Annotated in this window: 66 protein-coding genes; 19 read left to right on the top strand and 47 right to left on the bottom strand. The window is 68.7% G+C overall.

The genetic code is table 11. The features are described from left to right. Positions 1–149 precede the first annotated feature (149 nt). Complete coding sequence (locus tag BGO20_RS11520) at positions 150–359, top strand: DUF2842 domain-containing protein (RefSeq protein ID WP_291663883.1); 210 nt, start codon at positions 150–152, stop codon at positions 357–359. Between the two features lie 6 nt (positions 360–365). Here BGO20_RS11520 and BGO20_RS11515 read toward each other — a convergent pair whose 3' ends face one another. Next, a complete protein-coding gene (locus tag BGO20_RS11515; RefSeq protein ID WP_291663884.1) occupies positions 366–1,421 on the bottom strand; it encodes a polysaccharide deacetylase family protein in 1,056 nt (351 codons plus the stop codon). Between the two features lie 124 nt (positions 1,422–1,545). Between BGO20_RS11515 and BGO20_RS11510 the strand changes: the two genes are divergently transcribed. Further along, positions 1,546–2,745, top strand: coding sequence for a GNAT family N-acetyltransferase (locus BGO20_RS11510; RefSeq protein ID WP_291663885.1), 1,200 nt, complete (start codon positions 1,546–1,548; stop codon positions 2,743–2,745). 27 nt (positions 2,746–2,772) lie between these two features. On the opposite strand, the gene BGO20_RS11505 is transcribed toward BGO20_RS11510, so the two are convergent. The 22 genes from BGO20_RS11505 to BGO20_RS11400 form a co-directional block, all read right to left on the bottom strand. Continuing rightward, the gene (locus BGO20_RS11505) at positions 2,773–4,878 is read right to left on the bottom strand and encodes a GumC family protein (RefSeq protein ID WP_291663886.1); all 2,106 of its coding nucleotides are present in this window, start codon (positions 4,876–4,878) and stop codon (positions 2,773–2,775) included. A gap of 211 nt (positions 4,879–5,089) precedes the next feature. Continuing rightward, entirely contained in the window at positions 5,090–5,407 is a 318-nt protein-coding gene (locus BGO20_RS11500) for a hypothetical protein (RefSeq protein WP_291663887.1), read from the bottom strand. A 92-nt stretch (positions 5,408–5,499) separates the two neighbouring features. After that, positions 5,500–5,757, bottom strand: a complete 258-nt coding sequence (locus BGO20_RS11495; RefSeq protein WP_291663888.1) for a hypothetical protein — start codon at positions 5,755–5,757, stop codon at positions 5,500–5,502. Continuing rightward, positions 5,754–6,752 (bottom strand): glycoside hydrolase family 19 protein, encoded by a 999-nt coding sequence (locus tag BGO20_RS11490; RefSeq protein WP_291663889.1) that lies wholly within the window; start codon positions 6,750–6,752, stop codon positions 5,754–5,756. The genes BGO20_RS11495 and BGO20_RS11490 overlap by 4 nt, the downstream gene beginning before the upstream one ends. Positions 6,753–6,762: 10 nt before the next feature. After that, positions 6,763–7,140 (bottom strand): hypothetical protein, encoded by a 378-nt coding sequence (locus BGO20_RS11485; RefSeq protein WP_291663890.1) that lies wholly within the window; start codon positions 7,138–7,140, stop codon positions 6,763–6,765. After that, a complete protein-coding gene (locus BGO20_RS11480) occupies positions 7,137–8,423 on the bottom strand; it encodes a hypothetical protein (RefSeq protein WP_291663891.1) in 1,287 nt (428 codons plus the stop codon). The genes BGO20_RS11485 and BGO20_RS11480 overlap by 4 nt, the downstream gene beginning before the upstream one ends. Before the next feature lie 134 nt (positions 8,424–8,557). Then, positions 8,558–11,161 (bottom strand): hypothetical protein, encoded by a 2,604-nt coding sequence (locus BGO20_RS11475; protein WP_291663892.1) that lies wholly within the window; start codon positions 11,159–11,161, stop codon positions 8,558–8,560. Continuing rightward, complete coding sequence (locus BGO20_RS11470; RefSeq protein ID WP_291663893.1) at positions 11,158–13,362, bottom strand: hypothetical protein; 2,205 nt, start codon at positions 13,360–13,362, stop codon at positions 11,158–11,160. The genes BGO20_RS11475 and BGO20_RS11470 overlap by 4 nt, the downstream gene beginning before the upstream one ends. Continuing rightward, complete coding sequence (locus BGO20_RS11465; protein ID WP_291663894.1) at positions 13,359–16,427, bottom strand: transglycosylase SLT domain-containing protein; 3,069 nt, start codon at positions 16,425–16,427, stop codon at positions 13,359–13,361. The genes BGO20_RS11470 and BGO20_RS11465 overlap by 4 nt, the downstream gene beginning before the upstream one ends. 3 nt (positions 16,428–16,430) lie before the next feature. Next, on the bottom strand, positions 16,431–17,201 hold the full coding sequence (locus tag BGO20_RS11460; protein ID WP_291663895.1) for a hypothetical protein: 771 nt from the start codon (positions 17,199–17,201) through the stop codon (positions 16,431–16,433). Then, entirely contained in the window at positions 17,201–19,414 is a 2,214-nt protein-coding gene (locus tag BGO20_RS11455) for a phage tail protein (RefSeq protein WP_291663896.1), read from the bottom strand. Before BGO20_RS11455 ends, BGO20_RS11460 begins: the two co-directional genes overlap by 1 nt. Next, positions 19,408–20,034, bottom strand: a complete 627-nt coding sequence (locus BGO20_RS11450; protein WP_291663897.1) for a phage connector family protein — start codon at positions 20,032–20,034, stop codon at positions 19,408–19,410. The genes BGO20_RS11455 and BGO20_RS11450 overlap by 7 nt, the downstream gene beginning before the upstream one ends. Positions 20,035–20,039: 5 nt before the next feature. Beyond that, a complete protein-coding gene (locus BGO20_RS11445) occupies positions 20,040–20,519 on the bottom strand; it encodes a hypothetical protein (protein ID WP_291663898.1) in 480 nt (159 codons plus the stop codon). Positions 20,520–20,606: 87 nt separating this feature from the next. Next, positions 20,607–21,500 carry a phage capsid protein gene (locus BGO20_RS11440; RefSeq protein ID WP_291663899.1) on the bottom strand — a complete coding sequence of 298 codons (894 nt, stop codon included), beginning with the start codon at positions 21,498–21,500 and terminating at the stop codon, positions 20,607–20,609. 259 nt (positions 21,501–21,759) lie between these two features. Next, the gene (locus BGO20_RS11435; RefSeq protein ID WP_291663900.1) at positions 21,760–22,023 is read right to left on the bottom strand and encodes a hypothetical protein; all 264 of its coding nucleotides are present in this window, start codon (positions 22,021–22,023) and stop codon (positions 21,760–21,762) included. 266 nt (positions 22,024–22,289) lie between these two features. Continuing rightward, positions 22,290–23,249, bottom strand: a complete 960-nt coding sequence (locus BGO20_RS11430; protein WP_291663901.1) for a hypothetical protein — start codon at positions 23,247–23,249, stop codon at positions 22,290–22,292. Between the two features lie 3 nt (positions 23,250–23,252). Next, positions 23,253–23,564 (bottom strand): hypothetical protein, encoded by a 312-nt coding sequence (locus BGO20_RS11425; RefSeq protein ID WP_291663902.1) that lies wholly within the window; start codon positions 23,562–23,564, stop codon positions 23,253–23,255. After that, positions 23,561–25,183, bottom strand: a complete 1,623-nt coding sequence (locus BGO20_RS11420; protein ID WP_291663903.1) for a portal protein — start codon at positions 25,181–25,183, stop codon at positions 23,561–23,563. Before BGO20_RS11420 ends, BGO20_RS11425 begins: the two co-directional genes overlap by 4 nt. Before the next feature lie 6 nt (positions 25,184–25,189). After that, on the bottom strand, positions 25,190–25,600 hold the full coding sequence (locus BGO20_RS11415; protein ID WP_291663904.1) for a hypothetical protein: 411 nt from the start codon (positions 25,598–25,600) through the stop codon (positions 25,190–25,192). A 1-nt stretch (position 25,601) separates the two neighbouring features. Then, the gene (locus BGO20_RS11410) at positions 25,602–26,093 is read right to left on the bottom strand and encodes a GNAT family N-acetyltransferase (protein ID WP_291663905.1); all 492 of its coding nucleotides are present in this window, start codon (positions 26,091–26,093) and stop codon (positions 25,602–25,604) included. Next, the gene (locus BGO20_RS11405; RefSeq protein WP_291663906.1) at positions 26,093–27,643 is read right to left on the bottom strand and encodes a cell division protein FtsQ/DivIB; all 1,551 of its coding nucleotides are present in this window, start codon (positions 27,641–27,643) and stop codon (positions 26,093–26,095) included. Before BGO20_RS11405 ends, BGO20_RS11410 begins: the two co-directional genes overlap by 1 nt. Then, the gene (locus tag BGO20_RS11400) at positions 27,640–28,218 is read right to left on the bottom strand and encodes a hypothetical protein (protein WP_291663907.1); all 579 of its coding nucleotides are present in this window, start codon (positions 28,216–28,218) and stop codon (positions 27,640–27,642) included. Before BGO20_RS11400 ends, BGO20_RS11405 begins: the two co-directional genes overlap by 4 nt. 1,161 nt (positions 28,219–29,379) lie before the next feature. Here BGO20_RS11400 and BGO20_RS11395 point away from each other — a divergent pair. From BGO20_RS11395 to BGO20_RS11375, 5 genes are read left to right on the top strand one after another with little or no spacing between them, the layout of a single operon-like run. After that, the gene (locus BGO20_RS11395; protein WP_291663908.1) at positions 29,380–29,967 is read left to right on the top strand and encodes an LPD29 domain-containing protein; all 588 of its coding nucleotides are present in this window, start codon (positions 29,380–29,382) and stop codon (positions 29,965–29,967) included. Further along, positions 29,964–30,149 (top strand): hypothetical protein, encoded by a 186-nt coding sequence (locus BGO20_RS11390; RefSeq protein WP_291663909.1) that lies wholly within the window; start codon positions 29,964–29,966, stop codon positions 30,147–30,149. Before BGO20_RS11395 ends, BGO20_RS11390 begins: the two co-directional genes overlap by 4 nt. Beyond that, entirely contained in the window at positions 30,149–30,508 is a 360-nt protein-coding gene (locus BGO20_RS11385) for a theronine dehydrogenase (protein ID WP_291663910.1), read from the top strand. The genes BGO20_RS11390 and BGO20_RS11385 overlap by 1 nt, the downstream gene beginning before the upstream one ends. A 56-nt stretch (positions 30,509–30,564) precedes the next feature. Continuing rightward, entirely contained in the window at positions 30,565–30,768 is a 204-nt protein-coding gene (locus BGO20_RS11380; protein ID WP_291663911.1) for a hypothetical protein, read from the top strand. Further along, positions 30,768–30,986 carry a hypothetical protein gene (locus BGO20_RS11375; protein WP_291663912.1) on the top strand — a complete coding sequence of 73 codons (219 nt, stop codon included), beginning with the start codon at positions 30,768–30,770 and terminating at the stop codon, positions 30,984–30,986. The genes BGO20_RS11380 and BGO20_RS11375 overlap by 1 nt, the downstream gene beginning before the upstream one ends. On the opposite strand, the gene BGO20_RS11370 is transcribed toward BGO20_RS11375, so the two are convergent. After that, complete coding sequence (locus BGO20_RS11370; RefSeq protein ID WP_291663913.1) at positions 30,983–31,309, bottom strand: hypothetical protein; 327 nt, start codon at positions 31,307–31,309, stop codon at positions 30,983–30,985. The two genes, BGO20_RS11375 and BGO20_RS11370, sit on opposite strands and share 4 nt — an antisense overlap. Before the next feature lie 116 nt (positions 31,310–31,425). Here BGO20_RS11370 and BGO20_RS11365 point away from each other — a divergent pair, with 116 nt between their 5' ends. Beyond that, complete coding sequence (locus BGO20_RS11365; protein WP_291663914.1) at positions 31,426–31,662, top strand: hypothetical protein; 237 nt, start codon at positions 31,426–31,428, stop codon at positions 31,660–31,662. A 152-nt stretch (positions 31,663–31,814) separates the two neighbouring features. Here the strand turns inward: BGO20_RS11365 and BGO20_RS11360 are convergent, their stop codons facing one another. From BGO20_RS11360 to BGO20_RS11270, 19 genes are all read right to left on the bottom strand, one after another. Further along, positions 31,815–32,165 carry a hypothetical protein gene (locus tag BGO20_RS11360; protein ID WP_291663915.1) on the bottom strand — a complete coding sequence of 117 codons (351 nt, stop codon included), beginning with the start codon at positions 32,163–32,165 and terminating at the stop codon, positions 31,815–31,817. Continuing rightward, complete coding sequence (locus tag BGO20_RS11355) at positions 32,162–32,857, bottom strand: helix-turn-helix domain-containing protein (protein ID WP_291663916.1); 696 nt, start codon at positions 32,855–32,857, stop codon at positions 32,162–32,164. Before BGO20_RS11355 ends, BGO20_RS11360 begins: the two co-directional genes overlap by 4 nt. Further along, positions 32,854–33,051 carry a hypothetical protein gene (locus BGO20_RS11350; protein WP_291663917.1) on the bottom strand — a complete coding sequence of 66 codons (198 nt, stop codon included), beginning with the start codon at positions 33,049–33,051 and terminating at the stop codon, positions 32,854–32,856. Before BGO20_RS11350 ends, BGO20_RS11355 begins: the two co-directional genes overlap by 4 nt. Further along, positions 33,048–33,392, bottom strand: a complete 345-nt coding sequence (locus tag BGO20_RS11345; protein ID WP_291663918.1) for a hypothetical protein — start codon at positions 33,390–33,392, stop codon at positions 33,048–33,050. Before BGO20_RS11345 ends, BGO20_RS11350 begins: the two co-directional genes overlap by 4 nt. Next, positions 33,389–33,748, bottom strand: a complete 360-nt coding sequence (locus tag BGO20_RS11340; RefSeq protein ID WP_291663919.1) for a hypothetical protein — start codon at positions 33,746–33,748, stop codon at positions 33,389–33,391. The genes BGO20_RS11345 and BGO20_RS11340 overlap by 4 nt, the downstream gene beginning before the upstream one ends. 9 nt (positions 33,749–33,757) lie before the next feature. Next, positions 33,758–34,045, bottom strand: coding sequence for a hypothetical protein (locus tag BGO20_RS11335; protein ID WP_291663920.1), 288 nt, complete (start codon positions 34,043–34,045; stop codon positions 33,758–33,760). Between the two features lie 4 nt (positions 34,046–34,049). Further along, entirely contained in the window at positions 34,050–34,322 is a 273-nt protein-coding gene (locus tag BGO20_RS11330) for a hypothetical protein (protein ID WP_291663921.1), read from the bottom strand. 1 nt (position 34,323) lies between these two features. After that, positions 34,324–36,456 carry a hypothetical protein gene (locus BGO20_RS11325; protein ID WP_291663922.1) on the bottom strand — a complete coding sequence of 711 codons (2,133 nt, stop codon included), beginning with the start codon at positions 36,454–36,456 and terminating at the stop codon, positions 34,324–34,326. Continuing rightward, entirely contained in the window at positions 36,453–36,746 is a 294-nt protein-coding gene (locus BGO20_RS11320; RefSeq protein ID WP_291663923.1) for a hypothetical protein, read from the bottom strand. The genes BGO20_RS11325 and BGO20_RS11320 overlap by 4 nt, the downstream gene beginning before the upstream one ends. After that, positions 36,743–37,609 carry a phage Gp37/Gp68 family protein gene (locus BGO20_RS11315; RefSeq protein ID WP_291663924.1) on the bottom strand — a complete coding sequence of 289 codons (867 nt, stop codon included), beginning with the start codon at positions 37,607–37,609 and terminating at the stop codon, positions 36,743–36,745. The genes BGO20_RS11320 and BGO20_RS11315 overlap by 4 nt, the downstream gene beginning before the upstream one ends. A 1-nt stretch (position 37,610) precedes the next feature. Continuing rightward, on the bottom strand, positions 37,611–37,814 hold the full coding sequence (locus BGO20_RS11310) for a hypothetical protein (RefSeq protein WP_291663925.1): 204 nt from the start codon (positions 37,812–37,814) through the stop codon (positions 37,611–37,613). A gap of 84 nt (positions 37,815–37,898) precedes the next feature. Continuing rightward, positions 37,899–38,039, bottom strand: coding sequence for a hypothetical protein (locus BGO20_RS11305; protein WP_291663926.1), 141 nt, complete (start codon positions 38,037–38,039; stop codon positions 37,899–37,901). After that, on the bottom strand, positions 38,036–38,272 hold the full coding sequence (locus BGO20_RS11300) for a hypothetical protein (RefSeq protein ID WP_291663927.1): 237 nt from the start codon (positions 38,270–38,272) through the stop codon (positions 38,036–38,038). The genes BGO20_RS11305 and BGO20_RS11300 overlap by 4 nt, the downstream gene beginning before the upstream one ends. Further along, complete coding sequence (locus BGO20_RS11295) at positions 38,269–39,348, bottom strand: DUF7146 domain-containing protein (protein ID WP_291663928.1); 1,080 nt, start codon at positions 39,346–39,348, stop codon at positions 38,269–38,271. Before BGO20_RS11295 ends, BGO20_RS11300 begins: the two co-directional genes overlap by 4 nt. Continuing rightward, positions 39,345–39,668, bottom strand: a complete 324-nt coding sequence (locus BGO20_RS11290; protein ID WP_291663929.1) for a hypothetical protein — start codon at positions 39,666–39,668, stop codon at positions 39,345–39,347. Before BGO20_RS11290 ends, BGO20_RS11295 begins: the two co-directional genes overlap by 4 nt. Beyond that, complete coding sequence (locus tag BGO20_RS11285; RefSeq protein WP_291663930.1) at positions 39,665–39,994, bottom strand: hypothetical protein; 330 nt, start codon at positions 39,992–39,994, stop codon at positions 39,665–39,667. Before BGO20_RS11285 ends, BGO20_RS11290 begins: the two co-directional genes overlap by 4 nt. Next, positions 39,991–40,281, bottom strand: coding sequence for a hypothetical protein (locus BGO20_RS11280; protein ID WP_291663931.1), 291 nt, complete (start codon positions 40,279–40,281; stop codon positions 39,991–39,993). The genes BGO20_RS11285 and BGO20_RS11280 overlap by 4 nt, the downstream gene beginning before the upstream one ends. Next, a complete protein-coding gene (locus tag BGO20_RS11275; RefSeq protein ID WP_291663932.1) occupies positions 40,278–40,586 on the bottom strand; it encodes a hypothetical protein in 309 nt (102 codons plus the stop codon). The genes BGO20_RS11280 and BGO20_RS11275 overlap by 4 nt, the downstream gene beginning before the upstream one ends. Positions 40,587–40,679: 93 nt before the next feature. Further along, the gene (locus BGO20_RS11270; protein WP_291663933.1) at positions 40,680–40,952 is read right to left on the bottom strand and encodes a hypothetical protein; all 273 of its coding nucleotides are present in this window, start codon (positions 40,950–40,952) and stop codon (positions 40,680–40,682) included. 134 nt (positions 40,953–41,086) lie between these two features. Between BGO20_RS11270 and BGO20_RS11265 the strand changes: the two genes are divergently transcribed. The 8 genes from BGO20_RS11265 (at position 41,087) to BGO20_RS11230 (ending at position 45,066) form a co-directional block, all read left to right on the top strand. Continuing rightward, positions 41,087–41,779 carry a S24/S26 family peptidase gene (locus tag BGO20_RS11265; RefSeq protein ID WP_291663934.1) on the top strand — a complete coding sequence of 231 codons (693 nt, stop codon included), beginning with the start codon at positions 41,087–41,089 and terminating at the stop codon, positions 41,777–41,779. A gap of 155 nt (positions 41,780–41,934) precedes the next feature. Further along, positions 41,935–42,369 carry a hypothetical protein gene (locus BGO20_RS11260; RefSeq protein WP_291663935.1) on the top strand — a complete coding sequence of 145 codons (435 nt, stop codon included), beginning with the start codon at positions 41,935–41,937 and terminating at the stop codon, positions 42,367–42,369. Then, positions 42,366–42,695, top strand: coding sequence for a hypothetical protein (locus tag BGO20_RS11255; RefSeq protein WP_291663936.1), 330 nt, complete (start codon positions 42,366–42,368; stop codon positions 42,693–42,695). The genes BGO20_RS11260 and BGO20_RS11255 overlap by 4 nt, the downstream gene beginning before the upstream one ends. After that, complete coding sequence (locus tag BGO20_RS11250; RefSeq protein ID WP_291663937.1) at positions 42,692–42,868, top strand: hypothetical protein; 177 nt, start codon at positions 42,692–42,694, stop codon at positions 42,866–42,868. The genes BGO20_RS11255 and BGO20_RS11250 overlap by 4 nt, the downstream gene beginning before the upstream one ends. Continuing rightward, positions 42,865–43,146, top strand: coding sequence for a hypothetical protein (locus tag BGO20_RS11245; RefSeq protein WP_291663938.1), 282 nt, complete (start codon positions 42,865–42,867; stop codon positions 43,144–43,146). The genes BGO20_RS11250 and BGO20_RS11245 overlap by 4 nt, the downstream gene beginning before the upstream one ends. Positions 43,147–43,205: 59 nt before the next feature. Beyond that, a complete protein-coding gene (locus BGO20_RS11240; protein ID WP_291663939.1) occupies positions 43,206–44,468 on the top strand; it encodes a hypothetical protein in 1,263 nt (420 codons plus the stop codon). After that, complete coding sequence (locus tag BGO20_RS11235) at positions 44,468–44,695, top strand: hypothetical protein (protein WP_291663940.1); 228 nt, start codon at positions 44,468–44,470, stop codon at positions 44,693–44,695. Before BGO20_RS11240 ends, BGO20_RS11235 begins: the two co-directional genes overlap by 1 nt. Then, positions 44,695–45,066 (top strand): hypothetical protein, encoded by a 372-nt coding sequence (locus BGO20_RS11230; RefSeq protein ID WP_291663941.1) that lies wholly within the window; start codon positions 44,695–44,697, stop codon positions 45,064–45,066. The genes BGO20_RS11235 and BGO20_RS11230 overlap by 1 nt, the downstream gene beginning before the upstream one ends. Positions 45,067–45,351: 285 nt before the next feature. Here BGO20_RS11230 and BGO20_RS11225 read toward each other — a convergent pair whose 3' ends face one another. Beyond that, entirely contained in the window at positions 45,352–45,840 is a 489-nt protein-coding gene (locus BGO20_RS11225; protein ID WP_291663942.1) for a DUF3617 domain-containing protein, read from the bottom strand. Between the two features lie 145 nt (positions 45,841–45,985). Between BGO20_RS11225 and BGO20_RS11220 the strand changes: the two genes are divergently transcribed. Beyond that, positions 45,986–46,546, top strand: a complete 561-nt coding sequence (locus BGO20_RS11220) for a polysaccharide biosynthesis/export family protein (RefSeq protein ID WP_291663943.1) — start codon at positions 45,986–45,988, stop codon at positions 46,544–46,546. Positions 46,547–46,551: 5 nt separating this feature from the next. Continuing rightward, a complete protein-coding gene (locus BGO20_RS11215; RefSeq protein ID WP_291663944.1) occupies positions 46,552–47,751 on the top strand; it encodes a glycosyltransferase in 1,200 nt (399 codons plus the stop codon). Here BGO20_RS11215 and BGO20_RS11210 read toward each other — a convergent pair. Both BGO20_RS11210 and BGO20_RS11205 read right to left on the bottom strand, forming a co-directional pair. Continuing rightward, positions 47,738–48,073, bottom strand: a complete 336-nt coding sequence (locus tag BGO20_RS11210) for an SMR family transporter (RefSeq protein WP_291663945.1) — start codon at positions 48,071–48,073, stop codon at positions 47,738–47,740. The two genes, BGO20_RS11215 and BGO20_RS11210, sit on opposite strands and share 14 nt — an antisense overlap. Next, complete coding sequence (locus BGO20_RS11205) at positions 48,070–48,441, bottom strand: DMT family transporter (RefSeq protein ID WP_291663946.1); 372 nt, start codon at positions 48,439–48,441, stop codon at positions 48,070–48,072. Before BGO20_RS11205 ends, BGO20_RS11210 begins: the two co-directional genes overlap by 4 nt. 516 nt (positions 48,442–48,957) lie before the next feature. Between BGO20_RS11205 and BGO20_RS11200 the strand changes: the two genes are divergently transcribed. Continuing rightward, entirely contained in the window at positions 48,958–50,511 is a 1,554-nt protein-coding gene (locus BGO20_RS11200; RefSeq protein ID WP_291663947.1) for an undecaprenyl-phosphate glucose phosphotransferase, read from the top strand. A gap of 160 nt (positions 50,512–50,671) precedes the next feature. Here BGO20_RS11200 and BGO20_RS11195 read toward each other — a convergent pair whose 3' ends face one another. Further along, positions 50,672–51,505, bottom strand: a complete 834-nt coding sequence (locus BGO20_RS11195) for a class I SAM-dependent methyltransferase (protein WP_291663948.1) — start codon at positions 51,503–51,505, stop codon at positions 50,672–50,674. Positions 51,506–51,903 lie beyond the last annotated feature (398 nt).

The raw sequence follows: 51,903 nt of genomic DNA, 5'->3' as shown, positions 1-51,903 counted from the left end.
GGTGACATAGCGCGAGCGAAGCAAATTCTGGTCGCAAAAGTGGTCGCCACTTTTGCGGGACATGCTTTAGACCCGTCGCGGCAGCGCGACAATGATCGCATTGCCGCAGCGGCGCCAATCGGGCGCCGCCGACGGCAACAGGGAGTCCGATGAGACAACGCACCCGCAAGCTGGTCGGAACCGTGGCGATCCTGGCCTTCGTCTGCATCTACGCCCTCGTCGCGATGGCGCTCGCCCAAGGGCGGATCACCGAGGCGCCGAAGCTGGTCCAGGGGATCGCCTACGTCGCGCTCGGCCTCGCCTGGATCCTGCCGCTGCTGCCGCTGATCAGGTGGATGGAGCGCCGCGACGAAAGCTGAGCCGGCCTAGGTCGCATCCACGCGCCGTCCGCGATTGCGCAGCCAGAAAGGCAGCCCCGACAGCAGCGCCCGCAACGCTGCCTCGTTCTGGTGCAGTCCGTTGAGCGAAACGCGCGGCAGGGCATGGAGATGGCCGGCATGCTCCGGGAAGAGATGCCCCGGGCGCGTCGTGACTGCGCTGAGGAAGCCCGCCTCGCGCGCCGCGACGAACTCCCGCGGCCCGGCCGAAGCCGGATCGCCGACCGGATAGGCGAAATGCTCGACCGGCCGTCCAAGCTCCGCCTCCAGCCGCACCTTGCTCTCGGCGATCTCGCGCCGTGCCGTTTCGGCATCGTGCTTTGCCAGCATAGGGTGGGTCAGAGAATGGGCGCCGATGGCGACACCAGGTGCTCCGGAGAGCGCCCGCAGCGTCTCCCAGGGCAGGCATTCGCGCTCGACCAGCGCCACGGGGTCGATGCCGGCTTGCCGCGCCAGATCGGAAATCGCCGACAGCAGAATCGCTTCTGGCCCTTTGCGCAGACGCCAGTAGAGCTTAGCGAAGGCGCGACTCTTCTCGGCATCGGTCCTGGCGTCAGCAGTGAAGCGGCCGTCCGGCAGGGTCAGGTCGAGCCGCGGCAGGACACGGATCGCCTCCTCCAGTTCCAGCCACCACAGTCGCGCGGTACGGTCGGCGAAACCCGGCGTGACGAACAGCGTCCAGGGCGCGCCATGCTTGGCCAGGACCGGCCAGGCATGCTCAAGATTGTCGCGATAGCCATCGTCGAAGGTCAGAGCGACGAAGAAGCGGCCGCGCCGGGGGCGCTGCAATCGGACGATCGCCTCGTCGAGCGAGACGAGGTCGTGGCCTTCGGCGCGGATCAGGCCGAGCGCCCGGTCGAGGAAGGCCGGGGTGACGTCCAGCAGCGCATTGGGCGCAAAGCCGCGCGGGGCCGTCGCCGGGCGGACATGGTGCAAGGTCAGGATAACGCCTCTGCCCTGGGCAAAACCCCGGCTCCAGCGGTCCGCCCCCGTCGTCGCCATCAGCTTGAATGCGGCCGCGATGGCCCTGTGACGCCCGTTCATCGCTTGTCCATGCAACCGCCCGCTAACGCTATCGCGCGATCGCGCCGCGAGCGAGGCGATCATGACCGATCCGTTCACAATGGCGGGTTAAAGAAACCCGTCCCTGATCGCGAGACGAAGGCGCATGGCGGTCGCAGTCCAAACCCTGCTGCACGATAAGCCCCTCCGCTGGGCCTCGCTTGCGATCGAGACGGACATCGCCGCGATCGAGGCCGAATGGCGCGCCTTCGAGGCGCGGGCGCTGGTCACGCCCTATCAGGCCTATGGCTGGGTCCGCGCCTTCGTCGAGACGGTCGGCGCCGCGCATGGCATGGAGTTCCGCTACGCGCTGCTGCGTGACGGCGAAGGCGCACTCTGCGCGTTGCTGCCCCTCGTCATTACCCGGCGCAGTGGCATCCGCTTCGCCGAATTCATCGGCGGCAAGCACGCCAACTACCATATGGGCCTCTATGCGCCCGAATTTGCCGCCGGTCTCGATGCCGGATCTGCCGTAGCAATGCTCACCGAGATCGGCCGGACCGTCGGCGGCCTCGATGCGCTGATCTTCGTCAACCAGCCGGCGCAATGGCAGGGCACCGCCAACCCCGCCGCCTTGCTCGCAGCCGGTCCGAGCCCAAGCCGGGCCTACAAGCTCGCGCTGATCTCCGGCGACGGCGAGGCGACGCTGAAACGCTCGATGAGCAGCCATGCCCGCAAAAAGCTCAAGAACAAGCGCAGCCGCTTCGCCGATTTCGGCTCCTCGGCGCTAGTCAGGGCGCGCACGCGCGACGAGATCGCTCGCGCGGTCGATGCCTTCCTGAATCAGAAAGCCGAGCGGTTTCGCCGCATGGGGGTGCCAGACCCCTTCGCCGAGCCCGCCATGCGCGCCTTTCTGGCCGCTGCTGCATCCGATGGGAGCCGCGAGGCGCCTGCCGTCGAGCTCTACACGCTGGACCTGGGAGGGGTTTGCGTCGCGACTTATGTCGGTGCCGTCCAGGGGCGGCACTTCTCGGGCATGGCGACCTCCTTCGATATGGCGAGCGAGACCGTCAGGACGAGCCCGGGAGAGCTGCTTCTCGCCGATCTGATCCGGCTGAAATGCGACGAGGGCTTCGCGGTTTTCGACCTGGGCGTCGGCGAAGCGCGCTACAAGACGAGCTTCTGCGACGATCACGACGATCTCGTCGACAGCTTCCTGCCGCTGACGCTCAAGGGGCGCCTGTTCGTCAGGGTCGCGCAGGCGAAGCGCGCGCTGAAGCGACGGATCAAGAGCTCGCCTGCCGCGCTGAGACTGGCACAGCGCGCCTCGGGCTGGTTGCGGCGAGGCGCGCTCTCGGAGGAGTAGCGCTTTTCCGGCCGCTAAAGCCGCGGCTCAGACCTCCAGCGGCGCGTCCTGCGCCATGCGCGCCATCGGCGCGGCGCGCTCGGCGTCGAGAACAAGCGAGACGGGCGCCTTGACCAGCTCGCTGAGGCGGTACGCCGCTTCGAGCGCATGGCCGTTGCCCGGCTGCCCGCTCATGACGAGCCCGCCCTGGGCACGGCGCGCAACCGGCTCCAGCATGGCGCTCTCGTCGTTCGAGGCGGCCGCCACGAGAACCCAGTCATAGGTCTCGCAGAGCGCCTCCAAAGCGACATCGACGAGATCCGGGGCGGCGAACACCGCCTCGCGGCCGGCCCGGCCTGGACCGATGCCGTGCAGGCGCGAGCCGGGCTCCCGCATGATGATGTCCGAGAAGAGCGCCTCGCCCGCCAGCAGTTCGGAGAACCCGGGCTCGCCGTGGTCGTCGTCCCGAGCGAGATCGACGAGGATGCAGCGGCAGCGCTGGGCAAGCAGCTCGGCCAACTCGCGCGGCCTGGCCGCTCCTTCGCCACCGCCGTCCAGCACGAGCACCACCGGCGCCAGTCCGCGCGGCGCCTCCTCGGTCCGCTCGGCGAGCGCCGCCAACGTCTCCTCCGGCCGCTCGAGGTCGAGGCGGATCTGGCCGAGCCGGCCGGCGTGAGTCAGCAGGCCGGCGACGGAATCGCGGCGGGGCCTTTCGGGGGCCGGCTCGTCCGCCTTCGTCTCCTCCTCCTCCCCGACCGAGACCCAGCGCGGACCACGGGGCGCCTGCGGCAGCGGGCGGGCCTGGCCGTTCAGCAGCTCCCGCGTAACGATCGTCGCCAGGGCGATCAGGAAGGTCGCCAGCGTCGAAACGAGGACGATCGGCAGTTTCTTCGGGAAGGACGGGTCGATCGGCTCGACGGCGCGCGAGATGATGCGCGCATCGGCGGGCGCGCCGTTCAAGGTGTCCCGCGCCACGGTCTCGCGATAGCGCTGCATGTATTGCTCGAGCTGCTCGCGCAGGGTGCGGGCTTCGAGCTCGAGCGCGCGCAGCTGCACCTCGCTGTCATTGGCTGTGACGACGTTCTTCTTCTGGCCGTCCAGCGCGGCCTCGAAGCTCTCGACGCGCTGGCCGGCGATCTTGGCTTCGTTCTCCAGGGTGCGGACGGTGCGCTCGGCCGCGGCCCGGAGTTGACCTTCGAGATCGGCGAGCTGGGCATTGAGCTCCTTGATCCGGGGATGACCGGGCAGGAGGCTGCGCGACTCCGCCGCGATCTGCGCGCGCAGGTTGACGCGCTGCTCGATCAGCCTGCGGATCAGATCGTTGTTGGCCACGTCCGGGATCTCGAAGGTGCGCCCCTGTTTGATCGCGTCCCTGATCAACCCGGCCTTGGCCTGCGCGTCGGCCTGCTGGCTGCGCGCCGCCGAGAGCTGCGTCGACAGATCGGCGAGCTGCTGCGAGGTGATGTTGGTGTTGTTCGGGCCGGCAAATAGCCCGTGCTTCGCGCGGAATTCCTCGACCTTGGCTTCGGCATCGGTCACGCGTTTGCGCAGCGGTTCGATCGTGGTCGAGAGCCAGGCGGAGGCGCTGCGGGCGTTGTCCTGCTTCGCGGCCTCCTGGAACTCGAGATAGGTCTCCGCGATGGTATTGGCGGCCTTGGCGGCGAGCGCCCGGTCCTGCGAGGTGAACTCGATGGAGACGATGCGGGAACGCCCCACCGGATAGACGAGCAGCCGGTCGTAGTATTTCTCGAGCACACGCTCTTCCGGCGAGCGGTCGGCAGGATGGCTGCCGAGGCCGATCATCACCGCAATCTTGCGGAGGGCACCGAGCGTGCCGGCTCCGGAATCGAACTCGGGGTTGCCGACGAGGCCGATGCGCTTGATCGCCTCCCGCGCGAGATCGCGGGACATGATCACCTGCACCTGGCTCTGCACCGCCTCGGCATCGAACTGGCCGGCATTGTCGGGCGCGGATTGCCCGGGCAGGGCATAGAAGCCGCTGCGGCTCTCGAGCAGCAGGCGCGCCTCGCCGGTGTAGCGCGGTGTCACCAGGTTCACCGCGAGGAACGAGAGGCCGAGCGCCGCCACGGTCGGCACGACGATCCAGGCCTTCCGGCGCTTTATCGCCGCCCAGAGCGCCGTGAGGTCAAGCATGTCGCCGCGGCTTCCGCCGCCACCTCGCGCTTCAGTCCCAGCTTCAGCGGTCATGACCCACCTATGTGACGCAACACTCTCGCATCCCCGAGGGAATGCGGCGTCATTCAAGGCTCGGTAAGCCTAATTAACTGTTAATGATCTCAACTTCTTATGCCGCGTTACTGGCGGCAAACTGTGGCTATTCCGGTGCTTTCGGGACCGGCCGGGATCAGGGTTGCGCGAGCGGGGGCCGCAGGCGCTCGACCTTGTCGTCGAACTTGTTCACGGCCGTGGTCAGCTGGCTGAGCGTGGCATTCTGAACCTCGATCTTGCCGGCCAGCGTGGCCAGCGCCGCCGCCGTCAAGCCGCCCTGCGTCGTGAGCTGCGCCAGCTGGTTTTCGTGCCGCTCGACCTTGCCTTCGACGACGGTCATGCGCGTGTCCATCCGGCCCCAGGCCAGGGTGATGGCGATCAGCATCGCCACCAGGCTGAAGGCCTGCGTCGCCATGGAAAGCTTGTTGCCGAGCGTAACCTGGGAAGAAGCCATCTCATCTTGCCTTTGGTCGCGACCAGCAGCCGACCGCGACGCCGGCTTCGAAGACCTCGTCGACCGCCCAACGGTCGGTCGCGAGCGCCAGTTCATTGCCCAGGCTCCGGCACTGCCCGGACACATTGGCCGGTCGCACGGTCCCAAGACATCCCGCCGCGCTCGCGGCAAGCACGCACGTCAGCACGAGCTTGAAAGCCCTTGTCCGCCGCATCGCGGTTCTCCTGGTTGTAGGTTTCGGTTGCCTTGCTGACGCGGCCGGCGGCGACCAGGTCGACGAGCTTCCAGCCGGCGAAGATGACGCCGGCGGCGATGATCCCGATCAGGGCAAGGCGCAGGTTGAGGCTCATGCGGCCCCGCCCGGCGCGGCGATCGCGGCCTTGATGTCCTTCACGGCCGCGATGATGCGGGCATGGAAGACGAGGCCGAGCGTGGAGATGACGACGATGCCGCCGAAGGCCACGGCCGTGACCTTCCAGTCCCCGAACAGCAGCGTGCCCAGCCCGGTCGCGGCCGAGCCGATCGTCCCGATGCGCTCCCAGAAGCCGCCCGTCTCGGCGACGGGCTTGTCGAGCGCCGGCGGCGTCACCGCGACCGGCTTCTCCTCGACGACGGGCGCGGCCGCCGCATCGGCCGGCTGGGCCGCCTTGGCCGTCAGCCCCAGCAGCCGGGCGTGGATGGCGGCGCGCGTCTTCGGCCCGAAGATGCCGTCGATCGCCAGCCCCATGTCGCGCTGGAAGACGATGAGCTCGGAGGGGCCGTAGCCGAGCAGCACGAGCGAGCAGCGCGCCAGCCATTTCAGGCGATCGTCGAAGCCGTTGCGGCCGCCATTGATCTTGAGGGTGATGTTCTCGACATCGCCCTTGTCGGCATAGGCGTTGAGCTTGCGCGAGCTCCAGTACCAGAGCGGCACGAGGCCTTCCCAGGGATCGGTCAGCGCCGCGTCGGGATCGGCCTCGAAATCCGGCCCGGCCGGATCGACCTGCTTGCGGACCCAGGCGGTGAAGGCGCGATAGTTCGCCCGGCCGGTCAGCATGCCGCCGGTGCGGCCGTAGTAGCGCCGGCCGTCGCCGGGTTGCGTGTTGCCGAGCTGGCGCGCGAGATCCGAGCCCGAGGCTGGGTCATAGCGCAGCTGCTGCTTGGTCGGCCCCCAGATCTCGCGGTCCCATTGGAAGACGCCGCTCTCGTGCAGCGCCTGCGCGACGTATTGCGCGACGCGATGCGGCTGGAGCAGGCCGAGGCCGGGGCCGAAGCGCTCCAGCGACATCAGGAAGGAGAGCGCGTTGGCGCGCTGCTTCGGCGAGAGCGGCTTGCCGGCGATGCGGGAGAGCTGGTCGAGATCCATGGGCAGGCCTCTACAGGGTTGCGCAATGCCGCCAGAAGGCGGCGCGGGCTTCGGGGGTCCAGGGCGGGGTGGCGAGCAGGCCGAACGCCTCGGCCAGCGGATGGCCGAACTCGAACCGGGTCGCGCCGCGCAGGAGCATGCGGGCCGCGAAGCGCTCGCCTTCCGGCAGCTGGTCGACCAGGGCGACGAGGGCGGGCGGCAGCGTGCCGGCCGCCACCCACTCCTCCGCCTCGGCTTCCGAGATCAATCCGAGCTCGGCGAGCCCCTGGGCGAACTGGCGGTCGGAGATGTCGACCGGCGGAAGCGCATTCATTTCCGCTAGCGGCCCGATGTCGTTTTCTAGAAGCGTCGTCCGCTCCCCATCGACGATGAAGACCAGTCCGCTCATTGCACCACTCCTTCGACAATCAGCCGCGTGCCGGTGCCAAGACCATTCGCGACAGTGGCTAGGACCGAGAGATGCGACACCAACCCAACCGCGTCGCGCCACGTGCCGAGCATGCTGAGATCGGCATTTCCGCTGGAATTCAGGCCGAAACTGATCGAGGTGCAGTTGGCTTTTTCGCCTGCTGACCCGGCATCGAAATCGAAATAGGCACGGGTCGGAGTGCCGGGCTGGGTGCTTTCGACGGCCTGAGTAAGCGCGGCTTGAGGAGTCGCGCCGGAGCCTGCGAAAGCGCTGCCTCCTACAGATCCAAGATACTGCACGATGTAATCGGACGCGCCTGCGGCATATGACGTACCGTCGAAGCTGGTCCGATATCCGACGCTGAAATCAGCTGCCGCCGGGTTCGGAACGACGAGAAGGCGCCCCCGGAAGGCCTTGAACCCTGTCAGCGGCACAATGAAGCCCGTTGCAGCGGCCGAGAGGGTCTGATCGAATACCTTGACCGAGCTCTGGCCGAGCAAGCTCCGAAATCCGCTGATGTCGGCCGGATCGCTCGACAATTTCGCCGGCACGATAAAGCCGTCGGCCATCTTGAGGCGAGCCGCTGCACTGGCTGCGAAAAAGCCGTCTGCGAAAATGGCGAGACTATCGGCGTCAAGCCCCAAAAAGCCCGCCGCGAACTTCGCGCGGCTGGCAGCATCAGCAGCGAAGAAGCCCGTGGCCATCTTGAGCCTGGCCGCGGGACTGGCCGAGAGGAAACCATCCGCCATCTTGGCCAGGCCGGCCGCATCCGCCGAGAGGATGCCGTCGACGAGCGCGGCCTTGTCGAGCTGACCCCAGGCGAACAGCCCGCCGGCGAGCGCGACGAGCGCCTTCCCGACATCCTCCGCGAGCGGCACCGGAACGTTGCCGCTGGCGATGATCAGATCGAGCAGCTGGCCGACCGTGGCGGCATCGGTCGGCACGGTCCCCGGCGCGACGTTCGACAGGCCGGAGCCGCCGAGGTTGAAGTTGCCCGCGCCGAGCTCGGCCCCCTCCTCCAGCACGATGGCGCGGGAGAGCGTTGTCCGATCCTCGGCGGAGCGCATCGCCGCGCGATCGTGCAGCTGCTGGATGATAGCGAGCGAGAAGCCCTCGCCATCCTGGAGCACTTCGCTGACAAGCGCCGGCGTCTCGCGGGAGACGACGAGGGTGCCGGGCGCGGGCGGCAGCGCGATCGGCAGCACCGTGACGAGATTGCTCCCATCCGCCAGGGTGACGCTGTGGTTGACGCCTGCGGTCATCTCGCTGACGACGCCGGCGGCGGTGCGATAGAAGACCTTGACGTCGGCCGCCTTGTCGGCCGGCCAGGCGCAGGCGAAGGCGGTTTCCACGCCGGTCCAGGGAAAGGTCGAGCGCGAGAGCTCGGTTGTGACCGTCATGGCGTGCCTCCGAGGTTGGGAGCGGATTGCGGCGCGGCGCGGCCGGGCGACCACCAGAAGCGCTGGCCCCAGTCGCGCTGGGCCATGTCCTCCATCCGGCGGAAACGCTCCGGCGCGCGCGGGTCGATCTGGAGCGCGAGCTGGTCGAGCACCGCGCGCTGGAAGCCGAGGCGGACGTACCAGAGCGAGGAGCCGGGCAGGAAGGAGGCGGCGGTGTAGAGCGCGTCGCCGGCGAAATGCGTCGGCTCGCCCTTGCCGAGGCGCTGGAGATTGCCGAGCACGAACTTGCCGACCTTCTCGCCCGCCGCGAACTGCGAGCCGGCCAAGGTCGCGATCAGGCTGTTGCCGTTGCGCGTCATGTCCTGGCCGAGGAAGTCGCCGAAGATGCCGAGCCCGCCGCCCTGGAGGAGCGCGGCGGCGTAGGCGCGCTGGCCGCGCGTCGTCGTCGGGTCGAGGCTGTAGGGGTCCTTGCCGTTGGCCACCTGCTTGGCCTGCATCGCGACCAGGCCGAGCGCCCACATCGCCGAGAAGGAGATCGCGGCATGGCCCATGCGCGAGCCATCCCAGCCGCGCGCCATGGCGCGGGCGAAGTGCATGGTGACGAAGGTGAGCGGGAAGGTCTTGTAGAGCCCGAAGGCGCGGCGGACCTCGCCTTCATAGGTTCCCGGCCGGGCCTCGCCGTTGATCATGGCCCGCGTCATCGGATCGGCCTCGATGACGGCGTAGTCCATCTCCGTGTCGATCAGCCGCTTGAGCTTGTCCGCCGCCTTGCCGGCCTCCTCGCCGCCGAGGGAGCGCACATCCATCGGCCGCAGCAGCAGCGCGTTCGGCCGCTCCTCGTAGAGCGGGGCCTGGCGGATCACGTCCCAGTCGCCGGCGTCGATGCCGTAGCGCGACAGGCTCTCGCGGATCTTCGGGTCGAGCTCGGCGAAGCCCTTGCCGGCCTCGCGGGCATGCAGCGCCATGGTCTCCAGCGCGAAGGCGTTGCGCAGCACGGCCGACCAGCGGCGCAGGCCGGAGGCGCGCACGACGCCGCCGGCGAGCTGGCCGGCGCGGCCGGTGCGGATGGTCTCGCCAGCGAAGCGATCCGCGCCGTGAACGCCATGGGCGAGCGTATCGGCGACCAGCCCCATCTGCGCGGCGCGGATCTCGGAGCCGGGCTCCGCGAGCTCGCGGATGGCGCGGCCGACCACGCCCATGGCCGGGATGCCGTTGAAGCGCGCGGCCATGGCGAGCGTCGCCTGGTCCGAGATCGAGGAGATGATCGCCGAGCCCATCTGCGAGGCGACGAGCACGGCGCGCATGTCGCCCATCATGTTGGCCAGCCCGGTATCGACCGGCGTGTCGGCCGCGCCGGTGACATGCGCCCAGGCGGTCTCGAACGAGCGGCGCTGGCGGTTGAGCCGGTTCTCCGCCTTGCGGTTGGCCTTCACCGCCGCGAGCTTCTGCGCCTCGCTCGCGCCGGCCGGTGCGCTGACCGTGACGCTCTCCAGCTCGCGGTCGAACAGGGAGAGGATGTAGCGCTTCAGCCCCTCCGGGTTCGGGCCCAGAGTGCGCAGCATGGCGATGTCCTCGCTCATGCGGCCGATATGGTTCATCATCGCGGCGAAGGGGCTGTCGTGCTCGCCGTATTTCCCGGCGAACTCACGCCAGCTCGCGGCATCCTTCAGGACCAGGATGCGCGGATCGCGCCGGCTGTTGGCCAGCATCTCGCGACCGCGCGTCGCGGCGCTCGGCGGGCCGTCGACCCAGCCGGCGACGGCGTTGTCGTAGACCTCGCCCATCACGCGGGCGATGCCGTCCTGGTCCAGCCGGCGGCCCGTGCCGAAGTCGAGCAGCTGCTCGCGATCGTTCAGGCGCAGCATATCCGCCACGAACTCCTCGCGCGAGACGGCGGCGACCTTGCTGCGATCGAGCGTCGGGTTCGGCAGCTTCCAGCCCTGGCGCTCCGGGATCGCGCCGCCGGTGGCGTTGAACTGCTCGCGCAGGTTCTCGGCGACGCCGCTCCAGCTCTGCGCCATCAGCCGGCCGTCCTGCGTCGCGCCGGGCTCGCCGTAGAGCGCATCCAGCAGCTCGGCCTCGCGCGTGGTCTCGTGCTTGAAGCCGAAGGCCTTGGCCCGCAGCTTCTCGATGGTGTCGGCGAAGGCGGCGTGCGCCTCGCCCCGGATGGTGCGGGCGAGATAGGTGACGTTGCCCCAGGTCGCGATCTCGTGCGGGTCCCGCCAGAACAGCGAGCGCACCGCCGGCCACACCGTGGACTTGCGCTCGTCGGCGAGGAAGGCCGGGGCCTTGCTGCCGAAGCCGAAGTCGCCCGGCGTGGCGCGCAGCTCCTTCACCTTGGCGTCATAGTCGCGCACCACCTGGAGCGTGGCGAGCTGCGCCTCGACGGAGCGGATGGTCAGGTCGGCATGGCGGGCGGCCGCCCTGGTCGCATCGTCGGCGATCTCCAGGGCGATATAGGTGAGCGGCGTCTCGGCGGCGGCCCTGGCGTCGGCGAGCGCGGCGCGGCGCTCCTCGATGGCGGCGGCGAGCTTGTCGGCCGAGGCGCGCTTGACCAGCCCGGCCTCGACCTTCCCGAACAGGCAGGAGAGCACGCTCATGCGCCGCCCTCCCCGCCAGTGGGACCATTACCCTGGCCGAGGCAGGCCTTGAGCGCGTCGGCGGCCGTGGCGTCGTCGCGGATCTCCTCCAGCAGCTGGCGGGCGGAGACCGCGCCGCTGTCGAGCTCCAGGCGGATGTCGCCGCCGGCGGCGTCCAGGTTGCGCTGGAGATCCGCGAGACGCGCCTTGAACAGGGTGGGATCGTCGCTCGCCCCGGCCAGCCGGGAGAGCGCGCCGGCTAGTGCCTGGTCGCCTTCGCGTCCGCCTGGCGCTGGGCCATCCGCGCCAGCGCCTTGAACTGCGTCGCCCGCCTTTGCAGGTCGGCCTTCGCCGCCGGCTCCTGCGTCTGGGCCGCCTTGGCCTCCAGCTCGGCCGCTATCTGGCTGTGTGTCTCGGCCGAAAATCGCATCGGCAATCTCCCAATCGGGCAGGTCCTCGGCGGCAGCGAGCGCCGTGGGCGAGGCATCATGCGCCAGCTCGCGCGCCATGACAACGCGCTCCAGCGCGGTTTCCCAGCTGTCGTCGACGCCGCGCACCACCCTGTCCGCCGCGTCGGCGATGTCCTGCGGGTCCCAGTCCTCGATGCGATGCCCGGCATCGACGAGCTGCCGGCGTATGCCGTCCGCCTCCGCCTGGAGCTCGTCGCGCCAGCGCTGGTCCTGGTCGAGCGCGCGGCCGGTATCCAGCTGCTCGACGCGCGCCTGGTCCTGGAAGCGGTAGAGCGGGCGCTTGTGGGTGAACTCGGCGACCAGCGCGTCATGGACCTCCTGCGTCACGTCGCGGGACGGCATGTTGGGGTCCTGCGGGCGCAGATAGCCCTCGGCGATCAGCAGGGGCTCCAGGTCGCGATCGAGCAGCTTGCCGTTGATGCGGCCGACCATGCCCGCGCCGGGCACGAACATCTGGTTGATGCCGAGGTAACGCGCCTCGCCCTGATCGTCGATCTTGATCCCGCCGTTCTCGGCGATGAAGCGCGCGAGCGAGACCGGCTTGCGCTCGGCGGCCGGGCGTCGACGGCGGGCGGGTGGCGCGGGAGGAGAAACGCCCTCCCCGCCCGCCGTCTGCGCCTGCGTGTCCCCCCGCAGGCGCGTCTCCAGCTCGGCGATCTTGCTGTCGAGCCCGGACATGATATCCGCCCGGCTCTCCTCCATCCGGGCGATCATCGCCTCGACCGTCTCGGCATGGACGAGCTTGCCCGGCCCGCTCTGGTCGGGAGCGAGATGGTCGACCAGCTCGTCACGCTCGGCGAGCCGCGCCGCCGCGTCGAGATCCGCCGGGGCGAGCTCGCGCAGGCTCGCGGGAGCGGCGGGCTCGGCCGCCGGGGCGAGCGCCTCGGCCGGGCGTGCTGCGAGCGCGCCGGCATCGGCCGCGAGCTCCGGGCGGGCCGGCACGCTGCCTGCGTCTAGTCGGGACTCCTGCAATGCCTGGGAAACGGCATCGGCCGCGCGAACGGCCGGAGCATCCCCGGCATGGGCGGCGCGGCTCATCAGCCAGCCTGCGCCCCTGAACAGCCCGGCGAGGCCGGCATTGCCGATACCGGCCTCCGCAATGTTGGTCAGCGCCCGGCCGAGGCCGGCGTCAAGCCCGAGCTCGGCGCGACCGGCCTCGATAAACGGTTCCTGCACGGCCTGGATGCCGACGCCGAGCGCGGCCTCGCGGGCCAGCATGCGCGGCACGGAACCGGCCAGCGGGCCGCCGACGAACATGGTGCCGAGATTGATCGGATCGACGGCCGCGCGCGTGACGCCGGCGAGGAAGCCGAGCGCATGGCCGGTGAGGCCATAGGTGCGATCGGCAATATCGGCCGCCTCGCGCTCGCGATCGGCGGCGATGCGGCGGGCGCGGGCCGGCACGTCGAGGAAGGGCTTGACCTTCTCCTGCTGGTCCGGCGTCAGCCCGGCCGAAAGCTCGCCGAGCTCGCGCACCTGGTCCTGCCAGGAGGAGCCGGCCCAGTCGACGGCGCGCAGGCTCTTGCCCTGCGAGCGCGCGAGCTCGGCGGCGCTCATGCCGGCCGCGCCTTCCACGGCCTGGCGCAGCTCGCCCTGGGCCTGCGCCCAGGGATCGCCCTGGCCGAACACGGTGTCGAGCCCGGCGGCGTCCCAGCCGGCGCGCCAGATCTCGCCCAGGGTCGCAGGCGCGGCCGGGGCAGGACCGCGCGCGGCCTGTTCGCGCTCTCCGGCGAAGGCGCTCTCCCAGCTCACGGCTCGCCTCCCAGGTCCTTGAGGCGCTGGCGCGTGAGCGCGAGATCCCGCTCGATACGGGCTCGGACCTGGCGGCCGAGGATGCTGTCCGGGGCGGGGGCGCGGGCGTTGGCGTAACCGTCCCGCTCCGCTTCGAGATCCTTGAGTTGCTGGCGGGTGATCTCCAGCGAGCGGGCCTTCTCCTCGGCCGGCGTCGCATAGGGGCCGCGCGCCGGCGGGATCGAGCCCTGGAAGGTCGGATCGGCCCGGCGCATGGCGTTGCCGGACTGGGCATCCCAATAGGCCTGCGCTGCCTCGTTGCCCTGGACTTGCGGCCAGTTCTGCTCGGCACGCCTGACGGCCGGCAGCATGTCGACGACGAGCGGCTGGCCGTCCGCGCCGCGCACGGCGGCATCCTGGCCGCCGGGACCGGGCAGCATCACCATGTAGCGGCCGTCGCCGAGCCCCTGCGGGCGCAGCCGGCCATAGGAGCGGAGGAAGCCGATGTCGAGCGGCTGACCGTCCCGCCCCACCGGCGTGCCGCCGAGATCCTCGGCGCGCAGATCGGCCAGCCCGCGCGTGAACTGCGTCTCGCTGACGCCACGCGGCAAGGGCACCTTGACGCCGTTGACCTTGGCCAGCTTGCCGGTGACGCTCTCGATCGCGCCTTCGAGCGCGCGCGGGTCGGAATTGTCGAACAGCGCGCCCTTGCCGTCGCGATCGGCGACGTAGATCGCCAGCGCCGCATCGACGAGCTCGCCCTGGACTTCCGGCGGGAAGACGGACCGGCCGAGCGTGTTGCCGAGCGCCGTGCGGAGATCCGCCGCCTTGCCGTCGTCGACGCCCTTGCTCTTGAGCAGGGCCGCGCCGCGCATGATCTTCGGCCCCAGCTCGGGATCGACGGCGGAGAGCCGCGCCGCCGTGACCGTGAGCTTGTCCGCGCCGATCTGCGTCGTGGCGGCGTCGAAGGCCGGGCCGGGCATGGCCTGGTGGAAGGCCTTGACCAGGTCGAGCCGCTCGGGCGCGGTCGCATCCTGGTAGCGCTGCTTGAGCTGGGCCGCCTCCTGCGGCTTCAGCGGCTTGAGCGCGCCCTGGTAGAGATGCTGCGCCTCGACCGCGACGGCGGCGCGCTGCTGGAGCGCCTGGCCAAACTCGGGCGCGGTGGCCGGAGCCTGGACGGGCACGGTGGTGACGGGCTGGCGGCCGGAGCGCTCGATCAGGCCGACCGGGTTTTCGCCGGCCTGTTTCGTCACCTCGCTCTGCACGGCCTCGAAAACCTGCAGGCGGCGCTGGGCGGCCGGGCCGGCATTCCCATTGGCGATCTCCCGGCGCAGGACGGCGATGCCGGTTTCGAGCGACGCCGGGTTCATCTGATAGGCCTCGCGCACGAGGGGCGCGGCCTGCTCCATCTCGGTGAACTGGCGCAGCTTCTGAACCGCCGTGGCATCGCCGGCCGACGCCGCCGCGATCAACGGGGCCTTGGCGGCCGCGACCACCTGCGGGTCCGTGGCATAGCCGCTCTTGAAGGCGGTGAGCACGGCGTCGCGATCGTCCTGCGTCAGGCTGACGAGCTGGTTGATCTGCTGGCGCTGCTGGGTGACATCGGCCTTGATGCCGGTGTCGACGGCCGAGCCGATGCGATAGGCGGCATTGGTCGAGACGCCGCCCCGGCCGGGATCGGCCCCGGCGCGGGCGAGCATGCCGGCGACATAGTCACGGGTGGTCATGCCCGGCTTGCCGTTCTTGGCGTCGCTGGAGCTTTCGGGAATGACGCTGATGAACTGGGCGGCGGTATAGCCGGGACCGAACGCCGCCACGGCCTTGGCGTGCCAGGCATCGGCCGCGCCCTGCCCCGCATGGTAGCCGGCGAAGGCGGCAGCGAGCGAGCCGGTGCGCCGCCAGATGTCGCCGATCTCGCGCTCGGCCATGACGGTGGATTTCTCGGGATTGGCCTTGAGCCAGGCGCGCACGCCGGCATCGTCGAGGCCGTCGAGATCCGACCAGCCGAGGCGCTTGGCGAGCCCGCGCGCCGTATCCGGCATGATCTGGGCGATGCCGGCCGCGCCGGCATGGCTCTGCGCCCCCGCATTGCCGCCGCTCTCGCCGGGGATCAGCGCCCGGCGCACCACCTGGCCGACGATGCTCTGGTCGGGCGCGCGCGAATAGGTCGCGGCGGCGGCGGCCGGGTCGCGCTTCTGCATGTCCTGCGCTTCGAGCCCCTTGCGCTCGTCGAGCGCTGCCTGGGCCTGCGCCGTCGCCGTCTCGCGCTGGAGCGGCGTGAGCGAGCCGAACATGGCGGGGTCCTGGAGCGCCTTGAGCGTGCCCTCCGGGTTGTTCTTGATGCCCTTGTAGAGCTCGGTCTGGTCGAGCTGCTGGCGGAAGTTCTGCTTGGAGGTGAGCGCCTGCGTCGGCTCCAGGATGCCCTTCGCGACCAGGCCGTCGATCGCCGTGTCGTTCTCCTGGATGATGGCCAGGCGCTCGTCGGCCGAGGTCGCGCGCGAGGCGCGGGTGAGATAGGTCTGCGACAGCTCCGTCTGCGAGGCGACGGCCGCGTTGTTCATCTTGGTCAGCGATGTCTGGCTGACCTCGCGCTGGAGCGAGAGCGAGGAGCGCAGCACCGACTGGCGCAGCTTGGCCTGGTCAGCCGCGCCGAAGCCGGACAGGATCTCGTCCTCGTCCTTGCGCATCGCCTCCGAAAGCCGGGTCGGCGCGGTCTGCCAGTCCTGGTCGTTGCGGAACTCCTCGCGCCGGGCCTCCTGCCGCTTGAGCAGCGCGCTCTGCGCCTCCGTCAGCCGGGTCTGGGCCTGCGCCTCGACGATGGCGTTGCCGATGCCCTGCGCCGCCTGCGAGACGGCCCCGGCGAATTTCGTTTCGGCCGCGTTCTTGCCCATGGCGGCCTGGGCGATGGCGCGGCCGCCCTGGATCTCGGCCTGGCTCTGGCTCTCGATGCCGGCGATCTCGGCCGCCGCCTCGCGGCGCGTGCCGGCGAGCTGGGCGCTGAGCAGCCCCTCCCCGGTCGAAAGCTGCGGGATGGCCTGCGGGCCACCGAGGCGCTGGCGCGAGACGATGATGGGAGCCTGCGCCATCCGTCAGGCTCCCTTGATGCCGATGGCGGAGAACTTGCCACCCATCGCCATGGTGGCCCAGTTGGTCGCGGTCGACAGCAGGGCCGTCGCCGCGCCGTACTGGCCGGCGCGCAGGTTGTTCGCGGCAGTGATGCCGGCGGCGATGTTGCCCGAGGTGCCGCGCGTCTTCGCCGTGCGATAGGCGCTGTCAATCTGGGTCGAGGCCTGCTTGTAGCCGCTCTCGATCGAGAAGGCGGCCGTCTTGATGCCTTCGTCCTGCTTGTCGGCGAGCTGGTAGGCCGTCCAGTTCTGGTCCGCCGCCTCCTGCTGGCCGCCGGCCCGGACGATCAGAGCGTCGCTCTCCCCCTGCGCCGCGCCGAAGCCGGCGAGCAGCAGCGGGGAGCCATAGGTCGGGTCCATGTTGTTGGCGGCGAAATAGGTGGATTGCTGGGCCAGCGCCGCCTTGGTCTCGTCGCGGACGCGGTTCTCCTCCAGGTTCGCCTTGCCGAGCGCCAGATCGGCGTTCTTGTTGGCGATCTCGATCGCGAGCTTGTAGGCACGGGTGGCGCGCGTGGCCTGGTCGATCGTGAAGCCGGCCGTGTCGTTGGCCTGGTCGACCAGGATGCGGGAGACAGCGCCGGCCTCGTCGAAACCGGCCTGGCTCTCCTGGACGGCCTGCCAGATGCCGAGCCGCGCCTGCGAGGCGCTGTTGCGCGACTGCATGCCGGCCGAGAAGACGCCGGCCCCGGCCTGGAGCCCGATCGTCGCGGCGGTGAGGAGCGTCGGCTCGCACATCAGCCCCGGTCCTCGACGAAGTTCACATGCGGCGAGAGGCCGAGGATCGTGTCCGGGTAGACCGTGTCGTTGACGAGCTCGATCTCCATGAAATCCTCGATCGGGCTTTCGACCGTGACCGGGCGGGAGGCGGTTTCGAGCGGCTGCGCGCCGGAGGGCATGACATGGCCGGAGAGCAGCAGCGGCTCGGCGAAGCCATTGTTGGCCGAGAGCGAGCCGCCGGCCCCGAACAGGCGCTCCAGCAGGACGCTGACCGCCTTCTTCTTGGTGCCCTTCGTGCCGTTGCCGTCGATCGTCGTCTCGGCCGAGAGGGTGCGGATGCGGCCGCGGATCGGCAGGCCGACCAGGACATCGGCCGAGGCGTATTGCAGCACGATCTCGCCGGCGGCGCTGACGACGCGGCGCTCATGCTGCATGCCGCCGGTCATGATCGCGACCTCCTGCCCCTTGAGGTGGTCGAGCCCGCTGATCGTGGTGGCCGGCGCGCCCTGGTAGCGCAGGCCGCAGCGGACCATCCAGGCGCCGGAGGCATCGGCGGCCGCGAAGTTCGCCGGCTTGAAGAAGGGGGCCATGGTCTCGATGAAGCGGCGGTCCGCGCCGTCGATCGAGCGGCGCACCACCATCCAGAGCTGGGTGTAGCCGGCATCGGGCGAGGCGATGACGGCCAGGTCCTCGACCACGCCGTTGACATCCGGGTGCCGCGCCCAGCCGATGACCTCCTGGTCCGGCCGGAAGGTGACGGAGATGAGCTCGCCGGCCTCGGTCGCGATCCAGACGACGCGGTGCGGGTCCCGCTGATAGGCCAGCACCTTGGCGACGCCGCGCAGGATGTTGCGGGCGTAGAGCGTCAGCTCCGACATGTCGATGTCTTCGGAGACGCGGTCGAACTTGGCGAAATGCAGCCTGTCGCGCGAGCGGCCGATGAAGACGGCCCCGCCATCGACCGGCTGCGGGATATGCGGGGCGGAGCCCTCGTTGGTGTCCGGGACCAGGCGGATATTGGTGAGCGTCAGCGGCTCGAACGGATCGGAGCCGCCGCGCACGATCCATTCGCCCGAGCGGGTGCCGAGCACGAGAATGCCGGCATTGAGGACCCACTGGATATCGACCAGCGCGCCGTCCTGGCTGAAGATGCGCGTCGCGATCGCGCTGTCGTCGTTGGTCGAGATCTCGAAATCGTAGAGATCCGTGACCTTGCTGCGCCAGAAGCGATTGCGATCCGTCCAGACCAGGCTGTTGTCGGCGAGGCGGACCTGCTTGGGCCAGCCCTTCACGTCCGACCACGCCGCCTCGTACCAGCGATAGGTCGCGTTCGGCGCGACGACATCCCCCGGCAGCAGGCCGATGACATCCGCCGTGACATGGGTGGTGTCGGTAAAGGCCGTGATCTTCACATGGCCGTAGCCGGAATGCAGGTATTTCCAGACGACGTTGCCCGCGCCGGCCAGGACCTCGCCCTCCTCATGCGTCGGCGGGTTCGGCCCGGCGTCGTCGCCGCTGGCGATGCTCGAGACCTGGTAGACCTTGCCGCCGTTGCGGCGCAGGTTCCCGACCGCGAGCGGCTTCTCGTTGCCCTTCCAGGTCGGGATGTTGGCGAGGTTCGCCTCGTCGAGCCGCCAGATCGAGCCGACATGCCCGGCCTGGAAGATGGCGCTGCTGGCGGTGAGCGTGACGGAGCCGGTCGCGGCCGAGGCGCTGATCGTGACCGTCGCGTCCGTGTTCTGCGGCTCGACCGGGCCGCGCAGATTGCCATAGTCGGCGATCGTCCAGTCGTCGTGATCCTTGCGCGTCAGCACCTTCGGCTGCTTGTTCCAGGCGAAGAAGATGACATCGGCCGACTGCGCCCAGCGCAGGTTCGGCAGGTCCGCCTCGGCGAAGGGAACGGCTAGCTCGTAAGGGTCCGGCGGGCTGCCCGGATCGACGATGACGCCGCCATTGCGGTGGACGCGCATGACGCCGTCGTTGAAGGCGAGCATGTAGTTATCGTCCACCGAGAACTCGAAGGGCACGAGCTTGCCGCGCTGGGCCTCAGTCTTGAGCGGCGCGACATAGGCCGTGCCGGGCGTGCGGGTGAGCCCGCCCTCGACCATGACGACGTAGTTCTCGCAGGCCTTGAGCCCGGACTGGTTGCGGGCGAGATCCTTGCGGGCATGCAGGGCGGGATCGAGCTCGCCGGCGGAGAACTGCGAGCGGTCGAGATTGGCCATCACCATGGGCGGCGGCCTCCGTAGCGGGCCGCGAGCCAGCTCGTGATGCGCGGCAGCTCGGTGCGGGCCTTCTCCTGGCTGTCGCGCCGCTTGGCGGGCTTGAGCAGCGCGGCGGCCTCGCCATTCAGCCGGCCGGCGATGGCCTGGCTGCGGCCGATGCGCGGGGCGATCGCCGCGCCAAGGCGCTTCTGGAAGACCTGGAGGAAGAGCGCATCCCACAGCACCGGCTGGGCAACGATGCGGGTGTAGCAGATGTTGGGCGCGGTCGCGTTCGTGACCAGGACGCCGCCGAGGATCGGCGAGGCGGTCGGCGCGACGGAGGCGGCCTCGACCGCCCATTCATCCGTCTCCAGCCCGACGACGAAGCGGACCTTGACGCAGTCCGGCGGCAGCACATAGCGGTTCTTGAGGCGGCCGAGCGCCGGCGCCGGGTCCATGCCGGGGATGACCCAGGCGGTGGCGAAGTTCCAGTCCGCCTCGCGCAGCAGCGCGTCGCGGACATCGTGGAAGCGGGATTTGCAGACGCGGGCGGCGGCGCGCGGCTCGTCGAGCGAGGCGATCGGCGGCTCGCCGATCTCGGCGAGCGCGCCGTTGGCCGCCTCGGTCTCGGATGCCGCGCGCGCCATCCCGCTTACTTCTTGGCGTAGAGGATGAAGGCTTCGATCGTGCCGTCGGCCGTGGCGGCGGCGTTGAAGGTGCCGACCAGGTCGTATTCGCAGCCGGGATCGTTCGCCAGGCCGAGCACCTCGTAGAGGCGCTTGCCCATCGAGCCGGTCGCCAGCGCCGCGATGACGTTCTTGCTGCCGGCGGCGGCCAGCGTGAGCCCATCCGCCAGCACGTTCGCATCGACCACGGCCCCGTCCCGCGCGATGCCGATGTCGAAATCGGACAGGCCGGTGATGGCGGAGTGATAGAGCGTCGACATCGGCAGGATGATGGCCGAGCTCGGGATCTTGCCGAGATAGATCACCGAGCCGATGTCGTTGCCATTGGCGACGGCGATCGGGCCGGTGGTGATGGCGCGCACGCGACCTTCGACGAAGGCGGCGGGCGGCAGGGCGACGTTGGCAGGGTCCTTGTAGGACCGCGCATATTTGGTGACGACGGCCATGGGGGCCTCCTGGTCTCGCCGGCGGCGCGCAGCCTGGTCCGGCCTGAACGGGTGACGCCGCCGGCGACGCCGGCGGCCGTTGGCGGATCAGTACTTGTTGAGGATCTTGACGACGCGCGCGTCTTCGAGCCGGGTCGCGCCGATCCAGGTCTCCATGTACGGATGCTCGCGGTACTGCTTGTTCGGGTTCGGCTGAGAGTTGATGTCGAGGGGCATGAACTCGCCCCAGGCCATGCCCGACTTCGTCCACAGCGCGGCGCAGGACTGGTTGGCCGCCGCATCGGCGACGCGCTTCGTGGGAATGATCGGGATGCCGAGGATCTCCAGCACGCGCTTCTCTTCCAGCACGGCCTTGGCCCGGTAGTCCTTGTTGACGTAGGTGAGATCGTTATAGAGCTGCTCGATCTCGGTCGGATCGCAGGCGAGGTAGCACTCCTCCTCCTCGATATTGATCTCGGCGTCTTCCATGTAGCGGATCGCGCGCAGGATCTTCTGGACGTTCATGCCAATATCCGCCGGCGCGCCCTCGGGCGAACCGACCTGGATGCCGACCGTCTGACCGGCCCAGGGGGTCGAGACCGGGATCTCGTTGCCGATCAGGCGCGGCCCGAACAGCGCATCCGCCAGGATGATGTTCTTCTTGCGCACGACGGCGGCCGCGCCGCCCTGGACATACTGGCTCTTGAAATCGGTGAGGGCCTTGATCTGGTCTTCCTTGGTGATGACCTTGCCCCAGTCGATGCGGCGCGGCCGGACCCAGACGGGCTCGTGCGTCGCCTCGTTGTCGGGCGTGTCGCCACCTTCGGGCGCGTCGACGCGCGCTTCCATCTGGCCGACGATGTCGGTCATCATGACCTGCTTGCCCTTCAGGTCGCTGTCGAACATGAAGGCGCTGTCGAAGATCGCCTTCTTTTCCTGAAGCGCGAGCTGGACGTTTTCGCGATATTCGATGCGGTGTGCATCGGTGACGGGGCCTGCCATGGGCCATCTCCTCGTCTCGAAACAACAATGGGATTGGTTGCTTCGGCGAGGTTGCGGCCGGTAGGAGCGCACCCCATCCGGCGGGCCAGGCCTGTCGTTTAACGCCCGCGATCGGCGGCTGGTTGAGCGGGGGCTAGCTCCCCGGCGGGCCGCCCGGAGCGGGCGGTTGCGGCATTTGCGCCGGCGGCCGTGGCGGCCGGCGGGCTCCTATGGGGTCAAGCGCTGTCTGATTTGCGCCAAGCTGTCAAGCGGCCAGGCGTCAGGCGAACTCGTCGAGTGCGGCAGAGCGAGGATGATCGCTGCGCAGCGCCTCCTGAGGCAGGCCGCCTTCGACACGGATATACCAATCCGACCCGGCCGGATGCCAGCCATCGGCGAGATCGGTCGGTTGGCCGTGCCATCGGTCGCGAATGCAGAAGGCATACTCGCCGGCGGTCGCCTCGTGCGGCACGTCGGACGCGAACTCCTCCAGCAGCGGATGCTCGGCCGCCGGCTTCCCTGCCGGCGTCTTCGTCTTGCCCATTGTGACCTCCTGTCGGTTCCTGGGGCGGGGATGGAGCTAACGCGCCAGATGCAGGCCGTTGGCGACTTTCAGCCGACCTGCCTGGATCTGGCGGAGGCGGCGCTCAATTTCCCGCCTTCCGTTGCGTTGCATTGGCGACCAAGCCGTCGTCGAGCGGCTGCCTTTCCGCCGCGGCGGCCGCGAGGGAGGAGGCAGGCTCGGCGTGGCCAGACCAGCGAGGAGGCCGACGAGGCCAAAGCCGAGACTGCCCAACATCATGATTTTTCTCATCGGCGCTGCCCCGTCTCGATCCTGGCGATCTTGGCGATGATCGCCTTGCGCTGGGCGGCGACATCGCCATGGCGCGGATTCCGCTCGTCGCGGAGCGCCTTCATGAATTCGGGATCACCCTGGAGCCGGCGCAGCTCGGCGCGCAGGCCCTCAAGGCTTTCGGACATGCCGGAGCCGCCGCCGCTCGAAGAGACCAGCTTGTCCTCGCCCATCTCCATGCCGATGGCGTGGAAGAGCTTCATCATGCCCGGCGCGCCGGTGATGGCCTGGAGCTGCGCGCCATCGTCGAGCCCGACGCCGAAATGGCGGAAGGCGCGCTTGGCGAGCTCCACGTTGCGGTCATAGTCGCCGCCCCACTCCTTGCGGAGAGCGACCTCCATGTCGGCGCTTTCCTTGGCGCCGCGCGCATCCGTCGCGTCGATCTCGGAGACGCCCCAGGCGGTGAGCCCGTCGAGCATGGCCTGGGCCGCTTGCAGCGGAACCTTGTTCTCATGCGCGATCTTCTTGAGGGTGTCCTCGAAACCCTGCATGTACTGGAAATTCTGCGGGGTCTGCGGCTTCTTCAGCGCATACTCCTCGGGCTTTTCCTTCCAGCCGAGCTCGGCCCAGCCGCCCCATTCGTTCATCCGGGCCGGGTCCGGCTTCTCGAAAACCTTGCGCGAGCGGGCGACGCGATCGCTCTCGATCGCGGATTTCAGCAGGGACTGGAGCCCGTCCGGCCGATCGAACTTGCGGTCGGCGATGAACTGCTTGGCCGGCTCGTCGAGCTCGTATTTGGCGTACCAGGGCTCGGCTCCGCCGCCTTGGCCGCCGTCGCCGCCAGCCTGGGCAGCAGCCCCGGCGTCTGCGGCGGCGCCGGCAGCAGCGGCCGCACCGCCATCGCCCCCACCGCCAGCAGCGGCCGACGCCTCGGCAGCATTGTAGACGCGCATCATCGCGAGAGACCGGATCAGCATGGTTCACTCCTCCAGGTGAGACAGGCGGCCGGGTTGCCGCCGGGGATCGGGAACGGGGTCGGTGCAGGCCTTCTGCAAAAGCGCAGGATCGAGCCCGGCCGTGCGGATCAATTCGAGCGCGATCTGGCGGCGGCCCTCGGCGACGCCGGCGGCGAAGAGATCGCGATGCTGCTCGCCGGCGATGAAGATGCCGCCGCGCTTGGCGATGTCCGCCAGCAGCATGCCCATGCGGCCGAGCTGGCCATATTCGGCGACGAGCTGGCGGCGCTCGCGCAGGTCCGGCCAGAAGGCGCGCAGGGGAGCGATGAGCTTCACTGGCCGGCCTCGCGCTGGGTCGAGAGCGTCGCGGCCTGGGCCGCATGCGCGTTGGTGGCGCTGACCTCGGCGGCCTGCCCGGCCTGGGCGAGCTGCTCGCGCTGGGCGGCGAGCTGGGCGCGCTGCTCGCGCAGCTTCGCGACTGCGGCCGGATCGCGCCGGGCGGAAGGCGGCGGCCCCATCGCCTCATGCAGGATGGCGGCGACGGCATCGCCGTCGATATTGTCCATGACGCCGATATCCTGCGTCGCGGCCGCGACCTGCTGCATGCCGGTGACGTATTGCAGCGTCGCCTTGGCCTCGCCGGCCTTCTGCATCTTGGCGAGGGGCGAGGTGTACTCGATCTGGAGCGGCTGGTTTTCGAGCTCCGGCGGCGGAGGGTCGATCTGCCCGGCCTGGGCGAGGATGTCGTAGCGGCGGGCGATCAGAGGGGCGAGGCCCTGGCTCTGGATGCGGCCGAGGTTCGGCCCCATCTGGCGCAGATACTCCTCCTGGAAGCCGAGGAACTCCGTCGCCGTCATCTGCGGCCGGTTCACCAGCTGCATCACGCTGAAATAGAAGGCCTGGCGGATCGCGTCCCGCCGCTCCTTCGACATCTCCAGCGAGAGCTGGAGGTTCGCGCCGGTGTTGAGCGGCTGGGCCAGAGGCTGGCCGCGCTCGTTGACCTGGCCGTAAATGACAGCGCCTGGAAAGCGGTCTGCCGGAGAGAAGGTATCCTCGTCGTGAGCCAGGATCGTGGGATCTGCCGCGAATTGGGCTGCGACGATATGAGTGCGCTCCATCTCGTTGAGCATCGCCGCCTCGGGCCGGGCGATATGGCCGGGGCCGACCGGATAGACCCGGCCGGGGCGCCGCTTCCACATGACGACGTGGTAGGGCATCCGGTGATAACCGCCAGTGCGGATGAAGCTCTTGAGCTGGGGCGAGACGTAGACCGACAGGAAGGCCTTGCCGGCGAGCCCGATACGGCGGGCATCGTAGGCCGGGTTCGGGCAGACGGCGTGGATGAACTCGTAAGTGGTGCGGTCGTTGACCTGGCTGCCGAGGGCTTCGAGCTCCGGGAACTTCTGCTTGGCCTGGCGGCCGGTGAGCCGGAAGGCCCGGTGGAAGGTGTCGACATCGCCTTCCGCGTCCACGTCGATGAAGCTTTCGCCGAGCGGGATGGCGCGGTCCAGGAACCGCCCCGCCCCCACGATCTCCTCGGAATAGAGCGTGCCCATGCCGAAGATACCGAGATCCCCGAACCAGCCGGGCGCCTCGGAATAGAACTTGGAGCGGGCAACGGCGAAGGTGCCGTAGGCCTTGCGGCTCTGGCGCCAGAGCCAGGACTTGACCGGGTAGTAGCTGGCGAGCTCGGTATCCTCCAGCCCGAACTCGAACCAGTTGTTCGCCGGGTTGGTCATCTGGCCGTAGATGCCGCCGGAGAAGGCCTCCGCCGCCTGCATCGTCGTGGCGTCGTAGAGCTCGTCATAGGCCGGGTTCGTCCGGCTGTTGCCGGTGAACATGTCCTCCTGCTCGGGGCACATCAGCTGCGCGATCTCGCGCCACTGACGCTCGACCGGCTGGCGGATGGCCTTGAGCTCGTCGTGACGGGTGAGGATGTCGTTGAGCCCGTACATCGCCGGTCAGGCCCCGAGCAGCTGCTGGGTCGCGACCGATGGCGCGCCGAGCCCGCCGGCGCGCTGCACGATCGTCGAGGCGATGCCGCGCGCCGCCTGGAGCTTCTTGAGCTTGCGATCGGCCGCCGCCCGCGCATCCTCGCTGTCCGCCGGCGTCAGCGAGGCGCGGTAGCTCGCCTCCTCCGCCTGCTTCTGCGAGAGCCGGGCGGTCTCGGCCGCCTGGGAGAGCGCCGCCTCGCTCTGCTGGTTGAGCAGCTCGATCTGCTTCGATGCGTCGGCGCGGCTCGCCTTGAGCTCGTCGTTGAGCCGCTGCTGCTCGGCCGCCGCCTGTTCCTGCTGCTGCTGGAGTTGCTGCGCCTGCCAGATCTGGTCGAGGCGCCGCTGCTTGCTGCTGAAAAGCCCGGAAAACCAGCCCATGTCAGGCCTCCTGTCGGATTGAAGGGTTGACCCACGCGCACTGCACGAAACTCTCCCCGCGCTTGCCGAGGCCGAGCAGGACCGCCTCCTCGACGAAGCCCAGGCGCTTGAGCCAGATCCGCGCCCTGGCATTGGTGGCGAGCGCCCGGCATTCGACCCGGCGGAAGGCGCGCGGCACGGCATCGCGCATCAGCCTGTCCCGGCAGAAGCCGTGCGCAGCCCGCGCGATCGACGCGAAGGCCGGGGTGGCGAACATGCAGGCCGTGGCGACGCCCGGCGCGATCTGCCAGAAGCCGACGAAGGCGATCGGTGCCCGACGATCGTCGAGCAGGGTGAGCGCCACCACGGCCTGATCGAGCCCGGCCGCGATCGCCGCGCCGTGCTCGGCCGGATCGTCGACGAAGCTGGTCGCCAGCATCTCGGCGCGATCCGCCGGGCGCAGATCCGCGCAGATCTCCAGGATCTCGGCGGGATGGGTGCGGCGCACGTACATTACTGCACCTTCCGGGCGAGCGGCCGCCAGCGCGCCGCCTTGCCGCCCGCGCCGCTGCGCTTGGCCTCGCGCTGGCGGACACGCTCCGTCTTGCGGATGCGAGCGGCTTCCGTGCCGCACTGCATCGCGCCGTACTCCGCCGCCTCCATGATGTGGCTGTCCGGGTTCTTGACGGCGCGGCCGCGCTCGGAGGTGCCCCGCGTGCGGTGATACTGGTAGGTGCCGGCGAGCGCGCGGCGGATCGTCGGGCAGTGCGTCGCGTCGACCTGGAGCTTGCGGCGGCCGTCCTTGATCTTCTCGCGGATCGGAGCGTGGCGGCTCTCCGGGTCGTTCGTCGCGGCGAGCTTCACCGCCAGCGTCGGCAGGCCCAGCGCCTTGGCGAGGCGCGCCCGCATCGAGCCGATCGTCAGATCCTCGCCCGCCTCCATCGCCGGATCGCACTGGAAGGCGAACTCGCAGCCGAGGAAGCGCGGCGAGCCCATGACCACCTTCATGCCCTCGGCCAGGTCGAACTCATCGCCGCGCGTGACGACGACTTCGGCGAGGATGTTCAGCGTCCCGTCCGGCAGCTCCTGCATGAAGGCCGCCGCCGGGGTTAGCCCGCCGTCGATCCCGACCAGGACCGGCAGCACCGGATAGGGCTTGAGCGGGAGCATCGAGACGTGCAGATCATCGTCGAAATCGGCGTAGATCACGTCCGTCTCGCGGTTGTAGCCGGGCTTGTGGTGGACCTTGATCTTGATCCACCAGGGCCGGTGCCGGTTCGCCTCGACCATGGCGGTGTAGTACGTCCGGCCGACCGCCTTGAGGTTCTCGGCGTTCGGATCGAGCCCGCCGGGCTGGCGGAAATGCTGGTAGCCCTCCGGCTTCTCCGGCCCCCAGAAATCGCGATAGACCCAGCTGTCGGGTTCCGGCGCGTTGGCATCGCCGAAGATCGCGCCATAGGGGATGCGCGGATCGTCCGGCAGGCCGATCTCGCCCCGGTTCGGGAAGCGGCCGACCGTGCGGCCGAGGTTGACGAAGAGATCCTCGCGCAGCGTCGGCATCTCGTTGAGGTAGGCGTCCGTTGCTTCCGTGCCGCCGAGGCTGTCGGGGTCCGCATCCTCGCCCCAGGCGAGGAAGTTGACCTCCATGTGGATCGGCCCCCAGCCGTCGTCGAAATCGAGCGTGTACTGGCCGGGACGCGGCGAGGAGCCGACCAGGTTGCCGACGCCCTTCTGCGGGTCGAGGATCTTGCACCAGCTCGGGACCGTGGTCTGCCAGATGTCCTTGTAGGTAGTCCGGTAGACGTTGAGCCGGTAGAAGCGTGGCGCGCCCTGGAGCCGCTTGCCGTTGTGCAGCATCGGCGGCTGGCGCATCGCCGCCCGCAGCGCCCGCTTGACCGCCGCCGTCGTCTTGCCCGAGCCGACCGGGCCGGAGATCAGATCCCGCGTGCCGCGCGACATGATGAAGGCGTCCGAGACCGGGCCGGCGCTGTCGAGCAGCAGAGCCGTGCCGTGGCTGTAGCTGCGGAGCATCTCGTCGAGCGTGCCGTAGCGGAGAACGGTCATTTGCCCTCCTCCGGCGTCACATCGACGATGTCGGGCTGCGGCTGGCCGCCGAACCACTCGGACCAGGGCTGAGCGCCGTTCGCCTGGCCGACCTGGCCGCCGATCGAGAGCGCGACGAGCGGGACCGTGCGGCCCTGATCATCGACCGGCTGCATGCGGGCCATGAAGTAGGGCGCGAGCTCCTTCAGAATGGCCTGCTGACGATCGAAGGCGGCGGCGACTGTGCAATTCAGCCGGCGCGCCAGCTCCTCCGGTTCGAGCATTGCCCATCGCGCCATGCGCTCCTGGGGCGTGCCCCCCAGGAGCCGGACGATCCAATCCTTGAGCTCCCGAGTGGCGAGGTTCTGCGCGCCCTTCGGCCGTCCCGCCTTGGCACTGCGCTCGACCTCCTGGGCGAGCCGGCCCTCATGGAAGAAATCCTTCTTCCCGGACGGGCTGGTGACATGTAGCCGCTGGCTCGCCGGCCGCTGCGTCGTCGCCAGCATGTCGAGCTGCTCACCTTCGGACGGCATCGCGTCCTGAGCCTGCGCCAGGAGGCCTGCTACCGCCCCGGCCGTTCCGTTGCGGTCAGCCATGCCGAACCTCCCCGGAACCCGGTTTTTCCAGGACGCCTGTCTTCGCCGCAAAAAATCCCGGTGCCCCGGAGCCCCTGGCCCCACCGCCCCACCGATCCGCGTTTTCGCCTCGCCGACCAGGGAAGCCCCCGGACGGGCCGGCAGGCGCAGCCAGGCGGGCGGCGGAAAGAGGGGCGGTCGCTTCCGGGGGGTGGGGTCCGGCCGAGGTGGGGGGGGTGGGGTCCGAAGGCGAGGCCACCCCCTCAATGGATGCGGCGTTTACGAGGATCGGGCGCCTAAGCGCTTGATATCGCTCGTTTTCGCTGGCGACTGGCGGCAAGATCGGCCCGAAATGGCCCGCCTGGACGCCCTCCAGGGCAAGGCCGCAGGCCTTCGCCCTGCCCTGCCCGAGCTCCGCGCGCGGCCGCGCCGGAGCCGCCGCACTCACACCAAACACCCCATTTCCGGCTGTCGCTGCCCTGCGAGGCCTCGCGACCCGCAAGCCCTTGAATATCCGAGGATATTTAATCGCCTGCGGCGCTGCGGAGCCGATCGAGCAGGAGCGAGCCGCAACACCCTGCGCCGCCGCGATCGCGAGGCGTTGCGGAGAGCGTTGCGGGTAAACCATTGATATATATATAGATTTATCATCTGCAACACTTGCAACACTTGCAACGGACCCGAGCCCGCGCGTAGATGCGCCTGCGCTCGCCCTCGCTCGCCCTCGCATGCACATACGTGAGGCGACCGGCTGTTGCAGGCGTTGCAGGTGTTGCGAGCGCGAAAAAGACAGCGATTGCAACGCGTTACGCTGCAACACCCCGCGCAACGCCCCCGCAACACCTGTCGGCCCGCACCCCGTAAGCGCGCGCGAAACAATCGCGTCGCCAAACAGGGTTGCAGGGAGGCAGGGGCGGCCAGACACGCGAGCGCGATCCATCGGTTGTGTGAACATTCACACGCGCATCTGATTTGCGCCGGGCTGTCAATAGGCCGGCTGACGCCTGGTCGCAGCTCCATCCACAGCTTTTCCACCGCGACAGCGTCTAAACCTCTGCGATATCAGCGGATTACGATTTATGTGAATTGCGTGTGAAAATTCACTTGCACTGATTTTAGCGCATGTGTAATAACTCTCCTCACGGCGTTGGCAGACGCCGCCCCTCAACCCGGAGAGAACCCATGACAGTCGTTTGCTTCCCGAAAGAGCCGGTCGCCCCGAAGGCCGAGCCCGTCGCCTATCTGCGCCTGGCGGAGACGAACAAGATCCTGCGCCAGCATCTCGCCAAGGCGTTTCCCGGCGTGAAATTCCGGGTCCGGGGCGAGAGCTACAGCGGCGGCAGCTCGACGCGGATCGACTGGGTCGACGGCCCGACGAAGGAGCAGGTCGAGCGGATCAGCAGCGCCTACAGCTCGCGCGGCTTCGACGGCATGATCGACATGGCCTACAGCAAGACCAGCTGGCTCCTGCCCGATGGCCGGATCGTCACCGGCTGGAGCGAAGGCACGGAAGGCTCGATGGGCGCGACGCCCGGCTATGTCGTGCCGAAGCCGCACCCGCAGGCGCGCGCGGTCCATTCCGGCATCGGCTACGTCTTCGCCCAGCGCGAGATCAGCGAGGCCTTCGCCGCCGGCTGCCTCGCCGCCTACCAGCGCCAGACCGGCCGCGATCGCTGCGACATCCTGAACAAGCTGCGGCTCTGGCCGGATGAGGAGATCACCGGCGAGCGCCTGGCGCAGCTGATCCCGGCCCCGAGGGCGCGCTCATGAGCCCCGCCGTCGACGAGACCAGGACGGAGCGCCGCGACGCGCTCCCCTCCCCGAGCCTGCGACTAGACGCGGCGATCAGGAAGGCCGAGGAGCGGCGCAAGGCCAAGCGCCCGCCGCAGGACTTCGACACCTCGGCGTTGCCGCTGTTCGGCGACCAGCGCCACCAACTGGAGCTGTTCTGATGCCGGACATGGCCCGCTGGTCACTCAGTTGGAGAAACCCGCACACCGAGCCGCCGGGACCTCGCGTCCTGGCGGCTGTCCTCGTCGAGCGCGGGCAGCCCTGCCCGGCCGAGGTCATGGCGAAATGGTCGCCCGGTTGTGGCTACGCCATTGGCTGGGAATTGGTGACGCAACGGCCTATCCGCCGTTGGAGCACCGAGGCGAAGGGGAAGGCGCGCCGTCGCAACCTGCGCGCCCGCCTGGAAAAGCGCTTCCCGCTCTTCGCCGAGCAGTGGATCGCAGCTGAACTGGAACGCAGGCCGAGCTACTACGCCGGCGGCGAGGAAGACGCCCGGCCGCTGGCAGGCGGCCGGGCATGACATCGTCAGGCGAACCCGGAGAGGCGACGCCGGCGACATCGAGGAGGGTGTAGCAGATGCAGGGCATTTTTCTAGGCGACCGTCGCATCGGCACGGTCGCGAAGTTCGTCGGCAACCGGCCGGGCGAGCGCTGGGTGGCCTGGTCGATCCATCGCCCGGCCGGCGCGCCTCCGCATGCGGAAGGCGAACAGCGGCGCTTTCCGCGCCAGCGCGAGGCTATGGCCTGGTTGCGGGCGCGCGACGAGCAGGAGCAACGCTGATGGCCCGCCCGCTGAAATACGATGCCGCCATGCCGCGCGATCGCGCCACCATGGCGCGCCTGGCGCGGGCCGAGCTCAAGGCGCGCGGCGGCCGGCTGCTCTCGATCCAGCTGGAGCGCGAGGCCCTGGCGGACCTGGAGGCGATCCGCCGGCCAGGCGAGAGCGACGCGGCCGCGATCGCGCGCGCCCTGCGTCGGGTCCAGGGCTTGGACTTCTAGGGCTTCATCTCGCCCTTGCGGATCATCACGCGGCGGACCAGGACCGCCGTCGTGGCGCGCGCCAGGAAGGTGCTGCGCATGTCGAGATGCGCCTGTGTCCGCTCTTGCTCGTTGCCCGGCTTCGCATAGGCGACCAGCTTGCGCTCGGCCGTCATGCAGGAAAAGCTGACGGCCCCGGCGATCGTCTCCGCATCCGATGACATGTCGTCGAGATCGGCCGCGCTGCGTCGGTAGCACTCGTCGACAGCCGTCCAGTCCGGCGCTTGTGCCCAGGCCGCTCCGGCCGCCATCATCACCCCCGCCACGATCGCCGCTCGCATCATCGCCCTGCCCTCCCGCGCGCGAGGATGGCGCGGGCGGTGGAGCGCGTCCAGTCGGCGCTTGACCTTGCCCCCGACTCTGTTCCTATGTTCTGCCCTCGTTCCTATGGAGGTTGAGCATGGGCGTGATCCTGAAGGAGCCGCTCGACATCGTCGTCGAGGTCGAGGACATGGAATTGCCGCATCGGCACCGGCAGGCGGTCGAGGTCGCGCGCTGCGCTGCGCTGATGATCGGCTTCGCCGCCTTCGACGCGGCTGTCGAGCGTCACCCGCGCGATCGCGTGCGGCTGCGCCAGGGCATCATGACGATTCGGGACACCCATCGCGACGCGCGCGAGGATCTGGCTGGTCGCTAGGCTTCAGCCGACGCAGCGCATTCCCGCTGGTGATCATGGTGAAGCCGTCCGCGAAGACGACGCGGACGGAGTTCATCTTGCCGCGTGCCGTCACCTTGCAGGGCTGACCTTTCCGGCCGCAGCGGTCGAAGCGGTAGAGATATGGAAAGGCCTCAAGCACGCGCCACCCTGGCCAATTCGCGCAGGGTCTCGGCCAGATCATTCGGGCAATACGTGCCTTTCTCGGAGACGGTGCAGCCGGACGCGCCGGTATCCCATTCGGACCAGACGTGTTCGCAACCTGAACCGGCGCAGTCGATCTCGCCGGCGATCTCCTCCATGAAATCGGGATTGATGAAGAGGTCGCGGTGATTGAGCGCCTGCTCGATCGCAGCGAGCCGCCGCGCGTTCCGATGGCAGTTCCAGAGCCGGCCGAGCCACTGGCGCGCCGGCCGCAGGCGCAGCGAGATCTGCCAGCGCCAGTACCAGAAGCGGTATCCGATGCGGTTTCGGAGATCCCTCATGCCAGCGCCGCCTTGATCGTCTCGATCGAGACGGCGAGCTGGCGCGCGATCGCGGCCGGGCTGTTGCCGGCCGCCTTCATGGCCCGGATGGCGCGCAGCTGCGAGGCGCTCGACGGCTGCGCCCAGGCCGGCTCCTCAGCCGGCTGCGCCTCCCGCTTGAGGATCTCGCTGGCCTGGTTGACGACGACGAGCTGGCCCTTGGCCGCCTCGCGCATCTTGCGGATCTCGTCGGCCTGGTCGAGCAACATGCGGTCCTTGCCGGCGATGACGCCTTCCATGCGCTTGACCTGGTCCATCGCTTCTTTGGCCGCTGCCTTGGCCGTGTCCCGATCCTTGCCGATCTCGATGGCGAGATCCTGAGCCTTCACGAGCTGGTCGAGAGCGCGATCGCGGCCGGCGAATTGCTCCTCGTAGCGCGCTTCCATCCGCGCCAGCTGCGCCCGCGCCTCGGCGAGCTGCTGCTGGAGATCCTCCTCCAGGGCATCGGCCATCGCGCCGGCGGCCGCGACCTGCTGGGCCGCGCTCTTGCCCATGCAGCGGGCGGCGTAGGCTTCGTCAAACAGCTCCTGCGCCATGCGCTGGGGCGTCTTGCCGAGCTGCCGGCCCATCTTGATGAGCTTGGAGAACACGGCGTTGGTGAGGGAGAGCGAGACGCCCCGGCGCATCTCCTCCTCAACGGGGTGGCGGCTCATTCCCCTTCCTCCTCGCTTGGCGGGTCCGCCAGACGCTTCTCCAGATAGTCCAGGAGATCGTCCTTGCTGCCGCAGGCGAAGACAGGCACGCGCTCCATGCCGGCATGCCGACTTTCGTGCGAAGTATCGAAGACCATGTAGCCGCCATCCCGCAGGCTGACGATCTCGGCCGAGTTGATCGGGGTGCCCCTCATGTCCGGCCGTCCCGGCGGTCCAGCCGCTCGATCTCGGCGATGATCATGGCCGCGACATCGACCAGCCCATCGCGCGAATTGGGATGACGGTCAGCGACGACGGCGTGGAGGCGGATCGAAGCGCCCCAATGCGGATCGCGAAGGATCTCGCCGCGATCGTGCTTGTCGTCATGCTCGGGAGTGTAGCCGAGAGCAACCTGCTCCCGTCGCCGATCGAGCACATCCGTAACCGCCGCAGAAAGCTCCGGCTTCGCATACTCGATCGGCCCCGGCTGCATGTGATCCGCCGCCGCCTTCGCCTCGGCCGCCGTGGCAGCCACGAACAGGGTTTTCTGTTTCATGGCCTGGCCCCCGGATTGCGAACCTTCATCTGGTCGAGGTCGCCCGCCTGCGCGCGGCCGATGATGGTGCAGGCTTCTACGCCGAGCAGGCTGAGCGTGGCCTGGGCGAGCTGGGGGTGGCCGCCCTGGTTGAAGACGATGATGCCGAGCACCTGGCCGAGGCAGCGCGGAAGAACCTCCAGCAGCACCGCAGGGTCCGTTCCGCGCGCAAGCTCGTCGGCATACCAGGCGTTGAGCGGCTGAGTGACAGCTAGGCCGAAACGGGCCGCGCATCGCATCCGCGCGTCCTGCGAGCCGAGCATGCCTTCCAGCTCGGTGTTCGAGGCTGCGATCTTGTCCTGCCAATCCTGTCGCATGGCCGCCCCCTAGTGCTTGTACAGTCGGCTGCCGGCGAGCTTCTCGCTCTCGACGGCGAACTCGACGAGGTTTGCGGCGATGGCGCGCGCCACGCTGGCGTCGACCGGCAGCGCGACGAATTGCAGCCCTCTCCGGTCATGCCCGCCGATGTGTATGCGCCCGCAGCAGGGGCACATGTTGATGCTGACGGCGTTGGACATCAGCACGTCGCCGAGATCGGGCGAACGCCCGACCTGCGACAGATCCGTGGTGAAGCCGCTGTGTTCCGTGCTGACGGGTTCGGCCTTGAATGCCATCGGCTCAGCCCTCCACTACGTCATAGGTTGCGGCGAAGATCTCCGGCTTGCAGGGATAGAGCTCCCCCTTGACACCTTGAATGATCCAATCGCCGAGCGAGGCGCGATGCGTGCCTTCGAGCGTTTCGATCGTGAGGTAGGGATCGGCCCCGCCCTGGTAGAACACAGCGCCGTCGAGGAACGCCGCCTTCAGCCAATCCGGCTGGGTTGCAGCGTCTTTCATCAGCGTGAATTGCCACGCCTCGATCTCGACTGGCTTCTTGCGAAAGCGCCCCATCTCACTCCTCCTCCATGCGCAGGAAGATCTTGGCCGGCAGGGACCATCCCCGGCCGATCCCGAGCTTCCTGGTGTTGATCTTCTTGCCGAGCGGCTGGCCGTCCGGGCCGCGCGCGGTGCACAGCCGCTGCATGGCCTGCTGCCAGCCGGAGAGCGCCGCGCCGGGCTTGGTGCCCCAGGGCGAGCCGTCGAGCAGGTGCGCCAGGCCGGCGCTCTGGTTGGGCAGCGTCACCGTGGCCTCGTCGCGGAAGCCCTCGACGAAGACGCCATGGGCATGAAGCGCGGCGGCGTAACTCGCCGGCGTCGCGCCTTCGCCCTGGAGATCGACCAGCCCGGCCGCGCCGGCGACGAGCGCGCCGATCGTCATCTGGTTGCCGCCCCGGAAGGCGACGACGGTCTTGGTGATCAGCCAGTTGAGGAACTGCTGCGAGGTGGTTTCGTCCTTCGGCTGGTTGCGCTTGTCGAAGGGCGCGCAGCACAGCGCGATGTCGTCGCTCTGGATCTCGTCGAAGCGCACCATGTCGGCCATGGCCAAGAGCCCGCCGAGCTGCTCGCCGCCGCGCGCATCGTGGCCGAGCTCGCCAAGCGCGATGGCGTAGCTGTCGAGCGTGGCTTCCCAGCGCTCCCAGTTGTCGAGCAGGCGGGCGAGCAGCATCGTGCCGAAGGCGGCCCAGCGCGCCGTCTCGATCTTCGGCTTTTGCGAGCCCTTCGGCAGCGGCGCGAGCGGCAGGATGGTGATGCGCGTCAGGTCCTGGCCGAACAGCGGCGGAATGACGATCGAGGAGAGCAGGAAGGAGGAGCGGGCCGTGAAGCCGCGCCATTTCTTCGGGTCGCTCGATCCGCGCAGGATGTTGCCGCCCGAGGAGGACTGGCGCACGAGCTCGACCATGCCTTTCATCTTCTGGCTGTTGGGGTCGGCCTCGGCCTCGTCGATGCCGGCGGCGCGGCTGGAATAGCCGACGCTCTGGTAGATGCCGGCGGCCGTGGCGTCCGATGACGTGACCAGCCGCGCGCCCATGATCGCGGCGACGAGCTTCTGCAGGGTGGATTTGCCGGCCGCCGCCTCGCCCGTCAGCCAGATCATCGGCCGCCAGTCGAGCGCGCCGCCGACCAGCGCCGAGCAGATCCAGCCCAGGACCAGGATGGAGGAGAGCTTGTGCTCGGTGCCGTGGAAGTTCACCCGCTCGCCGGTCTCGGCGTTGACCTCGAACTCGGCCGCCCAGTTCCAGCTGTCCAGGATGGTGAGCAGCGCCTTGAGCTCGGCGAAGAAGCGCTTCCGTTCGGCATCGGCTTCCATATCGTCCTCCGACCAGGGGAAAGGTTTCGCCAGCGCCGCCGCGCCGGGATAGACGAAGTCGCCGACGAAGCCGGGCTTCTGCCAGCTCGCGCCGTCGAAGATCTGGTCGCCGCAATGCAGGATCAGCTGGCCGGAGGGGCTGTGCCAGGCGCCGACGCCGCGCAGCTTCTCGGCCGGGTCGAAGGGGCCGCGCCGGCCGCAGGCCTGGATCAGGCTGTCCGATGCCTTGGCCGCGTCCCAATTGGTCTGTTCGCCGGTGTTTTCCTTGAACTTCGGGAAATTGCCCCACAGCCACGGCACGTCCGGCGAGAACAGCTTGCGCAGCCCTTCGGCCGCGTGGCTTTCCAGCGGCAGGAACTGGCCGTTCGGCGTCAGGTAGAAGCAGACCTCGCCGTCGATGCCGAGCGGCGTCACCGGGCAGTCCTTCGGCAGCGCCTTGACCGGGTTCTTTTTCAGCTTCCACTTCGGCGGCTCGTCGCCTTCGTCCGGCTGCGGCCCGGCCGGCGGGCGCTGGCCGCCGTCGCCATCGCCGCCGGCGGCCGGCGGCGGCGGGGGCGGCGGATAGATCAGGTCCTCGACCTGGTCGGCGGTCCAGCTCGTCTTGCAGGATCGGCCCATGGCCAGGGCGAGCTTCATCCCGCCGCGCTTGAACGCATCCTTGATCGCCCTGGCGTCGTCTTCCAGCTCGGCCTGTTCCAGCTCCGCCTTGCGGCGGGCCTCGGCCTGGGCGGCGGCGTCTTGCTCCTGCTGGCGGGCGGCCTGCTCGGCCGCCGCGAAGGCATCGGCCATCGGCGCGAGATGCGGGGCGAGCGGCTGGAGCGGGGTCGGCTCGCTCATAGGCCGAGCCCTTCCGCCGGTTCGAGGCTGGGCTGGCAAGCCGCCAGCAGCCGCCGCAGCTCGGCGTCATATTCCCACACCGGGACGATGCCGACGCCCTCGACCATGGCGAGGATCGCATGGGCGGCCTTCTGGCATCGGCAGTCCGGCGCGAGAGCGGCCTCGCAGAAGCCGTCCGTCCATTTCACGCCGCAGAGATAGCGGGCGATCTCACGCTGTGCCCGCGCGCGATGCTTCGCCCGCATGGCGGCGGGCATCATCGTCAGCGCGGGCTGAGGCAGGCCTGTCATGCGGCAGGCCTCGGCATCTCGTCATGAGTGCGGCCATCGAGGAGCCGGCCGGCGCGCTTCTTGCCGATGCGGAACACACCGAAGTAGCCGCCTGGCCGTTCGGCCTGCCAGTTCACCCCGCCGCGAGGCGTAGTGCGGATCGAACCTTCCTCGTCTTCGAGATCTACCGTATGCGGAGCCCACTCGCCCCACTGCTTGAAGAAGAAGGCGACGCCCTGGGCCGCGCACTGGTCGCGCAGCGAGCGCACCCAGGCGGGGTGCATTGGACGAGCCTCCGGCCCGCTCTCGCCACCGACGATGACCAGGTGGATGCCGGTAAGGTCGAGCTCGCCGAGATCCTCCAGCAACGGCTCGATCGAGAGGAAGCGCACCGCCGCCGGCACGGCGCGCAGATGCTCCAGGTTGGGCAGGCGCTTGCGGTCCTCGATCGTCGTGCCGAGCCAGACATTGGGCCAGCCATCGCCCCACTCGGGCGCGCCGATCGCCGGCCCCGGCAGGAAGCGCGCATAGTTCTGCGGCCGCTTCGACAACAGCATCCAGTCGAGCCAGGGGCACATGCTGATGCAGTGCCAGGCGTCATCGCGCCAGCGGCCCGGAACCTGGTTGTCGGCGAAGTCCATCAGCGAGCCGCAGAACACCCGCCGCCGCTCGCCGGCCTCGGCCGCCTCGCGGTTCCACTTGAAGGGCTGATGCCGGGTCTGCGCCGAGGTCTGCCGGCGCTCGCCCTGCCAGAGATGCTCCTGGCCGTAGCGCTTGGCCCAATCGGCGGCATAGCAATGGTCGCAGGCCGGCGAGATCCGCGTGCAGCCGATCCACGGATTAAAGGTGTGGTGCGCCCACTCGATCTTGGTATCCGCGCCCATCTCAATAGCCTCGTGCTTGTCGCAGTGCCGCGAGACGCCCCTTGGGCGAGCGGAACACGGCGTCCTGTTCGTCCGGCGTCGTGGCGCGCCGGTAGTGCCTGGCGATGCCGTAATCGTCCGTGCGGGCCTGGTCGGCGATGCCGACGCCGGCGAGCAGCTGCTCGGCGATGCGGTCGGCGCGGGAGCGGTCCTGATCGGTCCACACGGGACACGGCTTCGGGGCGTTCGTCAGCCGCGACCAGATGGCCACGCTGACATGCCAGAGAGGCTTGCCGCCGAAGAACACCGCTCACTCCATGCCAACGTTCAGCGTCAGCCGAACCGTCACGTCCGTGTTGGGAAAGCTCTCGCGCCACCCGAAGGCGGCCGCCGTGGTCTCCTCGGCCGCGAAGCAGGGATTGCGCAGGGCGTTGCGCTGGGCCGGCGTCATGCTGCGGCCTCGTCGATCAGCGCGAGGATCTTCCGGCCCCTAGGGCTGATCTCCGCGACATCACCGCTGACATCGACCATGAGACTGCCGCGAAGAGCCTTGAGCGTCGCTGATCTGACGCGGTCCGTCCAATTGATCGGCCCCTTCGAAAGCTCGCGCAGCGCCTTCACCTGCGCATTGCTCAGACGCGGCTCGCCATAGAGGTACTGCCGTTTATCGAGACGTTCGCTCACGCCACTCTCCCTTGTTCGGCCTGGCGTTCCAGGGCGGCCAGCCAGTCGTTGAAATCCTTGATGCCCTCGGGCGGGCGGACGATCTGGAAGCGCACGCCGCGCTCCTCGAGACGCGCGCAGGCGCGCGCGAACTGCTTCTGCGGGCCGGACTTGGTGTCGTTGTCGGCGACCAGGAACAGCCCGCCGAGCTGCGGCGGCAGCCGGATCTCGGCCAGGTTGGAGAGCGAGACGGCGGCGATCGCCCGGCGCTGCGGCCGCATCAGCGCGGCCGAGAGCGCGTTCTCGATGCCCTCGGCGCAGATGACCCATTCGTCCGCCGGCATCTGCTTCAAGGGCTTGCCGGACTCCCCGCGCAGCAGCGGAATGACGCCGCCGCGATAGGCCCCCCAGCTCATCTTGGGCTCGCGCAGCGCCGCCTTGGTCACGCGCCCGTCCGCCAGCAGGTCGAGCCAGGTGCGGTGCGTCCCCAGGTGCTCGCCGCTGATGGCGTCGACGATCGGCGCCAGCATCGCCGGCAGCTCGACGCCGCCGGCCTCGCGGTTCCAGACCCGGCCGTGCCAGCGCAGGGCGCGCGGGCTGCGGTCGAAGCGTTTCAGGTCGATCCGGCGGCCGAGCAGGTAGCGCTCGACCGGGGAGCCTTCCCAGGGCTCGCCGGCGAGATAGAGCCCCTTGGCCTTGCGCCGCACCGCCTCGGCGTCCTCGGCCTGGCCCTTCTCCGCCTCGGCGCGCTGGCGCTTGGCCTTCTCCTCCTGCTCGCGGATCTCGGCCGGCGTCATCCGGCCGAGGTTGAAAAGGGCGATCGCCCAGGCGATGGCGTCTCCGATATCGCCGTCGAACTTCGCGGCGGCGACCACGTCGAGGATGTCGTAGTAGCGCCCCTCGGCGAAGTCGTAGCCCAGCCCCAGCTTCTTGCCGGAACGGTTCATCTTGAAGGACTGGCCCGGCTCGCCCCGGATCGAGCCCATCTCCCACTCGTTGCCGACCTTGACGGCGTTGGGGCAGAGCTTCGCCATGAGATCGTCGAGCCGATCGTTCAGCTTGGCCTTGACCGCGTCGATGGAGACGGGATGGCTCATGCCGCCCGCGCCTCCGCAGGAAAGACGCCGGCGGCATTGAGCGCGGCTGCGATCTGCCCGCAGAGCTCGCCGCGCCGGGCCGAGCCGCGCCAGCCATAACGCCCGGCCTCGGGCGGGCAGAACTGCCGGGCGATATCCGCCGCCGCGTTGAGGGCTTCCCAGGGCGGGAACCAGTCGCCCAACGGGCTCGGCTGCCGCTTCGAGAAGAAGCGCACGCGGCCGAACTGGTTGACCGATGCCGCGCCGAGCTCCGCCTCGTCGGCGGCAAGCAGGGCAATGGTCCAGTAGCCGAGAAGGGATTTGCGAGCGGCCCACTTCATGCCCGCCCTCCCCCGGCCGTAGAGCCGCGCAGGACGCGCCGCGCCCGGCCTTCCAGGCGGGAGCGCTGCGCGTCGGGATGTTCCGGGCCGTAAGTGCGGGCGGCCTCCTCCTGGAGGAGCTTGCACATGAGGAAGATCTCGGCCGTGCGCATCTTCTCGATGGTCGCGCCGGCGCTGCGGTAGACATCGAGGCGCTTGGCCGCCTTGCCCATATGCATGTGGAACGGCGCGAGCGCATGGACGCGGCGCAGCTCCTTCGGCATGGCGTCGAAGCGGCGGAACATCAGCACCGGATCTTCATAGACCCCGAAGGCACCGTTCCTCATGGCCGGCGCTCCAGGCGCGAGCGCTGCGCGTCGGGGTGATCCGGCCCATAGGTCTTACGGGCCTGCTTTTGCAGATGCGCGCAGATCCAGGCGACCTCGCGCGCCTTGAACTCCGCGACCGTCTTTCCGGCGCGCCGATAGTCCTTCCAGCCGCGCTCGGCCGCAGACAGTGCATAGTCGAAAGGCGCGAGGGCGTAGACGCGGCGGATCGCTGCCGGCAGCGCGTCGAAGCGCTTCCACTCCAGTTTCGGGTTGACAGCGACGCCGCCGCGCGTGTTCCCGCTCACGCCGCCGCCCCCTGCGCCACGCCGGCGGCCGGCGCTTCCATCAGCGCAATCGCGGGGCCGAACAGGTCGCGCGCCGAGCTGTCGGCGTCGTGCAGCAGCTTGAGCCATTTCGGCTTGGCGAGGTCGCGCAGCGCGTTGAGCAGCTTGACCTGGTCGCGCACCAGCGTGCGGCCCAGGCTGGCGTCGGGCTCCTCCTGGAGGATGTAGCCATGCGGCACCGCGCCGGGCTGGAAGCGCACGAGCTCGATGCGCGTCTGGCCGCCGGCGTATTTGATCAGGATTTCGAGCGTGACGCGGTTGTCCATCGCGAGGCTCCGGCAAAGGTGAGGAAAGGCCCGGCCGGCGATTGGGGCACCGGCCGGGCAGTCGAACGCGACGCAACGGGAACGAAACGGGGCTCAGGCCGCCCGAGGGGGCTGGACCGACACGGCCCGAGCACTCTCGATCGCGGCCTGCGGATGCAGCCGCGCGAGATGGGTGAGGACGGAAAGCTCCTCGGCGACGAGCGCCGACATCACATCGCGCGCGATGCGCTCGGACATGCGGCGCTGGCCCTTGACGTACATGCTGATCGTCGCCTGGTCGCAGCTGGCGCGCTTCGCCAGCGTCGCGACCGGCAATCGAAGGCGGGACAACCGCCCCTCCAGCTCTTGCGCTTCCTGTTCGGGCATGTGATTTACGATCCTCATGTGAACTTTCACACGTCGATCTGATTTGCGTGGTTGCGTCAAGTGTGATGTTTCAAATTGCTCACAGCCCTGCTGCGCCGCAGCGTCCGCCCGTCTTTCACACGGAGCGACGGGCCATGCAGACGCATGCCGAGCAAGTGAAGAAGGCGCGCAAGGAGAAGCTGCGCGCCGCGCAACTGGCCTATCTGGAGACGGTCGAGCGGGAGCGTCAGCTGACGCCGACGGAGATCGCCCGGCTATTCGAGGGCGACCCTTCCACCTTGACCAGGTTCAGGAACAAGGCGGGCTACAACGGCACGCTGTCGGCCCGCACGATCGAGATGATCGAGCAGGCGACAGGCATCCTCGCGCCGCCCGAGGCGCATGGCAGGCGCGGCCGCGCCGCCTTGGCCGAGCAGACGCCGAGCGTGCCGCCGCAAGGCTTCGCCGAGCACGAAGGCGAGCCCTATACCGCCCCGATCGGCGATCCGATGGCGAAACTGGTCACGGCGGCGGTTGCCGGGCGCGTCCATGTCGCGCCCTGGACGCTGCGCACGCGCGCCCTGGAGGACGAGGGCTACTTCCCCGGCGATGTCGTGATCGTGGACATGAACGCCCAGCCCGAGGCGGGCGATATCGTCTGCGCCCAGCTCTATGACTTCGAGCGGCCGGGACAGACCAGGACGGTGTTCCGCCTGTTCCATCCGCCCTTCCTGGTTGGGGCCAGCAAGGAGGACAACGCCCGCGTGCCGCAGCTGATCGACGGCACGGTCGGCATCAAGGGCGTGGTCGAGCTGGCGATCCGCAAGCCGCGCCGGAAGGGGGCGTGAATTATCAACCGCTTTCGCTGCGCCTGCGAAAAATATCCGGGCCACGCGATGCGATGCATCACATGAACATTCATATTTCTGTTTGAACTTTCACATTCACATGGTAGCCAATTCCCAACCGCTGATTTGCAGCGGCGTGGAGAGGGAGCATGTGAATGCAGCACGCTCGTATCGAGTTTCCGGTTGGAGGCGCCGTGGTGGCCTTTCCAGCCCCCGCGTCTAGTCGCAGCCTCGCAGCCCGCCTTGCGGTCGCCGCCCGCCCGAAGCACCAGTTCCGCTGCCTCGAATGCGACACGCCCTTCCAGAGCGTCGAGGACCGGGCGGAGTTCTGCTGCGCCGGGCATCGCAAGGCCTGGAACAACCGCCGCGCCATCCGGGGCGCGCAGCTCTACGACCTGGTCATGGCGATGCGCTTCGAGCGCGGCATGGCCGTCAAGCTGGCGATCGGCTGGGCGCTGATCTGCCGGCTGGCCTCGGCCTATCGCGATGCCGACAACGCGCTGCGCGCCGGCCGCCGCTCCTGGCGCAAGCCGCAGACGGCGATCGCCGACATTCCCCTGGCCTATGGGCGCGAGGGGGACGGGCGATGAGCCGGGGCCAGCGCCGCACGCCCGAGATGGGCCGCACCAAGACGCAGTCCTACTGCCTGCTCGCCGCGCGCAGCGGCAAGCTCTACGAGAACGACCGGCGAGAGCTGGTCATGGCGCAGGCGCATGGCAAGTTCCTGCCCGTCCGCACCTTCGGCAAGCCGATCGTCAAGGAATGCGAGAAGGCCGGATGGATCGTCCGCATTCCCAACCATGGCTGGGAGCGGATCATGACGACGCCGGCGGGCGACCGCGAGCTGGAGCGGCCCTTGCGGCTGCGCCCCTTCGCCGACGCCTGGCAGGACCAGCAGCGGGAGGCGCTGCGATGATGACCGCCTTCCATGTCGCCATGGCGATGTATCTGAGCGGCCTCGCCTTCCTGACCATGGCCGCCGGCCGCGAGCACTACCGCAGCGGGCTGCGGCTGGAGGCGGCCATCAGCAGCGGCTTCACGCTGGTCCTGGCGGCCTTCGCCGCGCTCGTGCTGGCGAGGGCGCTATGAGCAGCGCTCCCGCCCGCCGCCTGGCCGACCCGTCCGCCCCCTGGTGGACCATGGCCGACATCGCCGCCCGCGCCGGCCTGGCCGAGTACACGATCCGGCGCGAGCGCCTGCCCGAATGGGAGTGCGACCAGAAGCTGCCCTTCCCGCGGCCGCTGCCCTGGAGCAAGCGGCAGCTGCGCTGGCACACCCAGGCCGTGCTGCGCTGGTTCGAGATGCGCGAGACGGCGGCGATGGCCGCCCCCGTCCGCCTCGCCGTTGTGCAGGGCGGCCGGCCGTAGCTTGCCCTTGACGCGCCCGCGCGCTTGAGTGCGGGCGCTTCCCTCTCGGAGATCCGATCATGAAGCGGAAGGCGACGCCGCGCGGCGCGGCGCAGGATATCGCGCGCCTGCATCAGAACGAATGGGGCGTCTGGCACTGGAAGCCGGAGAAGAAGCTGCGCCCGCAGTTCAAGGGCCAGTCCCTCGGCAAGGACCCGGACGTGGCGATGCGCGAGGCCCGGCGGCTCAACCGCGAGGTCGAGGCCTGGACGAAGAAGGGCACGGCCCCGGCCGCGCCGCGCCGGCGCGCCCGCAGCGGCCCGCTCACCGTCAGCCAGCTCGCGAATATCTGGCGCAACGGCGAGGACGGGCTGGGTTCCGACCACTGGCGCGGCCTGCGCGAGCGCACCCAGCAGCAGTTCCGCTACGCGCTCAAGGTGATCGAGGCCGAGTTCGGCGACGAGGTCGCGAACGGCATCACGCCGGCGCGCGTGCGGCGCTGGCTCGATCCGGTGAAGCGCCGCGCGCCCGGCGGGGCGGCGAGCTATTGCAAGGTCGGGCGCGTGCTGTTCGCCTTCGGCATCGCCGGCGAGCATGTCGAGATCCGGGAGAACCCTTTCGCCAAGCAGAAGCTCGCCTCCGGGAAGCGCCGGCCGCGCTACTACAGCTTCGAGGATATCCGCCACCTGGTCGCGGTCGCCGATGGCCGGGTCGAGCCGCCGCCCGGTTCCTACCAGGGGCAGGAGCGGTTCCTGCGTTGCCCCTCGATCGGCACCGCTCTGCTGCTCGGCTTCGCCTGCGTCCAGCGGATCAGCGACGTGCTGGCGCTGGGCACGCATAACCTGGTCGAGAAGGCAGATCCGCTCACCAAGGAAACGGTCACGCGGCTCGTCTTCACCCAGTCCAAGAGCCAGCGGAAGGGCCGCGACTTCGAGCTGGAGGGCGGCGTCAGGATCGACGTGCGCCTGCCGCCGCTCGCCGCCCGCAGGCTGGCGGCCGCGCCGCCGCTTACCGCCCCCAAGCTCAACTGGCAGCCGCTCGTCGTCAACGAGACGACGCTGCGGACCTATAGCGACTGGCTCGCCTCGATCAAGTTCGCCCGCGTCCGCAAGCGCGCGATCGCGGTCGACCCCGAGCGCTGGGGCCATCTCGCCGGCATGCAGCTGCGCGACGGCCGCCGCTCCGGCTTCATCCATCTGCGCAAGATGGGGCTGACGGTCGAGCAGATCGTCAACCTCTCCGGCCATACGCTGGAGGCCGGCTACAAGATCGTGGAACACTACCTGCCGCGCACGGCCGAGGAGGCCGACGAGGTCGCGGCACTGATGACGGGAGAGCTGTGATGGGTCCTGCCGACTGTGTGTTGGACTACGACAGCCTGACGCTGCCTAGCGGAAAGGTGTTGTCGATTGTGGTTGGGACGATCGGCCTCGGAATGGATGGGGAAATCTCGACCGGCTGCGACATGCCCCTGCCTACGCAAGAGCTGGCACCGGAGGACCGGCGCGCATTGTGTCTGTGGATGTCGGAGCGCTGGCGTCGTGCGGCACTGATGGAGGGACAGCTGTGATGATTAATACAGACGTAGATCCGAATGCGCGGGCCGCTGCGATCAAGGCGATAGAAAACGACTGGTCGGGCGATATTCCGGGTTATGCCGAAAACCTGGTCGACGACATTCTCAATGCCTATTTTGCGGCGCTAGACCAAGCGGCCTCAGCACAGCCGCCGGTGGAGGACCAGCTTCGCCTGGCCCAAATCATCGATCCTGAGGCCTTTGGACTGCCTAACCCGTATTACGCCGACAATAGTGACCGCGACGAAGCGAAGGCCAAAGCAGCCGAATGCGCCAGCGTCCTTCGAAATCGGCACGCACGAATGGTGAGGGACCTCGCGGCCCGGATCGAATTCGACGACGGCCGGAACGAGACCGGAACATGAACAAACTGGCGGCAATCGCCAGTGCTGTCGCCAGTGCATTTCCTGCCGCCAGTTTTCCCGATCTGTTCCGCAGCCCAAACCGGCGAAAAGCGCGACGCCATCGGCAAAAACAAACGGCGGCCCCTCATCGGGCCGCCGTCTTCGCTTCGTAGCCGGTAAGGTTATTGTCCGGTAAATGCCGGGCTGCCCGACGTCGAAAACCTCATCTTTCCTGTTGCGGAGCCACGGTCCGGCCGCCCCTAAAACCGCCTTCAGCCGCCGAAATGCGCCTCTGGTGCGATTGGCCTACTGCTTGCCGGGAGCTGCCTGAGGCATCGAAATGACCTTGCCGTCAGGCATGATGACGTCGCCCGGCTTCTGGCCGGGAGCACAATCGCCGAGCCGCCTCGCCTCCACCACCAGCTTGCGCTCCACCGGAGCCGGCTGCCCCGGCATGCCGGTCAGCCTGGTGGTCCCCTCGGTGCGGACGACCGTCTCGAAATCGCCGGTGACGACGCTGCTGCCCGAGGCCTTGACCGGCCCCATGGCACATTCGGTCTCGACGGCGTAGCCGGTCGCCGTCTTCGTCACCAGCATCTTGGAGCAGGTCCCGCCAGCCATGCTGCCGACCAGGGCGCGATCGGTATCGGGGCCGACGCACTGCTTGGCCACGACTTCGCCCTGAGCGCCGGTGGACTTCGATTCCCAAAGGCCGGGCTTGCGCTGCGGCAGCTCTTCGGCCAGCGCCGTGCCCGCTGCCAGGAGCGCTATCGCGACGAGGGTTGCAGATTTCATCTCGGTTCTCCGGACGCGATTCATCGGATCGTTCGTCCGAGACAAGGCCAGTGGGGCGGCCAGAATAAGGCGCCGGGCCGGGCGGAAGCCTTTGTTAACCATATCGCCCTAATGCTCTGCGCGAGTTTTGCACGGGTAGCCAGTGATGAGTCGACGCCTCGCATCCCTCGCCTTGGCCGCCGCCATGACGGCGGGCGCCTGCGCGCCCCAGTACCAGGCGGCGGACTATGCGCTCGCCCAGCCGGAGAGCCCCTATCGGCTCGCCAGCGGCGACAAGCTGCGCATCATCGTCTTCGGCCAGGACAATCTGTCGAACATCTATGCCGTCGATGGCTCGGGCCGGATCTCGATGCCGCTGGTCAACACCGTCATGGCGCAGGGCCGCACCACGCAGCAGCTTGCGCGCGAGATCGAGGCCAAACTGCGCGCCGGCTATCTGCGCGAACCCAAGGTCTCGGTCGAGGTCGATACCTACCGGCCGTTCTTCGTCCTCGGCGAGGTGACGAATTCCGGCCAGTTCCCCTTCGTCAGCGGCATGACCGTGCAGACGGCGGTGGCGATCGCCGGCGGCTTCACGCCCCGCGGCCAGCGCAACTCGGCCGAGATCACCCGCCAGATCGACGGCCAGACGGTGACCGCCTCGGTGCCGATCACCTATCCGGTCCAGCCGGGCGACACGATCGTCATCAAGGAACGCTGGTTCTGACATCCGTGCCCGGCCCCGCGATGCCCGGTGCCTCCGGCGCGCCGCTCAAGATCCTCCATGTCTTCCGTGCCCCGCTCGGCGGGCTTTTCCGGCATGTGCTCGACATCGCGCGGGGACAGGCGGAGCGCGGACACCAGGTCGGCATCTTCTGCGACGCCACCACCGGCGGCACCCGCGCCGATGCGGTCTTCCGCGAGCTTTCGCAGACGCTTGCGCTCGGCATCACGCGGGTGCCGATGTCACGCTACCCCAGCCTGACGGATTTCCGGGCGCAGATGGCCCAGATCGCCCTGCGGCGGCGCCTCGCCCCCGACGTCGTGCACTGCCACGGCTCGAAAGGGGGTGTCTACGGCCGCATACCGGCTCTTTTCGCCGGCAACCGAAGCTATGTCGCGGCCTACACGCCGCATGGCGGCAGCTTCAACTACAAGCCCGGCAGCACCGAACACAAAATCTACATGACGGTCGAGCGCTTGCTCGAAGGCGCGACCGATATGTTCCTGTTCGAAAGCCGCTTCATCGCGAGCCGGTTCGAGGCTCATATCGGCCATCCCCCGCGGACCGACCACAGGGTCGTGTTGAATGGGATTTCGGAAGCCGAATTCGAGCCGATCGACCATCGTGACGCCGCGTTCGACCTGCTCTATCTGGGCGAACTGCGTTCAGCCAAGGGCGTCGACACGCTGATCGACGCCCTGGCGTTGCTGCGCAGACGCGACGGGCTCAGGCCACGCATCCTCATCGTCGGCTCCGGCCCCGACGAGGCCGAGCTGAAGGCCATGACCAGGGCTCGCGGCATCGCCGAGCAATGCGCGTTCGAGCCGCCCGGACCGATCCGCGGCGCCTTGGCGCAGGCGCGGACCATGGTGATCCCCTCGCGGGCGGAATCCCTGCCCTATGTCATCCTCGAGGCGGCCGCGGCCGCCCAGCCCCTGATCTCGACGGATGTCGGCGGCATCAGCGAAATTTACGGCCCGCAGCACCGGCATCGCCTGATCCCGCCGAACGACCCGGCGATCCTCGCCGAAGCGATCGCCGCGATGCTGGCGCGGCCGGAGACCGAGCGCCAGGCCGAGGCGGCCGATCTCGCCGCTTATGTCAGGCAGCATTTCCGCCTGGACGTGATGATCGACGGCGTCATCGCCGCTTATCGCGACGCGCTGCAAGCGCGCCGGAGCAGGAAAACCGGCGCTACAGCAGCTTGAGCGCGACGACGCCGGATACGACCAGGACAATGCCGGCCCAGCCGGCAGGAGCGATCCTCTGTCCGAAGGCGAGTGCGCCGATGACCGCCGTGGCGACGAGACCGGCACCACCCCAGACCGCGTAGGCGACCGAGAGTTCCATGCCCTTGATGGCCTGGGCCAATGCTCCGAAGGCGGCCATCACCAGCAGCACGCCGCCCGCTCCCGCCAAGCGCCGGGTCATGCCGTTCGACAGCTTCAGAAGGTAGGTGCCCGACAATTCGAGCACGACGGCGGCAAGCAGCCAGAGCAGCGGGACGACCTGAACGAGTGAGACATTCACACGGGCCTCCCATCGTCCAGCAGCGCATCCTCCGCGGCGTCGCGGCCCTTGCCGATGCCGGCCTCGATCAGCACGATACCGACCAGGATCGCTGCCAGCGCGGCCAGGCGACCAGCCGTCAGATGCTCGCCGAAGACGAGATGCCCCGTCGCAGCGATGCCGACGATGCCGAGCCCTTCCCAGACCGCATAGGCCACGGCCATGGGGATGACGCGCAAGGCGATGCTGAGCAGCGCAAAGGACAATCCGATCAGCAGCAGAGGCAGAATGCCGACCAGCCAGGGAGCGGAGACGACCGACTTCAGCGCGGCCGTCGCGACGATCTCGACGGCAATGGCCGCGAGCAGAACCAACCAATGAAAAGACATGTTGCACACGGGCGAAGCCGCGCTGGACGGCGCACATGCGCCGCAAGGACAGCCAAGCAATCGTTAGAGTTTAAGAGCAGAAATCTGGATGAGCCATCATATGCGGGGATATTCCCCGACAGGTAGCGTTGCATCTGGGGCAACGCCGCCACTGCCCGATGTTCCGGGCAAATATGTGCTTCTCAGACACTCATCGAGGCGAAATATGCCTGCAGCAAGGTCTTGTGTCAATCCATAAACACTTGACTCTATTCAAGATTGCCAAAATCGAGCAGGAAAAATACTGCGCGGGACATCACGCAACCCTCTGACGTGCCAGCGGTTTTTTCAATTCTTGAGAGTCGCGGAATTTCTCGCGCCGTCGCGGACCCGCTCCCGCTCCAAAATCAAGCCAAAAGCGTTGCAAACCCGTCGAAACAGCGAGAGATTCGATTAAGCGTTCCGAGAGCAATTTCGGCTAGACCAACGTCCGAGGCACGTGGCCCGATTGCGCGTGCCGGGCGAGGAATGGACGTCATGGGTGCTTTCGATGTCCGCGACATGATGAAGGCGGATGCGGCCGGTGCCGCCGCGCCGGCATCGGCGGACAAATCCGAGGACGGGCAGACCCGCCGGTTCCATCCGCTCGCCGAGCGGATCGCGGCGTTGCCGCTCAAGCCGACGCTCTCCCCGGTCATGATCGAGGGGCTGGCACGGCTGCTGGACGTCGTGATTGTGCTGGCAACGGGCGCCCTCGCCTACTGGCTCTACGCCGCCGGCAAGGTCCAGAACGCCCTCGCCTATCAGATCACGGTTTCCGCGCTCGCCGTCGGCATGCTCGTCATCTTCCAGATGCTGCAGCTCTATCCGGTGGGCGCGCTGCGCAATTTCGCCAGCTCGGCCGTGCGCCTGCTCGGCGGCTGGACGATGCTGTTCCTCGTCGCGCTCGCGACCTTCTTCTTCCTGAAAGTCGGCAACCAGGTCTCGCGCGGCTGGCTGATCGGCTTCTATGCCGCGGGCGCCTGCGCGCTGGTCGCGGGGCGGCTGCTGGCAACGGTGACGGTGCGCGCGCTCACCCGGTCCGGCCGTCTCGAGCGGCGCACCGCCATCGTCGGCGGCGGCGAAGCCGGGGCCGAGCTGATCAAGGCGCTCGAGGCGCAGAAGGACACCGGCCTGCACATCTGCGGCGTCTTCGACGACCGCAACGATTCGCGATCGCCGGACCTCGTCGCCGGCTACCCGAAGCTCGGCACGATCGACGACCTCGTCGAATTCGCCCGGCGCACACGGCTCGACCTCGTGATCTTCACCCTGCCGATCTCGGCCGAGGCCCGGCTGCTGACAATGTTGCGCAAGCTCTGGGTGCTGCCGATCGACATCCGCCTCTCGGCCCACATGTCGAAGCTGCGCTTCCGGCCGCGCTCCTATTCCTATCTCGGCGCGGTGCCGGTCCTCGATGTCTTCGACCGCCCCATCGCGGACTGGGACATCGTCGTCAAATGGCTGTTCGACAAGTTCGTCGGCGCACTCGCGCTGATCGCCCTGTCTCCCGTGATGCTGGTGACCGCGATCGCGATCAAGCTCGACTCGAAGGGGCCGGTGTTCTTCCGCCAGAAGCGCTACGGCTTCAACAACGAGACCGTCGACGTGCTGAAGTTCCGCTCGCTTCGCCACGACATGACGGATCACACCGCGGCAAAGCAGGTCACCAAGGACGATCCGCGCGTCACCCGCGTCGGCCGCTTCATCCGCAAGACATCGATCGACGAGTTGCCGCAGCTGATCAACGTGGTGTTCAACGGCAATCTGTCGCTCGTCGGGCCGCGGCCACACGCGATTCATGCCAAGGCCTCGAACCGCGCCTATGAGCAGGTCGTGGACGGCTACTTCGCCCGTCACAAGGTCAAGCCCGGCATCACCGGCTGGGCGCAGATCAACGGCTGGCGCGGCGAGACGGACACCGACGACAAAATCCAGCGCCGCGTCGAGCATGACCTCTATTATATCGAGAACTGGTCGGTGCTGCTCGACCTCTACATCCTGCTGAAGACGCCTTTTTCGCTCCTGACCAAGAACGAAAACGCCTATTGAGTCCCGCTGGCGCCGACAGGTCCGGCGTTCGTTGGGTCGATGTAAAAGGCCGTGGACCGCAGCGCTTCGCGCTGCACCGTCCTCGCTTCGCTAGAATGCGCCAGCCAGCTGTCGCTGTTGGAAACCGTTTCGACCGCGCGTGGAAGGCGGCGCTGTGCCCTCAGCCGCGCTCCTTGCGGACCAGCACATAGGCGTAAGTCGTCACGAAGTGCCAGCGGGTCTTCGCCGCCAGCGCGTTGAAGGCCTTGTCGACCTCGCGCAGCCCCGGCAGGCGCTCGAAATAGCCGTGCCCCCAGAAGGGCTGGACATGCATCTCGCTAAAGCCCGCCTGCTTCAGCATCGGCGCCAATTGCCGGGGGTTGCCGCGGCACCAGTCGTAGAGCGCCGGAAACTTCGGATCGCCCCCACCATCACGGCGCGACGGGAACAGCGCATGCACGATGGCGCGCGACGCCTTTTCCGGCAGAAGATGATTCAGCGCGAAGACGGGAGCCCACAAGGTGGGGAAGAAGGCGAGCGCCACGCCGCCCGGCGCCAGAAGCGCATGAACGTTGCGCCAGGCCTGCGCGACGCCGTCGATGTGCTCGAAAACCATGCGCGAGACCATCATGTCATAGCCGCCATGTGCGACGTCCGGCTCGGACAGGTCGCCGGCGATGTCGAAGCGGGCGGTCTTCAGGCCCGACGGCGTCAGCGCCAGTTCGCCGGCATCGATATCGTTGACGATCAGATCGATGCCACGCTGTGCGGCCTGCGCGGCCGTAAACAACGGATCGCGCCCACCGCCGATCTCGCAGACGCTGCGCAGGCCGTAATGTCGCGCGAGCGCCAGAATCGTGGCCTCGTAGTTCTCCCAGGCCCAGTCGGAATGCCAGTCCGGTGCCAGCCCGGCGAAAACGCGCGAAAGCGAAGGCTCGGCTTGCGCGGGCGTCGCCGTTTCTCCGGGCGTGATGTCGAGGCTCATGCGCGGCGTGGCGGCAGGCGCGAATGACATGGCGAGCAGAACTCCAAGGCCGGTCCCCTTCCCATTCAGGGTGCGCCGGGAACCGCAAAGCTGCAACGAGTTCGTGGAAGGAGGGTTAAACGCCCTGATTGCGCCGACCCGGCAACCTTCGATTCGCGCAACCGGCGTCACAGCATCTGTCGGGACTCTGTTGGAGCATTATGTCCCGGGCAGAGCATTTCAGCCCTGCTTCGTTCCGAAACGGTCCAGGCGCCGGCCGGACCGGCAGCTTCCAACTGTAGGATTTTCTTGAGTTTATGGTCGGAGCGAGAGGATTCGAACCTCCGACCCCTTGTCCCCCAGCGTTAGACGTGATCCACCCCCCGTTGAATTGGTCCACCCTGAAGTATGTCTTTTGGCAGACAGGAGGACCGATATGCCGAAGAAGC

Source organism: Allobosea sp. 67-29 (genome assembly GCF_001898115.1).
GTDB lineage: Bacteria > Pseudomonadota > Alphaproteobacteria > Rhizobiales > Beijerinckiaceae > Allobosea.
The sequence above is the reverse complement of the archived record's forward strand: the minus strand, read 5'-3'. Positions and strand labels throughout refer to the sequence as shown.

Bases quoted from the DNA above. Each gene is read 5' to 3' on its own strand.
- BGO20_RS11375 (WP_291663912.1), top strand. From the start codon at position 30,768: ATGGCCCGCCCGCTGAAATACGATGCCGCCATGCCGCGCGATCGCGCC.
- BGO20_RS11485 (WP_291663890.1), bottom strand. From the start codon at position 7,140: ATGAGCGGACTGGTCTTCATCGTCGATGGGGAGCGGACGACGCTTCTA.
- BGO20_RS11430 (WP_291663901.1), bottom strand. From the start codon at position 23,249: ATGCTGATCCGGTCTCTCGCGATGATGCGCGTCTACAATGCTGCCGAG.
- BGO20_RS11500 (WP_291663887.1), bottom strand. From the start codon at position 5,407: ATGGCTTCTTCCCAGGTTACGCTCGGCAACAAGCTTTCCATGGCGACG.
- BGO20_RS11350 (WP_291663917.1), bottom strand. From the start codon at position 33,051: ATGAGGGGCACCCCGATCAACTCGGCCGAGATCGTCAGCCTGCGGGAT.
- BGO20_RS11195 (WP_291663948.1), bottom strand. From the start codon at position 51,505: ATGTCATTCGCGCCTGCCGCCACGCCGCGCATGAGCCTCGACATCACG.
- BGO20_RS11265 (WP_291663934.1), top strand. From the start codon at position 41,087: ATGCAGACGCATGCCGAGCAAGTGAAGAAGGCGCGCAAGGAGAAGCTG.
- BGO20_RS11495 (WP_291663888.1), bottom strand. From the start codon at position 5,757: ATGAGCCTCAACCTGCGCCTTGCCCTGATCGGGATCATCGCCGCCGGC.
- BGO20_RS11370 (WP_291663913.1), bottom strand. From the start codon at position 31,309: ATGATGCGAGCGGCGATCGTGGCGGGGGTGATGATGGCGGCCGGAGCG.
- BGO20_RS11520 (WP_291663883.1), top strand. From the start codon at position 150: ATGAGACAACGCACCCGCAAGCTGGTCGGAACCGTGGCGATCCTGGCC.
- BGO20_RS11490 (WP_291663889.1), bottom strand. From the start codon at position 6,752: ATGGATCTCGACCAGCTCTCCCGCATCGCCGGCAAGCCGCTCTCGCCG.
- BGO20_RS11475 (WP_291663892.1), bottom strand. From the start codon at position 11,161: ATGAGCGTGCTCTCCTGCCTGTTCGGGAAGGTCGAGGCCGGGCTGGTC.
- BGO20_RS11325 (WP_291663922.1), bottom strand. From the start codon at position 36,456: ATGAGCGAGCCGACCCCGCTCCAGCCGCTCGCCCCGCATCTCGCGCCG.
- BGO20_RS11480 (WP_291663891.1), bottom strand. From the start codon at position 8,423: ATGACCGCAGGCGTCAACCACAGCGTCACCCTGGCGGATGGGAGCAAT.
- BGO20_RS11505 (WP_291663886.1), bottom strand. From the start codon at position 4,878: ATGCTTGACCTCACGGCGCTCTGGGCGGCGATAAAGCGCCGGAAGGCC.
- BGO20_RS11320 (WP_291663923.1), bottom strand. From the start codon at position 36,746: ATGACAGGCCTGCCTCAGCCCGCGCTGACGATGATGCCCGCCGCCATG.
- BGO20_RS11225 (WP_291663942.1), bottom strand. From the start codon at position 45,840: ATGAAATCTGCAACCCTCGTCGCGATAGCGCTCCTGGCAGCGGGCACG.
- BGO20_RS11440 (WP_291663899.1), bottom strand. From the start codon at position 21,500: ATGGCAGGCCCCGTCACCGATGCACACCGCATCGAATATCGCGAAAAC.
- BGO20_RS11435 (WP_291663900.1), bottom strand. From the start codon at position 22,023: ATGGGCAAGACGAAGACGCCGGCAGGGAAGCCGGCGGCCGAGCATCCG.
- BGO20_RS11330 (WP_291663921.1), bottom strand. From the start codon at position 34,322: ATGGGGCGCTTTCGCAAGAAGCCAGTCGAGATCGAGGCGTGGCAATTC.
- BGO20_RS11400 (WP_291663907.1), bottom strand. From the start codon at position 28,218: ATGGCTGACCGCAACGGAACGGCCGGGGCGGTAGCAGGCCTCCTGGCG.
- BGO20_RS11395 (WP_291663908.1), top strand. From the start codon at position 29,380: ATGACAGTCGTTTGCTTCCCGAAAGAGCCGGTCGCCCCGAAGGCCGAG.
- BGO20_RS11285 (WP_291663930.1), bottom strand. From the start codon at position 39,994: ATGAGGAACGGTGCCTTCGGGGTCTATGAAGATCCGGTGCTGATGTTC.
- BGO20_RS11260 (WP_291663935.1), top strand. From the start codon at position 41,935: ATGCAGCACGCTCGTATCGAGTTTCCGGTTGGAGGCGCCGTGGTGGCC.
- BGO20_RS11290 (WP_291663929.1), bottom strand. From the start codon at position 39,668: ATGAAGTGGGCCGCTCGCAAATCCCTTCTCGGCTACTGGACCATTGCC.
- BGO20_RS11420 (WP_291663903.1), bottom strand. From the start codon at position 25,183: ATGTACGGGCTCAACGACATCCTCACCCGTCACGACGAGCTCAAGGCC.
- BGO20_RS11465 (WP_291663894.1), bottom strand. From the start codon at position 16,427: ATGGCGCAGGCTCCCATCATCGTCTCGCGCCAGCGCCTCGGTGGCCCG.
- BGO20_RS11240 (WP_291663939.1), top strand. From the start codon at position 43,206: ATGAAGCGGAAGGCGACGCCGCGCGGCGCGGCGCAGGATATCGCGCGC.
- BGO20_RS11205 (WP_291663946.1), bottom strand. From the start codon at position 48,441: ATGTCTTTTCATTGGTTGGTTCTGCTCGCGGCCATTGCCGTCGAGATC.
- BGO20_RS11335 (WP_291663920.1), bottom strand. From the start codon at position 34,045: ATGGCATTCAAGGCCGAACCCGTCAGCACGGAACACAGCGGCTTCACC.
- BGO20_RS11250 (WP_291663937.1), top strand. From the start codon at position 42,692: ATGATGACCGCCTTCCATGTCGCCATGGCGATGTATCTGAGCGGCCTC.
- BGO20_RS11365 (WP_291663914.1), top strand. From the start codon at position 31,426: ATGGGCGTGATCCTGAAGGAGCCGCTCGACATCGTCGTCGAGGTCGAG.
- BGO20_RS11390 (WP_291663909.1), top strand. From the start codon at position 29,964: ATGAGCCCCGCCGTCGACGAGACCAGGACGGAGCGCCGCGACGCGCTC.
- BGO20_RS11270 (WP_291663933.1), bottom strand. From the start codon at position 40,952: ATGCCCGAACAGGAAGCGCAAGAGCTGGAGGGGCGGTTGTCCCGCCTT.
- BGO20_RS11360 (WP_291663915.1), bottom strand. From the start codon at position 32,165: ATGAGGGATCTCCGAAACCGCATCGGATACCGCTTCTGGTACTGGCGC.
- BGO20_RS11275 (WP_291663932.1), bottom strand. From the start codon at position 40,586: ATGGACAACCGCGTCACGCTCGAAATCCTGATCAAATACGCCGGCGGC.
- BGO20_RS11450 (WP_291663897.1), bottom strand. From the start codon at position 20,034: ATGGCGCGCGCGGCATCCGAGACCGAGGCGGCCAACGGCGCGCTCGCC.
- BGO20_RS11515 (WP_291663884.1), bottom strand. From the start codon at position 1,421: ATGAACGGGCGTCACAGGGCCATCGCGGCCGCATTCAAGCTGATGGCG.
- BGO20_RS11230 (WP_291663941.1), top strand. From the start codon at position 44,695: ATGATTAATACAGACGTAGATCCGAATGCGCGGGCCGCTGCGATCAAG.
- BGO20_RS11255 (WP_291663936.1), top strand. From the start codon at position 42,366: ATGAGCCGGGGCCAGCGCCGCACGCCCGAGATGGGCCGCACCAAGACG.
- BGO20_RS11410 (WP_291663905.1), bottom strand. From the start codon at position 26,093: ATGTACGTGCGCCGCACCCATCCCGCCGAGATCCTGGAGATCTGCGCG.
- BGO20_RS11315 (WP_291663924.1), bottom strand. From the start codon at position 37,609: ATGGGCGCGGATACCAAGATCGAGTGGGCGCACCACACCTTTAATCCG.
- BGO20_RS11445 (WP_291663898.1), bottom strand. From the start codon at position 20,519: ATGGCCGTCGTCACCAAATATGCGCGGTCCTACAAGGACCCTGCCAAC.
- BGO20_RS11385 (WP_291663910.1), top strand. From the start codon at position 30,149: ATGCCGGACATGGCCCGCTGGTCACTCAGTTGGAGAAACCCGCACACC.
- BGO20_RS11405 (WP_291663906.1), bottom strand. From the start codon at position 27,643: ATGACCGTTCTCCGCTACGGCACGCTCGACGAGATGCTCCGCAGCTAC.
- BGO20_RS11380 (WP_291663911.1), top strand. From the start codon at position 30,565: ATGCAGGGCATTTTTCTAGGCGACCGTCGCATCGGCACGGTCGCGAAG.
- BGO20_RS11305 (WP_291663926.1), bottom strand. From the start codon at position 38,039: ATGACGCCGGCCCAGCGCAACGCCCTGCGCAATCCCTGCTTCGCGGCC.
- BGO20_RS11235 (WP_291663940.1), top strand. From the start codon at position 44,468: ATGGGTCCTGCCGACTGTGTGTTGGACTACGACAGCCTGACGCTGCCT.
- BGO20_RS11345 (WP_291663918.1), bottom strand. From the start codon at position 33,392: ATGAAACAGAAAACCCTGTTCGTGGCTGCCACGGCGGCCGAGGCGAAG.
- BGO20_RS11245 (WP_291663938.1), top strand. From the start codon at position 42,865: ATGAGCAGCGCTCCCGCCCGCCGCCTGGCCGACCCGTCCGCCCCCTGG.
- BGO20_RS11340 (WP_291663919.1), bottom strand. From the start codon at position 33,748: ATGCGACAGGATTGGCAGGACAAGATCGCAGCCTCGAACACCGAGCTG.
- BGO20_RS11200 (WP_291663947.1), top strand. From the start codon at position 48,958: ATGGGTGCTTTCGATGTCCGCGACATGATGAAGGCGGATGCGGCCGGT.
- BGO20_RS11460 (WP_291663895.1), bottom strand. From the start codon at position 17,201: ATGTGCGAGCCGACGCTCCTCACCGCCGCGACGATCGGGCTCCAGGCC.
- BGO20_RS11295 (WP_291663928.1), bottom strand. From the start codon at position 39,348: ATGAGCCATCCCGTCTCCATCGACGCGGTCAAGGCCAAGCTGAACGAT.
- BGO20_RS11510 (WP_291663885.1), top strand. From the start codon at position 1,546: ATGGCGGTCGCAGTCCAAACCCTGCTGCACGATAAGCCCCTCCGCTGG.
- BGO20_RS11415 (WP_291663904.1), bottom strand. From the start codon at position 25,600: ATGGGCTGGTTTTCCGGGCTTTTCAGCAGCAAGCAGCGGCGCCTCGAC.
- BGO20_RS11355 (WP_291663916.1), bottom strand. From the start codon at position 32,857: ATGAGCCGCCACCCCGTTGAGGAGGAGATGCGCCGGGGCGTCTCGCTC.
- BGO20_RS11455 (WP_291663896.1), bottom strand. From the start codon at position 19,414: ATGGTGATGGCCAATCTCGACCGCTCGCAGTTCTCCGCCGGCGAGCTC.
- BGO20_RS11220 (WP_291663943.1), top strand. From the start codon at position 45,986: ATGAGTCGACGCCTCGCATCCCTCGCCTTGGCCGCCGCCATGACGGCG.